Here is a 57,671-nt window from a genome sequence, read left to right as displayed (position 1 = left end):
TCTGGAAGGCCTTCAGGTCCAGCCCGCTGCCCTCCGCCGCGGCGGGCGGCACGGCCTTCAGCGGGGCCTGCGGTTCGCCGACGGTGATCCACGCGTCGTGGACCTCGTAGGGCACGAGGTTGACCAGCGAGGCGGCGCTGATCATGCCCAGCTGTCCCTTGGGCAGGCCGCCGGAGGCGTGCACCCCGTCGGTGCCCTGGTTCTCGGAGGCCTGCAGCGCGCCGGTGACCGTGACGCGGCCGGCCGGCGGGGCGGGCACCCTGGCCGTATCGGCCCGCTCGTCCGCGTCACCGGGCAGCCAGCCCCGTACGACCGGCAGCGCCTTCCCGCCGTCCGTACGCAGCAGCGTCAGCACGTAAAAGCCGCGCTTGTCGTCCAACGTGCGGTCCGGTACGAGCAGTTGGTGCCCCAGGTCGTAGCGCCCGCTGGCGGTGGCCCGGCGGCCCGAGGTGGCCTTGTCGACGGGCAGCAGCTTCTGCAGCGGCTCGGCGGCCGCGACCTTGGCCTCGGCGGTGCGGTCCTCCTGCTGCTGGTGGGAGTCGACCCGGTCCTCGAACCGGCTCAGCTGCCAGCTGCCCATGAAAATGCAGAAGGGGATCGCCAGTACGGCGAAGACGTTGATCCCCCACCACCGCGGGGTCAGCAGGAACCGGTACACGCCCTCAACGGTACGGGCCGCCACGAAATGCCCCGACGGCGGGGCCGCACCGCCCCCTCCGCGGTGCGGACCCGTCGTCAGGACCTGGGGTGTCCTGTGGATCAGCCCCTGGAGTGCCTGCGGCTACTGGGCCGGCAGGGCTTCGGTGCGGTAGATCGTTCCGGCGCACGCGTCGGGTATCTGCGTGTCGGCCGCGGCGGGCTCGCCCTGTTCCGGGGTGTGGCTGAGCGCCACACTGGGGGGCTGCTTGCCGTCGGTGGGCGTGCCCTCGCCGCCGCCCGCCTGTCCGCCCTCGGTCTCCTTGGCCCCCGTGGAGGTCTCCGGAGCGGTGCTGGGGCCCTGCGAGGGGCCGGGCGTCGGGGTGGGCTTGGGCTCGGCGGCGCACCCGGAGGTGCCGCCGCCCTGGGCGGGCACCCAGGCGAACTTGACCTCGTAGGCCTGGCCGGGCTTGAGGACGAACTGGCCCGGCGCGTTGACCGGGTCGGGCAGGCCGGTGGCCGCGTCCCCCGAGGTGTGGTCGACGACGTGGATGCGGGAGCTGTCGGCGCTGCCCTTGGCGACGGCGCCCACCACCCCGCCGCCCTCGACCGAGCACGCGGTGCTGGAGGTGTTCACCACCCGGAAGGCGCCGTAGATACGGCCAGCGGAGTCGGCGGGGCCGACCGTGCCGGAGCCGGAGCCGAGCTGGTCGCGGGCGCAGACCGGCGAGGTGACGTCCATCGTCGCGGTCGGCGCGGGCGGGACGGGCGAGGCGCCCGGCAGCGTGCTGTCGGTGTCGTCCTGCCCCTTGTCCTGGCCCTTCTCCTCGGGCTTGCCCTTCTCGCCCTTCTTCCCGCCCGAGACGGTGGGCGAGGGGCGGCGGCGCTCGGTGCCCTCGCCGTGGGCGCCGGTGGTGCCTTCGGGGGCCTGGCGGCTGCCCGCGGCGTGGTGGGGCATGTCCTGGGAGGTGTCCGCGGTGTTGGTGACGTGCACCACGGCGGGGATGGAGGTCCCGCCGACCAGCAGCGCGGCGGCCGCGCCCAGCACGGCGTGGCGGCGGCGCTGGCGCCTGGCCGGCACCGCGCGGCGCAGATGCTCCAGCGAGTCGGGCGCGGGCTCCAGGTCGCGTACCGCACCCCGCAGCAGCCGGCGCAGCTCCTGCTCGTCCACGCCGTCGTCGCCGTCGTCGCCGGGACCCTGCGGACCGGTCGGCGTGTCCGGGCCGCCGGGCCCCGAGGCGCCGCCGCGCCCCGAGCCGCCGAGGCCGAGGAGGGCGTGCAGGTCGTCGAGCCCGTCCGGGCCGGTGCCGGGGTCGGCCGCGCCGTGGGCGAAGGCGCCGGGGGCACCGGTGGTGCCGTCCGGATCGCGCGGGTCTTGCGGGCCGTTCATGCCGTGCGGGTCGTAACTCTCAGGATCGTGCGGGCGCTGCCGCGGGCCGTTCAGGTGGTGCGTCTCACGCGTGGGGCGCTGATCGTGCTGGTCGCGCTGATCGCCGTCATCACGCTCGTCGTGCTGGTGGTGCTGGTCGTACGGGTCGTACGGGCCGGGCTGCCTGCCGTTCATACGGGAGCCTCCATGGCGACGCGAAGCGCCGCGATCCCCCGCGAGCCGTATGCCTTGACCGAGCCGAGCGATATGCCGAGCGTCTCGGCGACCTGTGCCTCGGTCATGTCCGCGAAGTAGCGCAGGACCAGCACTTCGCGCTGGCGCCGCTGCAGCCCGCGCATCGCCTTGATCAGCTGATCGCGCTCCAGCTGCTCGTACGCGCCCTCCTCGGCACTGGCCATGTCCGGCATCGGCTTGGAGAGCAGCTTGAGGCCCAGGATGCGGCGGCGCAGCGCGGAGCGGGAGAGGTTGACGACCGTCTGCCGCAGATAGGCGAGGGTCTTCTCCGGGTCGCGCACCCGTCCGCGCGCGGAGTGCACACGGATGAAGGCCTCCTGGACCACGTCCTCGCACGAAGCGGTGTCGTCCAGCAGCAGCGCGGCGAGTCCGAGCAGCGAGCGGTAGTGCGCGCGGTAGGTCTCGGTGAGGTGGTCGACTGTCGTGCCCGCTGCCATCGCGTCGTCAGCGTCCCCACGTTGCGAGGGAATCTGCGCGGGCTGTGCGGGCTGGGCGGCGGGCCAGGGAGCGATCACCGGCATGCCCCCCGGCGTACGGGAACGCCGCGGCCGCACGGTTGTGCCGCCTGCGCCCCCTGGGGCGATCGCGATGCCGAGTACCTCTGCCACGCCTGTTGGACACGCTTCCCCCCATCAGGGTTGTACGCGCAAGGCACCGTTTTTGACGGTGCGTCAAATGCCCTCATGCGTACCAGCTCTTCCCCAATGCCCCATTTTTTCCAGCAGCCTTGCGGACGCCCTTGAGGGGCGGCCACAAAGACGCTCCCCGCCCAACTACCGGTTGCAGTAAGGCGGGGAGCGAAATAGTCGAACAGAGCCGCTGCCCAGTTCAAGTGGTTTGGACCAACGTTTCGCTCACAGGACCTTCACAGGTCTCTCAAAGTATCTCCTAGGGCGCCCCAAAGTATGCCCTAGGCATCCAGTTCGGGGGCCGCCCTAGGCATCCAGTTCGGGACCCAGTTCGGCCGCCACCACCTCGGCGATCTGCGCGGTGTTCAGCGCCGCGCCCTTGCGCAGGTTGTCCCCGCACACGAACAGCTCCAGCGCCGTCGGATCGTCCAGCGACCTGCGCACCCGCCCGACCCAGGTCGGGTCGGTGCCCACCACGTCGGCGGGCGTGGGGAACTCGCCCTGGGCGGGGTTGTCGCTGACCACCACACCGGGCGCGGACGCCAGGATCTCGTGCGCCCCCGCGACCGAGACCTCGTTCTCGAACCGCGCGTGCACGGTCAGCGAGTGGGTGGTGATCACCGGCACCCGTACACAGGTCGCGGTGACCTTCAGGTCCGGCAGCCCCAGGATCTTGCGGGACTCGTTGCGGACCTTGAGCTCCTCGGAGGACCAGCCGTCCTCCATGAGCGAGCCCGCCCACGGCACGACATTGAGCGCCATCGGCGCCGGGAAGGGGCCGAGGGCCTCGCCCACGGCCCGGCGCACGTCCCCGGGCGCGGTGCCCAGTTCCGTACCCGACACCGCCGAGAGCTGCGCCCGCAGCGTGTCGACGCCCTCCTTGCCCGCGCCCGAGACGGCCTGGTACGAGGAGACGATCAGCTCGCGCAGCCCGTACTCCGCGTGCAGCGCGCCCAGCGCCACGATCATGGACAGGGTCGTGCAGTTGGGGTTGGCGACGATCCCGCGCGGGCGCACCCGCGCCGCGTGCGCGTTGACCTCGGGGACGACCAGCGGGACGTCCGGGTCCATCCGGAAAGCGCCCGAGTTATCCACCACGACCGCGCCCTTGGACGCGGCGATCGGCGCCCACTGCGCGGAGACCTCGTCCGGCACGTCGAACATCGCGACGTCGATGCCGTCGAAGACCTCCTCGGCGAGCGCGAGGACCTCGACCTCCTCGCCCCGTACGGTCAGCTTGCGGCCGGCCGAGCGGGGCGAGGCGATCAGCCGGATCTCGCCCCAGATGTCGGCCCGCTCGGAGAGGATTCCGAGCAGGACCGAGCCGACCGCGCCGGTGGCGCCGACGACGGCGAGATGCGGCTTGCGGGCCGTGCGGTCTCCCGTACGGCCCGCGGGGGCGAAGGTCATCGCCCGGTGCCGCCGTAGACGACCGCTTCGTCGCTCTCGCTGTCCAGGCCGAAGGCGGTGTGCACGGCCTGCACCGCTTCCTTGACGTCATCGGCGCGGGTGACCACCGAGATACGGATCTCGGATGTCGAGATCAGCTCGATGTTCACGCCCGCGTTGGACAGCGCCTCGAAGAAGGTCGCGGTCACGCCGGGGTTGGTCTTCATGCCCGCGCCGACCAGCGAGATCTTGGCGATCTGGTCGTCGTAGCGCAGCGAGTCGAAGCCGACCGAGGCCTTGGTCTTCTCCAGCGCCGCCACGGCCTTGCGGCCCTCGTCCTTGGGCAGCGTGAAGGAGATGTCCGTCAGGCCCGTCGAGGCGGCCGAGACGTTCTGCACGACCATGTCGATGTTCGCCTCGGCGTCCGCGATCGCACGGAAGATCGTCGCGGCCTCGCCCGGCTTGTCCGGTACGCCGACGACCGTGATCTTCGCCTCGGAGGTGTCGTGTGCGACGCCCGAGATGATCGCCTGCTCCATGGGCTGGTCCCCTTGCGGCTCGTTGCTGACCCAGGTGCCCTTCAGTCCCGAGAAGGACGAGCGCACGTGGATCGGGATGTTGTAACGGCGTGCGTACTCCACGCAGCGGTGCAGCAGCACCTTGGACCCGGAGCTCGCCAGCTCCAGCATGTCCTCGAACGAAATCCAGTCGATCTTCCGGGCCTTCTTCACGACCCGCGGATCGGCGGTGAACACACCGTCCACATCCGTGTAGATCTCGCAGACATCGGCCTCCAGCGCGGCCGCCAGCGCGACGGCGGTGGTGTCCGAGCCGCCCCGCCCCAGCGTGGTGATGTCCTTCTTGTCCTGGGACACACCCTGGAATCCGGCGACGATGGCGATATTGCCCTCGTTGATCGAGGTCTTGATCCGCCCCGGCGTCACATCGATGATCCGTGCCTTGTTGTGCACGGAGTCGGTGATGACACCGGCCTGGCTCCCGGTGAAGGACTGCGCCTCGTGACCGAGGTTTTTGATCGCCATCGCCAGCAGGGCCATGGAGATCCGCTCTCCGGCGGTCAGCAGCATGTCGAACTCGCGCCCCGACGGGATCGGGGACACTTCCTGCGCGAGATCGATCAGCTCGTCCGTCGTGTCGCCCATCGCCGAAACCACGGCAACCACCTGGTTGCCATTCTTCTTGGCTTCGACAATTCGCTTGGCAACGCGCTTGATGCCCTCGGCATCCGCAACGGATGAGCCGCCGTACTTCTGCACGACAAGGCCCACGTGCGCTCCTCGCAACTGTCTCATCGGGAGTTTTCTCCCGGACCCCCGGAAATAGGGGTCATGCGGTCGGCTCAGTCTAACGAGCAGGCGGAAACCGCCCGGCCAGTACCACATCGTGAGACACATTGCTCACACATCGATCCCTGTGAACCCGCGTGTCACACCGCGACCGGCCACGGCGCCCCATCGCGCCCGCTCGGCGAGCCACCTTCCCCTTCCGGCCGGAGGCACACGGAAACGTAACCCAGCTCACAGCGCGGCCGGACGGTTACGGCGCGTGCCCGAGTTCATCTGCGCCTTCGGCTTCGGCTCCGTCTTCGGCGCTCAGCGTGCGCACGCTGTACCGGGTGAAGGCGTCCAGCGGATTCTCGTCCGCGGGCAGTGCCGTGCCGGCGGTCTCCCGGGACGCCATGGCTGTCAGGGCCAGCAGTCCGCGCAGCGCCGGCCACTGCTGCTCCTGCGGCCAGGCGATACGGGCGATCCCTCCGCGCTCGGCCCGGAAGTCCGCGGTCAGCCGGGCGCGGCACCGGCGGTAGGAGTCGGCGGATCCGGCGGGGTCGGCGTAGGGACGTTCGTCGATGAGGCGGGCCAGGCCGTACGCGGGGAGGGCGCGGCAGGAGCGTACGATCCGCCGCCGGAGCTCGGTGTCCGCCCCGGCCCAGGACTCCGGCCCCGGCCCCGCCGACAGCGCCGCCGCCGCGATCCACTCGGCCCGGGGCACGGCGGCACCCGGCACGATCAGTGCGGTCAGAGCTGGCCGGGCCCAGTGCGTCAGAAACAGATAGGGCATCGGGCGGCCCCGCTCAGACCCCCCGCAGTCCCAGCGGTCCCGCGATCTCCGCCGCCATGACCTTGCCCGCCTCCTCGGCGAGCTGGTCCTCGGCGTCCGCCGCGCTGTCGGTGTCCAGCCCATCCAGCTCGTCCAGCGGCTGGTCCAGGCGTACGTGCGCGACCAGCGACTGCAGGGCGCGCAGACAGGCGGAGGCGGTCGGGCCCCAGTTGGAGAGGTAGGAGAACTGCCACCACCACAGCGCCTCGCTGACCCGGCCGGCGCGGTAGTGCGCCAGGCCGTGCCGCAGGTCGGTGACGATGTCGGCGAGGTCGTCGGAGATCCGGCAGGCGACGGGCGCACTGCGCGGTACGTACGGGTCGAAGACCTCGGAGTAGACGTCGACCGGGTCCAGCAGCGCCGCGAACCGCTCGCGCAGCTCGTCGACGTCCGGCTCCGGGCCGACGTCGGGCTCGTACCGCTCGTCCGGCACGATGTCCTCGTGCGCCCCCAGCCGGCCGCCGGTGAGCAGCAGTTGGGAGACCTCCAGCAGCAGGAACGGCACCGCGCTGTCCGGCTCGTCGCCGCGCGCCACCTCCGTGACCGCCACGATGAAGCTCTCGATCGAGTCGGAGATCTGGACGGCGAAGTCGTCCGGGTCCTGCGTCACAGCGTGCAGCGTGGCATCAGACATCGAGAAGTCTCCTCCCTTCGAAGGCCCGCCCGAGCGTGACCTCGTCGGCATACTCCAGATCGCCCCCGACCGGCAGCCCGCTGGCCAGCCGCGTGACCTTCAGGCCCATGTGCTTGACCAGGCGTGCGAGGTACGTGGCCGTGGCCTCGCCCTCCAGGTTCGGGTCGGTGGCCAGGATCAGCTCGGTGACGGCGCCGTCCGCGAGCCGCGCCAGCAGTTCCCTGATCCGCAGGTCGTCCGGGCCCACGCCCTCGATCGGGCTGATCGCCCCGCCGAGGACGTGGTACCGCCCGCGGAACTCCCGCGTCCGCTCGATGGCGACGACGTCCTTGGGCTCTTCCACCACGCAGATGACCGCCGGGTCGCGGCGCGGGTCCTGACAGACCCGGCACTGCTCGTCCTGCGCGACATTGCCGCACACGCTGCAGAACCGGACCTTCGCCTTGACCTCCATCAGCGCGCTGGCGAGCCGGCGGACATCGGTCGGCTCGGCCTGGAGGATGTGGAAGGCGATCCGCTGCGCGCTCTTGGGACCGACGCCGGGCAGCCTGCCCAGCTCGTCGATCAGTTCCTGAACAACGCCTTCATACACGGAACGTCTTCACCTGCTTCTTTCCTCTTGTGCCGTGCTGCGTACGCTAGTTGGCCCGCTCTCAGAAAGGGAGACCGGGGATTCCGCCGCCACCCAGCCCCTGGGCGAGCGGGCCGAGCTTCTGCTGCTGGAGCTGCTGCGCGGAGGCGTTGGCGTCCCGTACGGCGGCCAGCACGAGGTCCGCGAGGGTCTCGGCGTTCTCCTCGGCGGTACCGGCCTCCGGGTCGACCGCCTTGGGGTCGATGACCAGGCCCTGGAGCTCGCCGGCGCCGGTCACCGTCGCCTTGACGAGCCCACCGCCCGCCGAGCCCTCCACGGGCGTCTCGGCCAGCTCCTGCTGGGCCGCCGCGAGGTCCTGCTGCATCTTCTGGGCCTGCTGAAGCAGCTGCTGCATGTTGGGCTGACCACCGGGGATCACTACGTGACTCCTGCCTTACGACAACGATTGGTGCGGTAGCCCGAGCCTACGTGCTCCACGAGCGGTACGCCCTACGCCGTACGGAGGAGCACGGATGTACGCCCACAACCCCACCAGCACCCCCACACCACCGGCGCACTCCCACTCCCCAGCCCTCCGCCCCACCCCCGGCCAGCCCACTCATGCCAAGACCGGGAGGCCAGGGCTCACATCGACCCCTGCGGCCTTGTCAGGCACCGCGGCCGGGGGGAGAGAGCGCCCTCCCTGGCCGGAGGGGCGCGCCTCGATGGGGCGGGGGGAGCACACCTTGTGGGGGCGGCGGGGGCGCCTCGACGGGTCCGGTCAACGCTTCCCGATGGTGGTGGGCAACGCTGCCTGGCCGTACGGCCAAGAGCCTCGGCCGCCCCAGCCCGTCGGCCGGTCGGGGAAGGCGGCCTGGGGAGCCGGTCCCGGGGACGTGCCGGTCGGCCGGAAGGACCCGGGCGGCAGGCGGTCACTCGTCGTTGTTGAACTCCTCCACGACCGTCGCGCCCAGTTCGCGGACGATCAGGTCGTGGCCGCTGAGGGCGGAGTCGACCAGGTCGGGGTCGTCCTCGGCCGGCATGTCGTCCTCGATGGAGTACGGCGGGGGCTCGGGCTCGCGGTGGGCGGGCTCCGATGCGGGGGTGGCGCGGCCGCCGCCCTGCGTACCGGTGGAGGACGGGGACGCCACGGCCTGACGGGCCAGCTGCGCGCCGCCGCCCTGCCCTGCCGACGGGCCGGAGCCGCTCTGCGCGGGCGGAGCGGGCGACGGCGGCGGAGTGGGCTGCGCGGGCGCGGCGGGCGCTCCGCCGCCGAAGCCGCTGCCAGCGCTGTTGCCTGCGAAACCGCCGCCACCGGCGCCGCCGAAGCCACCGCCGCGGGGCGCGGGCCCACCCGGCGGGTTGGCGCCGCCCGACGGGTCGACGATCGCCTCGACGCGCCACTGCACGCCGAACTTCTCGGCCAGCGTCTGCTTGAGCACGTCCTCGCTGCCGCCGTTGGCGAAGCTGTCGCGCGCGCCGGAGTTGGGGAAGCCGATCTGCAGCGTCGTCCCGTCGAAGCCCGAGACCTGGGCGTTCTGGCTGAGCAGAATCCAGGTGAAACGGCGCCGTCCCTTGACCGCCTCCAGGATCTCCGGCCACATCTGCCGCACCTGGGCGGCACCCTGGGACGCCCCCGGCGCACCGGCCGCCGCCTGCTGCGGCTGCTGCTGCACCGGCTGCTGTACGGGAGCGGACTGCGGCGCGGGGGGCGCCGCGGGCGGCCCGCTCGGCGCGCCCTGTCCCGGCGCGGCCGCGGACGGCCACCCGCCGGGCTGCCTGCCCTCGGCGCCGGACTGCTGCCCGCCGCCCCCGCCCGCGGGCCAGGCCCCCGGACGCTGTCCCGCACCCTGTCCACCACTCGCCGCGGCCGCGCCACCGGGGGCAGCCCCACCGGGCCACGCGCCCGGCTCGGCACCCGCACCGGCTCCGCCGTCAGCCCCAGCTCCGGCCCCGGCTCCCGGCCCGGATCCGGTTCCAGCTCCGGCCCCGGCAGGCCAGGCCCCCGGCCCGGCACCAGGGGCAGCCCCCGGCCCGGCCGCGCCACCCGCACCGGCACCGGCACCGGCACCGGGCCACGCGCCCGGCACCTGTCCGCCGCCCTGCGCGCCCTGCTCGGCGCCGCCGTGCCCAGGCGCGCCCTGCACTGGGGCTCCAGGGGCACCACCAGGCCACTCCCCCGGACGCTGCCCGGCGGCACCCTCACCAGCAGGCGCACCGGAGGCACCGGCGCCCGGCGCTCCCCCGGCGTCCGCCTGCCCGCCCGTCGGCTGCGCACCCGGCGCACCAGCCGTACCGGCCGGTCCCGACGCGCTCGGCGCTCCCATGGCGCCCCGTACCGCCGCCCGTGCCGCCGCGGGCCCGGACGGCCCCGCGGGCGCCCCGCCCCCGTGTGCCTCGGGCCCCGGTACGTACCCGACCGCCGGTCCACCGACGCCGGTCATCACCTGGCCGGCACCCAGACCGCCGCCCGCCAGTGCCGCCGCGCCCGCGCCGCGCTCCAGCCGCTCCAGCCGCGCCTGCACCGACCGCTCGTCGTCGTACGCCGCCGGGAGCAGCACCCGGGCGCAGATCAGCTCCAGCTGCAACCGCGGCGAGGTGGCGCCGCGCATCTCCGTCAGACCCGTGTTGACCAGGTCCGCGGCGCGGCTCAGCTCCGCGCCGCCGAAGACGGAGGCCTGCCCCTGCATCCGCTCGACGACATCGGCCGGGGCGTCGATCAGCCCCTTCTCCGCCGCGTCCGGCACGGCGGCCAGGATCACCAGATCCCGCAGCCGCTCCAGCAGGTCGGCGACGAACCTCCGGGGGTCGTTGCCCCCCTCGATCACCCGGTCCACGACCTCGAAGGCCGCGGCACCGTCCCCGGCGGCGAAGGCCTCCACGATCGAGTCCAGCAGCGACCCGTCCGTATAGCCGAGCAGCGACGTCGCCATGGCATACGTCACACCCGCCTCGCCCGCCCCGGCGAGCAGCTGGTCCATCACGGACATCGAGTCACGTACGGACCCCGCGCCGGCCCGTACGACCAGCGGCAGCACGCCGTCCTCGACCGGGATGTCCTCCTGCCCGCACACCTCGCCCAGGTATTCGCGCAGGGTCCCCGGCGGCACCAGCCGGAAGGGGTAGTGGTGGGTCCGCGACCGGATCGTCCCGATGACCTTCTCGGGCTCGGTCGTGGCGAAGATGAACTTCAGGTGCTCCGGCGGCTCCTCGACCACCTTGAGCAGGGCGTTGAAGCCCGCGGACGTGACCATGTGGGCCTCGTCGATGATGTAGATCTTGTAGCGGCTGCTGGCCGGGCCGAAGAAGGCCTTCTCCCGCAGCTCACGCGCGTCGTCCACACCACCGTGCGACGCCGCGTCGATCTCGATCACATCGATCGAACCGCGCCCGTTCCTGGCCAGGTCCACGCAGGACTGGCACTCCCCGCAGGGGGTGGGAGTGGGACCTTGCTCACAGTTCAGGCAGCGCGCCAGGATGCGCGCACTGGTCGTCTTGCCGCACCCGCGCGGCCCGCTGAACAAATACGCGTGGTTGACGCGGTTGTTCCGCAGCGCCTGCTGCAGGGGATCGGTCACATGCTCCTGCCCGATGACCTGAGCGAAGGTCTCGGGGCGATAGCGGCGGTACAGCGCGAGGGACGACACGCATACGACGATATCGGCCCCCACTGACAACCGACCGCCCCGTGAACGCAAGCGCCCCCCACGCACCCGCCAGAGCCCACTTACCCTTGCTGCCTTCCGGCCCTGGGGGAGTTCGGTGAGATAGCGCCACGTGAGGGGCTGCGCACCACCCTAGCGGATAGCCCCCCGTGCGAACGACCCCGCCGGCCCCGAGGACCCACCCCCGCGGATCGGGTTCGCGAGCACTCCTCAACGTCTTGTATTGTTTGCGGCGGAGGATTCGCCTAGAGGCCTAGGGCGCACGCTTGGAAAGCGTGTTGGGGGCAACCCCTCACGAGTTCGAATCTCGTATCCTCCGCCAGTGCCTCACCGGGCACTACGTCGAAGGGCCCCACTGCTCGCAGTGGGGCCCTTCGACGTTCTCCGCCTCCGTTGCCGACTGGTGATCGCTTCACTCGCCCATCGCCGACGGTCCGGCCGCTGCGCGAGCCTGCGCACCCAGCCGACGAGGTCGCGGAGCAGCCATACGGAGATCTCATGCACTCTCGCCTCGATCCGATGCGGACGCTCGAGGACCACACCCGGGTGTACGGACCTTCACCCGCCACCCCGACGCCAAGCGCTACGAACTGCGCCCCGAGGCTCCGCCCACGTCCACGTCCGCCGGGGCACCGTGAGGTCGGCGACCGCACCTGCGAAGGAGGCCTTTGCGCCACCATGCGGGGAAGCCTAGGAGGCTGAGGCGCGGGCTGAGCGAGCCCGGCTCGCAGAGCAGGAACGGGCTGGCGAGAGTCTGGGGTCGGACTCCCGCGAATACGAGAAACAGGTCGCCAAGCCGTGCCGTCGAGACGGCTGCACCGACGTCGATGACGTCGGCGGCACCGACGTGGCCCCCTCATCCCACTCCACCTCATCGCGCCTCGGCCAGGCACTTCGGGCATGCGCCACCCGTGCAGACCCCGGCCCCGTCCTCCCGGGCGGCCTTGTAGCCGCGAGGCGCCGCGCGCCTCTTCACACACGCAGTCCATATATCCAGAGCAGTTGAACGGCCGAAGCGGGGCGCAGGGAAGGACAGGACGAGGGCCACAGACCCAGGTGCCGACCTAGTTGTGCAGTAGGGCAACACCGCACGGGCCGACCGAAGTTGAGATTTGGCCAATAGGAGATTCGGGCTTCGCGGAACGCGTACCGGCGGCACCATGGACGGGCATGCCCGGTGGGGAGTGCGCCTGCGATTGGCGGGGGCGGTACGTACGCGTTATCGGGGGTGCGTGAAGTGTTATTCGCGTACGGCCGGAGGGAGTGTGCGGGGTGACGTCGGCGCAACCGTGGCCCGATACGGCGTTCCTGGGGCGATTGGGGGCCAATACGCTGGATCGTCTGATGTGCTTGGGAACACTCGCCGCATATCCGGCGCACCGGACCCTGCTACATCAGGGGGATACCGGACGACATGCCCTTTTGCTGACCAAAGGCGTGGTAAAGGTGGTCACCAGCTCGGCGAGCGGCTGCGAGGTGTTACTGGCAATTCGGGTGGCTGGAGACCTTGTGGGCGAGATGGCCATTTTCGAGGAGCGCCCTCGGTCCGGCACGGTCATCGCGTGCAGCGACGTCACGGCACGCATCCTTCAGCAGCATGAGCTGGAGTCTTTTCTGACCCAGCACCCAGATGCGATGAAGGCGCTGTTCAGGATGATGAGCGGCCGGCTGCGCTGGGCGAACCGCCGGCGACTCGACTTCCGGGCATACGACGCGTCCACCCGGCTGGCCCGGGTGATAGCAGAATTAACGCAGGCGTACGGGCATTCGACCGACGGTAACAGCACACTGCGGAGTGTGCTCGATGTGCGGCTTACCCAGCTCGAGTTGGCGTCGCTCGCCGGCCTCGCGCTGCCCACCGCCGAGAAGGCACTCGCCGCACTCACCCAGCAAGGACTACTGGAACGCGACTACCGTCGGATTACGATCTGTGACATTCCGAAGTTGCTCGCCTTCGCCAAAATCGGTGACGAGAACCCGTATTGATACGGATTCAGTTCCAGCTGGCCCTCCTAACCTCTCCGTCAGCGCTTCGCGGGAACTCCGCGAAGGAGGGAGGAATGGCCAAGTGGCCGCACAGGCCGGGTACTACCACTGCACATGCATTGCCTTGGACGTTCAGGCGTACGGGGGCAACAACGACCGCAAACAGTCAGAGATCCAGCACAATCTGCCCAGGCTGCTTTCCCGGGCGGCACTGAATGCCGGGCTGGATCGCTCACGGTGGCACATCCAGCCCAAGGGTGACGAGCAGTTGGCCGTCGCGCCCTCGGACGGCTGCGAACCCAGGATCGTGGACGACTACGTCAGACATATCGTGGCGGAGCTGGCCGCACACAACGAGGACCGCGTCAGCACGGCACGGATGCGGCTGCGGGCAGCAGTCCATCACGGACCCGTCGAGGTGGCCGACAACGGCTTTGCCGGACAGGCCGTTGTCACTACGTGCCGACTGCTCAACTCAGCGCCGCTGCGCGCGGCGTTGACCGCGGCACCGGCGGCCGATCTGGTGCTCCTTCTGTCCGACGAGGTGTATCGCTCCACCGTCGCGGGCGGGCACACCACGCTTCTGGCCAGTGCCTTCCGGCGCCTGGAAGTACAGGAGAAGGAGTACGAATCGGCAGGATGGCTGTGGGTTCCGGGTCATGATGTGGGCCAACTTCAGCTCGACCACCAAGAGTTCGCTACCACGGCGCAGCCGGGCACCCAGGCTACGGACGGTTCCGGAGAGATAGCAGCGGCGATGGTCCGTACGCACGTCACGGGACGCGAGGTGAGCGTCAACAATTTCAACGCCCCCGTGGACCTGCGAGGTGGAGTCGTCGGCTTCGGGCGGTCCAATGGCTGAATTCGAACATTCGGAGCCGGACGACCGCGGCACGGATGCCGCCGGCGGGCCGGTAGGCGCAGGTGGAGAGCAGCAGCCGGGGCAGGGCGACGAGAAGCCACACCAAGCAGGCGCCGGGGACCAGGCCAAAGAAGAACGCCCAGCAAGGCTCTCTACCGGTCCCGGCAGAGAGCAGGAAGCCGACGAACAGGGCTACAAGGATCTCAATGACGCCCTCCAGCAGCGGGTTTACAACAACTTCTACGCCCAGGTCAACGCTACGGACGCCGTCTTCGGCTTCGGCTCGGCCGGCTCGCCCGGACTGGCCCCCGGCTATGTCGAGCCAGCCGAGATCGACCGGGTACTGCAGCACTATCTGCACCCCGACGAATATGACGAGACCGCCGGCCAACTGCATTCCAAGCATGTCCTGGTCCTGGTGGGCGAGGACGGCAGCGGTCGGCGCGCGGGTGCATTCGCCATGCTGCGGGATCTGCTCGGGGCAGAAGCGAAACTGCGCAGCCTGTCCCCCGCCAATTCGCTGGCCGACCTCGCCTCGGAAGGGGCGCTGAAAGACGGCTTGGGGTATGTGATCCTCGACTACGCAGGTGAGACCGACGACAACGCCGTACAGCAGTTCCAGATCCAGCGGCTCCAGGGGACGTTGCGGCGCAAGGGTTCCTATCTGGTCCTGACCGCGTCCTCCGCAGCCCGGTCCAGGCTTGCTCTGGCGGACTTCTGCGTCACCTGGCGGCCGCCCGATCCGCTCGTCCTGTTCGACCACTACACGGAGAAGCTGGGCCTGCGGCACACGTCCGCGAGCCAGCAGGGTGTATCTGCGCAGGTGGTGGAAGAACTGCGGGAGAGAGTTGCCGAACTACGGCGGCCCGCCGATATCGCAGCAGCGGCAAAGAACCTCGCCGACGGCCCGGACGCGGCCCTGGCGACCCTGCGGGACCGTACGAAACAGACCGTCCAGGATTGGTTCCGGACCGAGCCGTCCGCCGAGGACCTGCTGCCGATCGCCGCGCTGGCCTTCGCGGAAAGGCTGCCTGAGCGCACCTTCGAGGAGGTCTCGGTCGCGCTGGGGGCCCATGCCCGTGACTGGAAGCGCTCCATCGAGGACACACAGGCCGACGAGAGCGCCCCGGTACAGCAGAGACTAAGCGTCGAGCAGAGCAGGGCGCAGTGGCAGACACGCGCAGTGGGAATCGCCGAGCCGGTGCACTGCACGGAGCAGGGTGACGACGACTGCCGTAATGAGCGGCGGATCGTCTTCACTTCTCCGCGGGTGCGCGAGATGGTCATCGGCGAACTGCACGCCCTCTACGGGTACGGGCTCTGGTACCCCCTGCGTCAGTGGCTCAACCAGCTGTCCGTCGAAAGCAGTCTTGACGTCCGAGCCGAAGTGGCCCGTGGGGTGGCGCTGCTGGCCCGGCACGCGCTCTCGGAGGTCGAGGAGAAGCTGCTACGGCCGTGGGCGGACGGCACCAGCAGCCAGCGGCTGACCGCCGCGTTCGTGCTGCAGTTCATGTGCGCGGACGAGCGGCTGGCTCCGCAGGCGCTGAACATGGCGCTGGGCTGGTCGAAGCTGGGCGCCGGCCAGTCGCGTGCCATCACCGCGGCCATGGCCTTCGCCGGCGAGCTCGGCTCGCTGTACCGTCTGGAGGCCCTCAACTGGCTGTGGGTGCTGACCGCGCGCGGTGAGCGCGTAGCCGCAGCCGCGCGGCGATCCCTGACACTGTTCCTGGCGACGGCCGAGCACGACCCCGAACGGGCGCTGTTCTTTCTGCGTTACGTCCGTACACAGGTGGCAAATGCGTACCGTACCAAGGACCGTGCCCGGGCACTGAACATCGTGGTGCAGGTCCTGGAGGCGGACCGCCTCGCCGGGCGGGAGCCACTCGCGGCATTTCTGTTGCGCAGCGAATCGCGCACTGCATCCCAGCTCGGCTCACTGTGGAGCACCGCACTGCTCAGCGTGCGCCGAGCGCGGGCCGTCACCGAGTTGTGCCGGACCCTGGCCGCGCTGCGGGAGGACCGCTCGGCCACCGATTCCGTCCACGCGCTGGGCACGGCGCTGCGCGACGCGATGAGCGCCCGGCAGTGGGAGGGCCTACGCGGCGATGTGTCGGCGGCGCTGCGGCACCCCGACTTCGCGCTGCCGGGAACCCGGCAGCTGGCGCACGTACTGCTCGGCTCGATGCAGCACAGCAATCGGGCCAACCACCCTTTCGTACCAGGAGGATGACGTAGTGGCAGTGAACTACCCGGTGGTTACGGAGCAGACGCTGGCCACCGTCCAGCGCGGCTGGTGGACCCGTCGTCGGCAGCGCACCGACCTGCCCGAGCTCACGCCGGGAGCGGTCTATGTCTTCCGGGTCGGCGGCCAGTACCGCGAGTACCCGCACGGTATGGCCTTCGACCCCGCACACGAGGACGTGGTCGAGGCTTCGTCGGTGAGCCTGGTGGACACCCGGTCCCGGCTGGTCGAGGTCGACCGGGTCGTGCCCTCGGTGAGCGAGGCGGACGTCTTCACGATCAGAGCGTCCTTCACCTGCCAGGTCACCGACCCCGTCACTGTCGCACAGCAGGGAGTCGGCGATGTCACCGTCCCGCTGCGGACCTATCTGGCCAGGGACAGTGAGCTGTCCAGGGCCAGCGCGGAGTACCGAATCGAGGAGGTCAACGCCGTACGCGACCAGGCAACCCGGCGGATGACCGCCTACACCACGATCCTGGCACCCCGGATCTCCGGGATGAACGTGGAGTTCGTCGGGATCGAGGTGCTCACTCCAGAGGACCTGCGGGCTTGGGAACAGAAGCTGCGGGACGAGCGGAGGGGGCAAGAACTGCTCCGCGGCCAGCGAGAGTTCGAGACCGATGCGGTGCAGCGCCTGGCAGAGCTGATTGCCCAGGGAGGTCCCTACCTGGACGCGCTCGGATTGACCCGCCACGAAGTTGATGTCGCCTCTCTCGTCGAGCGCAGCCACCGCCTGGAGGAGCAGGACACGACACGGCGCCATCAGGCCAGCGCCGAGGAGAAACAGCGGGCGCACGAGCGGGCGGCGGAGGAGCGGGCGATGCACCAGCAGCTGCTGCTCAACCTGGTCAACCAGATGAGCGGGTCGGAACACTTCGTCGACTATTCGCAGGTGTTCCAGCAGATGATGGAGCACCGCCCGGGGACCGCGAACGGGACCGCCGCCACGGCGGTAGAAGCCGGGCCGCAGCAGAACGGCGCGGGTCCGGCGAGACTGACCGGTTCCGTGAACGGCTCCGGCACCGGCGACTCCCGGGACAATTTCATCAAGGACGAGGACGAACTCCTTGACTGACTTCCTCAAACTCCCGAACGGTTACAACCGGCCCGTCGACGAGCCCCGGCCCAAGCGTTTTGACCCGGCCCGCTACCTGCGCACGCTCACCGGCGTGGACGAGAACCTTCTTACTTGGGTGTGGTTCGAACGCAGCAAGTACACGGCGCTGGGCGGCATCGTGCTCGGCACCTCCGTCATCGCCGCGTTCTCGATGTGGAATTTCGCGAACGAGGCCGTCGGGGAGACGTCCTACCTGACGCTGCTGCCCGCGGCGATCTGGATGCTGTTCGTATTGAACCTGGACCGCTGGCTGATCGCCCCGCAGCCCAACGCCAAGCGGCGCGCCGCACCGCTGCTGATGCGGCTGCTGGTCGCCCTGATGCTGGGCACGGTCATCGCCGAGCCGCTGGTGCTGCGGATCTTCCAAACCGCGGTAGAGGAGCGCATAAAGGAGGAACGCCATAGCGACGTGGACCGGCTGCGCACCGGCCTTCTGCGGTGCAATCCCGATCCGTCCCAGGCGCCGAAGGCACCGCCGGTCGGCTGCGGTGGCTATCTGCTGTCGTTCGGCGCCACCCCCGGCGGGCAGTCCGCGGCGCTCGGCGCCCTGCGCAAGGACGCCGCCGAGCTTCAGCGGCGGGTCGACCAGGACACCCGTAAGCTGGACGCACTGGACACCGAGGTCCGCGAGGAGTGTCGGCAGCTGATCCGTGACGCGGCCTCCGGGTTGTTACAGCGGACGTCCGAGTGCCTGCGACTGCGGTCCCAGACCCGCAGCTACCGCGCGACCCACCACACCGAGGAGAACGAGCGCCGACTGGCTGCGATGCAAGAGCAGATCAGGCGGGACGGCGGACGGCTGTCGCACTCGCGCGGTGACTTCCTCCAGGTGCGAAACCAGGAAATCGCTCAGCGGGTCGCGCAGGAGCGGGCCAAGCAGCAGGGCATCGGGATTCTTGAACGCATGCGCGCCCTGGAGGAATTGACCAGCAAGAACTCCACGCTCTTCATCGGTGTGTGGCTGGTCCGGCTGCTGTTCGTCCTGATCGATGTACTGCCCGTCCTGGTGAAGTTCCTGGCGCACGAGAACAGCTACGACCGACTGCTGTCGGCACGCAGCAACAGCGCCGTGAAGGTCCACGAGGCCGCCGTACGGGCTGTGGAGCGCGAGGCCATGGCCGAGATCGAGATCGCGCAGGACGAGTGCGAGCAGCACGTAAAGCGCCGGAAGGCTGAGAACGAGGCTGCTCGCCGTGAGCATGTGGCAGAGATGAACATCCGTGTCAGTCAGGCGGTGAACGCGTTGGAGGACGAGCTGCGACGCCCGTCAGTGGTCTGAGATTCCGCGCTGCCGCCCCGAAAGGACCGAGTGTGATCGCTGTGACAAGCAATGACGGAACCGATGAAGGCGGTCGGGGCGGCGTGCTGGCCCGTCTGCTACTGGCCGAGACCCGGGAGGAAATACTCAAGGCAGACCAGAAAGCTGGGCTTGTCCTGTCGGGTCTCGGGGTGGCGCTGACGGTCCTGCTCAGCGCCCTGGGCGAAGGACATATCGCACCGCTGCACTACGGGCCGGCCGCGCAGGTGATCTTCTGGTCCGGATGTGCAGCGTCGCTGCCCGCGCTCGGTCTGCTGGGACTGGCGATCATGCCACGGCTCGGTGCTTCGGTGGTAAACCGGACGCACTACTTCGGCGATATCGACAGGAGGGTCTCTCTTCGATTGCTCACGGTGGTCGTACAGCAGACCGACCCGCTGGAGCGGGACCTCAGCCAATTCGCCATGCTGTCGAGAGTGGTGGCCGCCAAGTATCGCTGTATCCGCTGCGGCATGGGCTGGAGCGGGCTCTTTCTCCTCCTGACCGCGCTCGGTGTACTGATGGGCTCGCTCGCCTGAACCGTTGGCGAACGCGGGGTCGGGACCGGCGGCCGCTGAAGCACTTACGGCAACACCGCCGACGTTATCGGCAGTCACGCCCTCCCGAACGTCCAACACTTGGCCAACTACGATGCCTGCGACATCCCGTGGCGGGTCCTCTACGCCGCTGGACGCGTCAGCTCGGGCTTCCGGTAGTCCGATCCACGCGGACGGGAGGTCCGGCGGACTTCTTGACAGCCGAGGGTGTGTCGAGGACCGCGGGTGTCGACTCCTTCTCGGCTCGTCGCTCGGTGCCGGAGCTGCGCGACCTGCTCAACGGTTGGCGCACGCCGGCCAGGGGCAGACGAGGCCCCGCCAGACCGGAATCATCGCCGGTGGACGGATCACTGTCGACATGGCAGGGCGCAGCCATGCGCCTGATGGTTACGGTGCCATTCGCCTGGCTTCGATCGGATCGGCCCCAGGTCTCGCTCGGCGCAGAGAGCGCCACACAGTGGCCGCTTCGGTATGAGCCGAAGTCACGTTCACTGATGATTCTGCGCGTCAATGACGACTACGCGGCCATGCTCTCAACACTGCTCGTGCATCAGATGCCAGGAGGGAAGCGAGCGAGGGCCCGGAGTACGACTGCCATCCCCGCGCCGCCGACCTCGACCGGCCCCCGTCGTCGCCGTACACCGCGAAAGATCCGAGCAAGGCAATCCACACCGCACCACTGCCCATCACCCCGGTGCCTGGGCGAGAACGCCGGGAGCGGACGCCGGCCTCACCAACCGGCTTGGGAGATGCCGTTCACGAGTTGGCCGACGAAGTTCTCGATGCCCTGGCCCAGTCCGGTGGGGGCGATGAGGATGCCCAGGATGAGCACGACGGCCACGGTCAGTGCCTGGTCGCTGCGGCTTCTGGCCTGGACGCGGCGCCGCAGCCGCACGACGACGATGACAGCGAGCAGTAACGCCACGTTGAGTGTCAGCACCCGGCCAGCCCTCCCGTCGGGCAAGAGCCCCCCTCACCCCTTCCTGTGTAGCCGTGATCGGGCAACTGGGTGGGCGGGATACGGGGAGTTGGCGGCAAAGCACTTCTGTGGCCGGATCCATCGGAAACGCTCAGAATCGCTCGGGATCTCTCGGAGTCGCTCGGAGTCGCTCGGAATCTGCTGCTCGGCACCAACAGCGACGGGCAGGTCGCCTGCGGCACCGTCGCGTCTTCGGCACCTGGCACCGGGCCGGGGCTCTCGCCCCGGGCCTCGGGCGGCGTTACGGGCTCTCGCTCGCCTTCAGCCCGGCGTACCTGTCCGCGCTGGGGCAGGTCGTACGGCAAGAGCAGGGCGGGCGTCAGGCGGCCCACTCGACGAACTGGATCACGATCCCGTTCGGGTCGGTGATCTGGAACAGGCGCTCGCCCCAGGGCTCCTCGCGCAGCGGCATGGTGATGGCGACGCCTTCGGCGCGGAGCCGGTCGTGCTCGGCGTTCAGGTCCTCGACGGTGAGGGCGAGGATGAGGCCGGCTGCGTGCCGGTCGCGCTGGTCCTCGGGCAGTACGTCGGCGCCGCGGCGCAGCAGGACGACGGCGACGGCCGCGTCCTGGCGGGCGAGGGAGGCGAATCCGTCGGCGGCCATCACTTCGCTGTAGCCCAGGTGCGCGGTGAAGAAGGCGCTCGACGCGGGGACGTCGTCGACGGTGAGGGAGAGGGTGGAGGCGGTGACCTTGGCCGGAGACGCCGCTGAAGACGTCGCTGAAGAACTCATGGTGATCACGATGGCGTGCGGTGCGCGCACGATCAACGGCGGAGTGCGAATCGATACCTGACCGCGCAGGTCACGGCGGGTCGCGACGGGTCGCGAAGGGCCGCGAAGGGCCGCGAAGGGCCGCAACGGGCCGTGGCAGGTCACGGCGGCTCATGGCAGGTCACGGCAGGTCACTCCCGCTCACGACAGGTCCCGCAGCACTTCGCGGGCCCGGGCGACCAGGGCGCGGCCCGCCGGGCTGTCCGGGCCTTGCTCCCGCCACGCGAAGGCCAGGCGTCCGCGCAGCGCGGGCCGGTTGATCGCGATGATGTGCAGCGGCTCCGGCCGCTCCCTGGCGAACACGCCGGGCAGGATCGCCACGCCCAGGCCGCGGGCGGCCAGCTGGGCCAGCACGCCGGGGTCGCTGGCCTCGAAGGCGATGCGCGGCGTGAACCCGGCCGCCGCGCAGGCCTCGTCGAGCCGGGCGCGCAGACCCGTACCGCGCGGCAGGCTGATCAGGTCCCGGTCGCGCAGGGCGCCGGGCGAGATGGTGCGGCGGGCGGCGAGTTCATGGGTGGGGCCGACCGCGGCGACGACCGGCTGGTCGTCGACCACCTGCATCTCGATGCCGTCCGGGGGCGCGTCGCCCACGCTGATGATCGCCGCGTCGAGGCCGCCCGTACGCAGACCGTCCACCAGCGCGTCGGTGTTCGCCTCGGTCAGGGTGATCTCGACCGCCGGGTGGTCGTCGTGGAATCCCGACAGCAGGGCGGGCAGATCGGCGTGGTGCGAGAGCACGCTGCCCAGGGCGACGCGCCCGCGCAGGAGTCCGGTCAGCTCGTCGACGGCGAGCCGGGCGCCCGCAACTGCGGCGAGCGCGGTGCGCGCGTAGGGCAGGGCCAGCTCGCCCGCCTCGGTCAGCCGTACCGAGCGTCCGGAGCGGTCGAGCAGCCGCTGCCCGAACTCGCGCTCAAGGCGGCGGATTTGAGCGCTGATCCCGGGCTGGGACACATGCAGCTTCTCGGCGGCCCGGGTGAAGTTCTCCTCCTCGGCCACCGTGACGAAGTACTCGAGCTGCCGCAGTTCCATCACCGCTCCATAACTTCTGGTTCTCGCTGCCAGACCTATCATCTCTTGGACTTCTGGCTTCTGCGGCCCCAGGGTGAAAGGCAAGAGACCAGGGATACGTGCCGGTACGCGTCACTGCGCACCGGTGCGCGCCGAGAGGGAGGGGCCACTCGTGTCCGTACTCATCGCCGGGGCCGGGATCGGCGGGCTGACCGCCGCGCTGAGCCTGCACGCCGCGGGAATTGACACCGTCGTCGTGGAGAGCGCCCGCGAGATACGACCGCTGGGCGTCGGCATCAACCTGCTGCCGCACGCCGTACGGGAACTGACCGAACTCGGCCTCGGCGACGAACTGGCCGCCATCGGCGTGGCCACCGCCGAGAACGTCTACTGCGACCGCTTCGGCAACCGCATCTTCAGCGATGCGCTCGGCGTGGCGCAGGGCTATCGCTGGCCGCAGTACTCCGTGCACCGCGGGGAGTTGCAGATGCTGCTCCTGGCGGCCGTACGGGAGCGGCTGGGCGCCGAGGCGGTCCGTACCGGCACCCGCCTGCTGGACTTCGAGGAGGACGAGTCGGCGGCCGCCGTGCGGCTGTCGCTGCTCGACCGCAGGAGCGAGGCCGTCATCCACACCACCGCCGGCGCCCTGGTCGGCGCGGACGGGCTGCACTCGGCGGTACGCGCCCAACTGCACCCGCAGGGCGACCCGTTGCTGTGGTCGGGCGTGCGGATGTGGCGGGGCACGGCCCGCGCCGAGCCATTCCTGACCGGCCGCTCAATGACGATCGTGCGGGACGGCAAGGCGGAGCTGGTGGCGTACCCGATCGGCGGCGGCCGGATCAACTGGGTCTGTCTGGTACGGGAGTCCGGGCCGCGGCCGCTCGCCGAGGACGCGGGCTGGAACCGTACCGGCCACCTGGAGGACGTCCTGCCCCACTTCCGCGACTGGGACCTGGGCTGGCTCGACGTACCCGCCCTGCTCGCGGCCAGCGGCGAGATCCTGGAGTACCCGATGGTCGACCGCGAGCCGCTGCCCGCCTGGGGCCGCGGCCGGGTGACCCTGCTCGGCGACGCCGCCCACCCGATGTACCCGGTGGGCGCCAACGGCGGCTCCCAGTCCATCGTCGACGCCCGCGTCCTGGCGTACGAACTCGCCCTGGCCGACGGCATACCGGACGGGCTCGCCCGCTACGAGTCCGCGCGCCGCGAAAGGACCGCGGCCGTGGTGCAGGCGAACCGGGACATGAGCCTGGCCGACGGCCGCACCTCGCGCTCCCTCGCCCACATCACCGACACCTACCGCTCCGCGACGGGCAGCGATGTGGACGTACTCAACTCGCGCGCTTCGCTGACGCCCAACTAAGACGCGCCCGCTGGCCGGTTGGGGCCCGGGGGCGCGGGCCCGCCTGATTCTCCGACGTCCTGCGCTCTTCCATGACAGAGGCTACGGCAGGGCTACGGCAGGCATACTGCAGGGCTTTACCGGGCTATGACAGGGCGTGGGGGCGGCGCGGCGGCGGAAGCCGGTCGAGCAGCTCCCACAGAGGGCGGGCACCGGCGGCCCACTGGGCCAAAAGCCGGCGGTCGACGAGGTGGATGTGCTGCTGCCGCCCCCAGGGGATCGCCTTGGAGCTGAAGCGGCCGTTGGTGACCACGACGGCTATGTCGGCGCCGTGAACCTGCCGGGCGGTCCCGTTGACCTGCTGGAGCACGCCGGTGCCTACGGCCGGACCGCGCTCCCCGTCCCTGCGGTGTTTGCACTGGACGGCCCATATCCGCCCGTCCGGGTCCGTGGCCCGTACATCGCAGGCATCGTCCCCCGCGCCCCCGAGCCGCACCGCCTTGCACCCGTCGCGACGCAGCAGATCCCTCACCGCCGTCTCGAACTCACTGTGATGCAGCGCGTCGATCTCCTCCAGCCGCATCCGCAGAGCCCGCGTACGAACCCGCTCCCACTGCGCACGCTGCCGCACCTGGTGCAGCCGCAACACCCCGACACCGCCCCCGACGACCGCGACGACCACCAGCACCCACCAGTGGTCGACCACCCACTTCACGGCCGCAACAACAAGCAGGGCGGCGACGCCCGCGGCGATCGCATAGGCGGTCCGCTCATCGCGCCGGCTCCGGCGGCGAACAGTCCGTCGCCGCACGCCCCGACCGGCCCGACTCCGAACGGCCGCCGCCCGCCTGCCCGGCGGCCGCCGACGGGCCGGCCGACGTCCACTCACCGCACACACCCGCGCCGGCAGATACAGCTCTTGTCCTCAACCACGGTGCCCCCCTTGCTCGTTGGCGTCACTGACGTCCTCCCACCATGAGAGCACGGGGCACTGACATCGCTGCCGCGAGACTCGGCGGATGGTCCGGATGTACCCGCCCGGCGAACGAACCTGGCCGACGGCCGCACCCGCGCCCCCTCGCCCACACCACCGCCACCTACCGCTCCGCGACGGGCGACGGCGTCGACACACTCAACTCGCACGCTTCTCGGGCGGCAAGGGCCGATATTGCGCCAAGCCAGATCTGTGACGCACTGGGATGGTTTGCCCTATTGCGTGCGATCGCAATAGATATATATGTCACCCCAAAGAGGGCGGTTTCATGCGAAGTTAATTCACCTGCCGAGTCCGGATCCAGATCGACTTTTACCCTTCCTGCACGATATTTCCGTCCCGGCGCTACGGTTCGCTCACAACACACTGATGTATGTGCCATAGCGCAGAACGAGAGTTTTGGCCGACCGGCCGCGCGCGGGACGCGGGCGTGCGGCCGGGGAGAACGCATGCAGGAGATGACCAAGGGAGCGAACGTCGCACTGGCCGGTCTGAGCGCAGACGCCGGTTCGGTCGTGGTGAGCCTGAGCTGGAGCAGCGCGGCGGGGGACGGCGATGCGGATGTCTCTGTCCTCTTGCTGAACGAGAACGGCAAGGTCCGCAGCGACGCCGACTTCTACTTCTACAACAACACTGCGGCCGCTGACGGCAGCGTGCAGTTGCTGGGAAAGACGCCGACCAGTAACGGCGACGAGGACCGGATCAGTGTTGATCTGACGGCAATGCCTCCTGACGTCACGCGGATTGTGGTGGCGGCCAGTCAGTACGGCGGTGCGCGCTTCGGCGACCTGGAAGACCTGCGGATGACGGTCGCGGACCGTTCCGGTGAGGCGCTGCTCGGCTTCTCCATCGACGGCGCGAGCACGGAGACCGCGTTCATATTCGGTGAGCTGTACCGGCGGGGCGAGGAGTGGAAATTCCGGGCCGTCGGCCAGGGCTACGAAACCGGACTGGCAGGTCTGGCAACAGACTTCGGGATCGATATCGATGATGATGACGATGCCGAGGAGCCCACAGGCGAAGCAGAAGAGCCGAGCGCGGAGCAGGGTACGAAGGCGAGCGACGAGGCCGCCGCAGAAAAGGCAGGGAAATCGGAGGACGCTGCATCCGAGCTGTCCCGGGCCGCAACAGAGGCACCCGACGCGCGGATCACTCCCTCGTCTCCGTCCGTGAGCGATACGGGGGCGAAGGAAGAGTTGCCGGTGACGGCGGAGCGTGCGCGGCGGCCGCGTACCGCCAAGAAGAAGGTCACGCTGCCCAAGGCACCCAAGAAGTCACTCGCTGAGAACGACTCCTGGCCGCCGGCACGCCTGTTTCCCGTCCCGTCGCTCAAGAGCGACAAAGAACGGGAACTACGGGCTACTTCCGTGCTCTTGTCGGTGATGGCGCAGGTACCGGAGTTCGGGCGGCGCCTCACCGCTGCATTCGGTGCGCCGGCCGGCCGCATGCAGACCTTCACCGAGGTTTCGCTGCCGCATGGTGACACCCCTAAGCGGCCGGACGGAGTGATAAGGGTCGAGCGAGCCGGCAAGCTGTGGACGGCGTTGATCGAGACCAAGACGAACGGAAATCCGCTCAAGTCCGAGCAGGTCCAGCAGTACATGGACATAGCCGCTCGACGCGGGTACGAAGCCGTGATCACGCTGTCCAACGACGTGGCCCTGGAGGGCAGCGCCCTCGTCGACGTGAAGACCGACGGGCGCCGCAAGCACAAGGTCGCTCTCTGGCACCTTTCCTGGGCTGAGGTGACGCACCAGGCCCAGATGCTGATCCGCCATGAGGGCGTGGGCAACGCCGCACACGCATGGTTGCTCCAGGAACTGCTGCACTATCTCCAGCACGAGAACTCCGGCTGCCACGGTTTCCAGAACATGGGTCCCTCCTGGGTCCCGGTACGCAACGGCATCGACGAAGAGACGCTGTGCCAAGGCGATTCTCGTGCCGTCGACGTCGTGGAGAGCTGGGAACGGCTCATCAGGCAGGTCTGCCTCCGGCTGGGAGGGGAACTGGGGCAGAGAGCTCTGCCCGTACAGCGGGCCAGGCGCGGCAGCGATCCACATTCCCGGCGGGTCGAACTTGCCGACCGCCTCTGCGCGGAGGGCCGGCTCTCCGCAGAACTGCGCATCGACGGAACGACCGGGATCGTCGCCATCGCGGCGGACCTCCGGACCGGAAAGCTGCGTACATCCATCAATGTTCCGGCCCCGGAAGGCAGTTATCCGCTCGCCACCGCCAAGCGCCTGATCCGGCTTCTGGCGGATGCGCCGGCGGACCTTCATGTGGAGAGCCTTGTCGAGGACGGGAACGGCCCGCGCGGCACCTTGGAGAAACTGCGTCCCGAGCCGGGTGACCTCTTGCCCAAGGACGGCGCACCGATCACCGGATTCCGGCTTTCGCTGCTCAAGGGAATGGGGAACACCCGCGGAAACACAGAATCCGGCTTCATCCGCAGCGTCGACGACGCCGTTGATCGCTTCTACAACGGCGTCGTGGCCCAGGTAGCCGCTTTCGAGCGTCGCGCGGTCCGCCGGAGCTGATTCGTACGGCGTCACGCGGCTGTCGGTCCGGTGGCCACCTCGTGGGTACCGGACCGCTCGCGGGCCGCGTGCGGCGTGGGGTAGCCGACGTGGCCGTTCGTACCGCCGCTGTACGCCAGGCCCTCGCCGTGGACAGGAAGACAAGCATGGCCTGCGCCGGACCGTTGATGCACACCCCCCGGTGCGCTGATCGTCGGCCGTCGCGCCGTGTGTACGGTTCAGGCATGCGGTTCGGGGTGCTCGGTCCACTGGTGGTGTGGGGCGGCGAGGGGGAGCCGGTCAGGGTGCCCGAGGTGAAGGTCCGGGCGTTGCTGGCCGATCTGCTGGTGCACGAAGGGCGGCCGGTCTCCACCGACCGGCTCATCGACGACCTGTGGGGCGACCGCCCGCCGGGCAAACCCGCCAACGCCCTCCAGGCCAAGGTCTCCCAGCTCCGCCGGGCCATCGGCCGCGACCGTGTGCTGCGCCAGCCTCCCGGCTACCGGCTGCGCATCGACGCGGACGGCGATCGCGACTACGCGGTGGACGCCGACCTGTTCCGTTCCCTGGTGGCCAAGGCCCGTCCGACGGCGGACCCACGCGCCCGCGCCGCCCTGCTCACCGAGGCTCTTCAGCTGTGGCGCGGCCCCGCGTACGCCGACTTCGCCGACGAGGAATTCGTCCGCGAAGCCGCCCAACGCCTGGCGGAACAACGCCTGGCCGTCCTGGAGGAACAGGCCGAGGCCCGCCTGGAATCGGGCGACCACACCCTGCTCACCGGCGAACTGTCCGCCCTGGTAGCCCACCATCCCCTCCGCGAACGCCTCCGCGCCGTCCACCTGCGCGCCCTGTACGCCGCGGGCCGCCAGACCGAAGCCCTGGCCTCCTACGAGGACCTGCGCAAACACCTGGCCGCCGAACTAGGCCTGACCCCCAGCCCGGAACTCGCCACCCTCCACCAAGCCATCCTCCGCCAGGACCCCACCCTGACCCCACCACCCCCTCTGAGACCCACCCCGCTTCCCAACACCGCCTCAGCACCCGCTATCGCCTCGGTGGGCACGACGGGCCCGGTACGCACCACGTCCCCAGTACGTGCCATGGGCCCGACCACAGCCACCACCACGTCCCCGGTACGCCCTGCCACCCCGGCCACCGCCACCGACCGGACCGCTGCTGCCATCCCGGCACCCACCACCGCCTCGGTACGCGACACATCCCCGACCACTACCTCCACCGCGGCCTCCGATACCGCGCCGATACGCCCCGCCGCCCCGGCCACCGCCATCGGCCAGGCCGCTGCTGCCACCGGTCCGGCGCTCGCTACCAGCGCGGTACGCGGCCCAGTCCCGGCTTCTACCGCCGCGGCCCCGGGGTCCGCTGTTGCCCCGGAACGCGCCGCCAATCCGGGGTCTGCATCTGGCCCGGTACGCGTCACAGCCCCGTCCGTTGCCGCCGGCCCGGCCTCGGCTGCCGCCCCGGTACGCCCCGCCGCCGGGGCCTCCGCCATCAGTCCGGTCCTCGTTGCCGCCCTCCCCCCGGCCACCCCCGAACCGGACAGCAGCCGTCCCCGGTCCAACCTTCCCGTCCCGCTCACTGCGCTGGTCGGGCGTGAGCAGTCCATGGCCGAGTTGGATCGGCTCCTCGGTACGGCGCGCCTCGTCACGCTCACCGGTCCCGGTGGAGTCGGCAAGACCCGCCTCGCCGTAGCGGCCGCCGCCCGGCTCATCCACGGCACCGGGGGCCTCCGCACCACCGAGGCCACGTCCGCCCGAGGCCTCCTCGATGAGGCCGCAGCCGCAGCCGCAGCCGATGGTGTTCGATCCAACACCCCCGTCCCGGGGTCCTGTCCCCTCCCCGATGGTGTCTGGCTGGTGGAGTTGGCGGGGCAGCGGGCGGGGGCGGGGGCGCTCGTTCAGGTCGTGCAGCAGGTCGGTGCTGTGCTCGGGGTCCGGGACGATGCGCCTGCTGGGCAGGCCGCGGTGGGTGGGCCGGGGCCCGTCGAGCGGCTGGTCGACGCGCTGCGCGGGCGTCGGATGTTGCTCGTGATGGACAACTGTGAGCAGGTCGTCGATGCCGCCGCTGAGCTCGTGCATCTGCTGCTGAGTGCCTCGCCCGGGCTGCGGGTCCTGGTGACCAGCCAGGAGCCGCTCGGTCTGGCGGGTGAAGTGGTTGTGCCGGTGGAGCCGCTCCGGCCGGAGGACGCGGTCCGGCTGTTCGTCGAGCGTGCTGCCGCTACCGCCCCGGGCTTCTCGGCCGACCGCGACAGTGCCGCGGTGGCGGAGATCTGCCGTCGCCTGGACGGTATTCCGCTCGCCCTCGAACTGGCGGCCACGCGGGTACGAGGGCTGGGTGCAAGCGAGTTGGCGGCCCGGCTCAACGATCGGTTCCGGGTGCTGGCGACCGGGAGGCGGGGCGCGCCGGCGCGTCAGCAGACTCTGCGGGCGGTGATCGACTGGAGTTGGGAGCTGCTCGGCGCACAGGAACGCACCGTGCTGCGCCGCCTCGCCGTGCACAGCGACGGCTGCACGCTGGACGCCGCGGAAGCCGTGTGCGCGGGCGAGGGCGTGGCCCGCGAGGAGGTCCTGGAGCTGGTGACCCGCCTGGTCGACCGGTCCCTGGTCGTCATGGCCGAGTCCCCCTCGGGCTCTCGCTACCGGCTCCTGGAGTCGGTGAACGCCTACGCGATGGAGCGGCTGCGGGAGACGGAGGACCTCGCCGCCGTACGGTCCCGTCATCTGCGCCACTATCTGGACCTCGCCGAGCGGGCCGAACCCCATCTGCACGGCGACGAGCAGCAGCAATGGCTCGGCCGCCTCGACGCGGAGGCCGCCAATCTGCGCGGCGCGCTGGACGAAGCAGTACGGCACGCACCCGTCGAGGCCGTACGGCTGGTGACCGCTCTGTCCTGGTGGTGGCTGCTGCGCGGCCGACTCGACGAAGCCCGCCGCGGTCTGTCCATCGTGCTCACCTCCGTATCCGGATCCGCTGAACTCCGCTTGCTCCACACCGCCTTCGCGCTGCTGACCGGTCATTCCTCCGGTGCCACGGACAGCCCCGCGCCGCCCGCCGTCCAGGCCTCCGTGCGCCGCGGCCGTACCTTGTGGCTGTACGCGTACGGCGTTTTCAGTGCCGGTGAGCCCGCCGCCAGTGAAGAGATCAACGCCCGGGCGATCGAACGGTGCACCGCCGACGGCGACCGCTGGGGCACCGCCGCCGCGCTCTCCCTCCGCGCCATGCACGCGCTGATCCGCGGGGATCTCGGAGGCATCGCTCGCGACGGCAGGCTCAGCGCCGCCATCTTCCGTGACCTCGGCGACCGTTGGGGCGAGTTGCAGACCGTAACGCCGCTCGCCGCGCTTGCCGAGATCAAGGGAGATTACGAGGAGGCCGGCCGGCTGCAGAACGACGGGCTGCGCCTCGCGCAGGAGCTCGGACTGGAGACGGAGGTCGCCGCGCGGCTCTCCGGGCTGGGCAGGCTGGCGCTGCTCTCCCAGGAGTGGGACCGGGCCCGCGAACTGCACGAGCGCGCCCGGCGCCGCGCCGTCGAACAGGGCTACAAATACGGCGAGGTGCACTCGGAGATGGGGCTCGCCCTGGGGGCCCGCCGCTGTGGCGACCTCGACGACGCGGAGGCTCGCCTGCTGCGTATTAAAGAGCGGTACGACGAGGTGTCCTCACCGACGGGTGAGCATCTGCGGCTGGCCGAGCTCGGCTTCATCGCCGAACTGCGCCACGACGCGGCAGGGGCCGCGGCCCACCATCTCCTCGGCCTCGAGATCGCCTGCGCTCTCGACGAGCCGCGTGCGCTCGCCCTGTCCCTGGAAGGGCTGGCGGGCGCGGCGGTGCGCTTCGCATCCCGCCACGCCGGAGCCGCCGGTACCGCGGGCGCCGACGGCGATGCCGATGCCAATGCCAATGCCGATGCCGACAACCTCGAACCCGCTGCGTGCGCCGCGCTGCTGCTCGGTGCCGCGGACGCGGCGCGTCGCAGCGTCGACGCGCCACTCCCCCGGGCCGAACGCGCCGATGTCGACCGCATCACTGCGATTGCCACCGCCGCCCTCGGCACCACCGCATTCGACCACGCCTTCCACCAGGGCACCGCCCTCAGCACCCAACAAGCCGCCCGCACCGCCCGATTGACCCTCGCACCTCTCGTGTGAAGCACAGCCCCTCCTCTCCTTCGACGACTTCGCCATCTCTCTCAGCCCGTCGAATGAGTTACACCGCAGCGCCGCGCGAGGTTCCCGACGTGGCGACGCGAAGCGGCGATCGAGGCCAAGGTTCTGAGAGCGGCTGTCGCCTCAGAGTGCTCCGATGAAGGCGCGGTGATGGAGGCGCAGTGATGGAGGCGCGGCGCTGAAAGCGCGGTGATGGATCGCGGTTACGGACCGCAGTCGTGAAACCGCAGGCCGGTGAGGGCTGGTCGCGCGCACGCAGCGGAGCCGCCTACCGACACAGCCCCGCGCCCCTTACGGGGCTCGGAAGCGCACCGGACTTCGGCAAGCCCCCTCCAAAGCGGCCGCCTAGAAGCCCCCTCCCTCCCCCACAAACCCCACCACCGCATCCACCAACACCCCCGGCTTCTCCTCCGCGATCCAGTGGGCCGTGCCGGGGACGACCAGGCCCGTCACGTCCTCGGCCACCTCGCGCATCATTTCCTCGATCACCGTGCCCGCCGTACTGGTGGCGCCGCCCACGGCCAGTACGGGCACGGTCAGCTTGCCGTTGCGCTTCAGCGCGGCGCGGTTGTCCTGTATGTCCTGGTCGAAGGCGCGGTACAGCTCGAAGCCGGCCCGCATGGCGCCCGGCGCGGAGTACGCCGCCACGTACACCTCGAAGTCGGCGTCCGAGACCGCGGAGGGATCGGCGGACCGCGCGTTGAAGAAGGCCTGCAGATACTGCCGTTCGCGCCCGGCGACCAGCATCTCCGCGACATCGCGCGCCCCGTGGAAGGCGAAGTGCCACACCCGCGGGTCGTTGCGCAGCCGGTCGAAGACCTGGGTGCCCGGCAGCGGGGCGTCCACGACCACCAGATGGGAGACGTCCTCGCGGTAGGCCTGTGCGTACGCGTACGACACCATCAGACCGATGTCGTGGCCGACGAGCACGACCGGCTCGGTGATCCCCAGGTGCTGGTGCAGCAGGGTGTGGATGTCCCGGGCCACCGTCCGCTTGTCGTAGCCGCCCGCCGGACGCCAGGAGTGCCCGGCGCCGCGGTAGTCGGGGGCCACCACCCGGAACCCGCGCTCCACGAGCGGTGTAATCACTCGGTGCCACTCCCACCACGTCTGCGGGAATCCGTGCAGCAGCACGGCCGTACGGTCGCCCTCGCCCGCCGTGACGTAGTGGAGCCGCAGCCCGGGCTCGATGTCGGCCATACCGTGCGCGATGCCGGGCAGGTCCTGGTGGGCAGGCTGGGTCGGCAGCCCGCCCTCGGGATCGTGCCTGCAGACCATGCTCGACGCCTGCGCGGCGGCCGGTTTCACCCCCAACTTCGTGGTGGAGAGCGCGGATTACGCCACCGCGCAGGGCGTGGTGGCGGCCGGACTCGGCATCAGCCTCATCCCCCGCCTCGGGCTCGGCACCCGGCATCCCGACGTCGTGGTGCGCCAGGTGCGCCGCCCGGAGCCGGTCCGCACGATCCATGCGGCGGTACGCGAGGTCTCACTGGCCCAGCCCGCCCTGCCCCGCCTGATCGAGGCGCTGCGCGAGTCCGCGGGACCGTAAACACAGCCCCGCCCGGCAGCAGACGAGGCCCCTCCGACCAGAAGACAGCACCACAACAGCCCCACCCACCAGAAGGCGGAGCCTCAACAGCCCCGCCTTCCCCTCACCTACCTCCTACCCCTTACCTCCTGCTGTCCCTACCTCTACCTCCCCACCGTCCGCAACACCCGAGCCGCCGAAGTCCCCAGCCCCACCGGCGCCCCCGTCCACTTCGCCGAGCCGGGCCCGTGCGCCGCGCCCGTGGCGTGCCGCAGGTCGGACTCGCCGTAGCGGTGGCATTCCTGGTGCCAGGTGAGGATGCCCGCGAGCCAGTTCTCCAGCTCGTGCACATAGCCGTCCAGGATCTTGCGGGCCTCCTCGGTCAGCTCGAAGTCGTCGTACAGAATCGGCAGTTCATGTGCGACGACGTGCTGGAACTGCTGCATGCGGGAGGTCATCAGGTCGTGGATGATGGCCAGCGCGGTCGGGTAGTCGCAGTTGAAGAAGTTCTGGACGACCAGAATGCCGTTGTGCACCTCGCCCTCGTACTCGATCTCCTTCTGGTACGAGAAGCAGTCGTTGAGCAGGCAGGCGTAGTCGGCCGCGGTGCTCTCCAGGGACTGCATCGGGCCGCTGCGGTAGATCTCGGGCGGGACCTGCCGCCCGTGTCCCAGCCGACTCAGGCTCATCGTGAGATCGGAGCCGAAGGTCTTGCGGCGCATCTCGATGTAGTCGACGGGGTCGGGGATGTGGTTCTGGGCCTGGTTGTCCAGTTCCCACAGCCAGCTGTCGATCATGACTTCGATCGTGTCGCGGAAGGTGCGGCGCGCCTCGGGCGGCATCGGCGCCGTCGTACGCGTCCACAGGTCGGCCAGGGAGCGCTCCAGGGCGTTGGCGGGAGCCGGCATCGCCGAGGTGTCGATCGGCATGAAGGTCAGCAGCCGGGTGTTGCACACCTTGGCGCCCGCCAGGTCGCGGGAGCGCCCGAAGACCACCGGGTAGTAGTCGTCCCCGTACGTCCCCCAGGTCAGCCACTGCGAACCGAGGTCGAGTTCCTCGGGAGTGGCATCTGGGTGCAGGCCCGCCGCGCACAGCGGGAAGTCGAAGCGGATCACCGCGTCCTTGTCCCAGACGTCGGAGAAGGGCACGCCGGGCTGCGGCTGGAGCATGCCCATCTCCTCGGCCCAGCTGACGCAGTTGCGCCGGGCGCTGTCCAGGTGCGGACTGAGGGTGGTGGTGAACGGCATGTAGAAGTCGGGCAGTTGGGAGGGGCCGACCTTCTGGTACGGAATGTGGGTGTAGCTGCGCAGGCGGTCGGCGCCGATGGCGGCGGCCTTCGGGTCCAGCGCCGAGGTGCCCATCCCCCCGAAGGCGAACGGCGACCAGCCGGCCGAGGACTGCGCCGCGGTGCCGCCGCCGTTCATGTAGCGGCTGGAGCGCATGTGCCACTCGTGGCCGCCGGACTGCCAGTCCTGCAGCCCCTTGGCGTACGCCAGCACATCCGCGCAGGACTGCGGGTCCAGGCCCTTCTCCACGAAGAGCGGGGGGAGTTCGAGCAGGGTGGTGTTCTCGAACTGGTGCAGGCGCGAGGTCAGCAGGTCGTTGACGGAGTCCGCGGCCTCCTGGGTCGTACAGCCCAGGAAGGTCTCCAGGACCAGTACGCCGTTGCTCAGCTCACCCTCGTCCTGGGTCTCGCGCTCGTAGGAGAAGAGGTCGTTGCGCAGGTGCACGGCGTCGGAGAAGGTGTCCCTCAGGACCCGCAGCGGGCGCGAGTCGGCGACGGCGTCGGGCACCTCGGCGCCCACCGCGAACTCCACCAGGCCCGCCGACCACGGCGCGCCGCCCACCTTGCGCCGCATCTCGATGTACTCGACGGGGTTGGGGACGCGGTGCGCGTTGATGTTGGAGAGCTCCCACAGCGACTCGTTGAGGAGGTTCTCGGTGCTCTCGGCGAACCGCGCGCGCCAGCCCTCGGACATGCTGGGGACGGTGCGCGCCCACAGGTCCTTCAGGCCCGCCTCGACGGGGTTGGTCGGCTCGGGCACGGGCGTGGACGGGTCCAGCGGCATGAACAGCGGCAGCCGGTCCAGGTACTCCTTGCCGCCCTTGCGGTCCCCGGAGCGCTTGAAGGCCTCCAGGAAGTGGTCGTCGAAGAAGAACACCCACACATACCAGTCGGTCACCAACGACAGCACGTCACTGGAGGCTTCGGGGTGGGTGTACGAGCACAGCAGCGCGTAATCGTGGGCATCCAGGTCCCGCTCCTCCCAGATGCCCGAGCCCTCCAGCATGCCCATCTCGCGCGCCCATTGCCTGGAGTGCACCCGCGCCTGTTCCAGGTGCGGATTGAGGCGGGCCGGGTGGGGCACGTAAAAGCTCGGCAGTTGGAACGGCTGCTTCATCGATGGCGGTCCTTCCCCAAGACGTACGGGACTTCCCCGCGCCCGGTCGGTGACGCACCGCGCACGGATCGGCACAGCCCTACCCCGTGCTGCGGTCCCCAAGCAGGACCTTGCGACGGCCTTGGCGGCGTGCTAATACGCCATCGGGCAATCCCGGAGACGTGAAAGGGAGTTCAGCGCACAGCCGGCCCGCCGTTCTCCCGAGCCGCATCCCCCGCACTGCCTCCCACACCGCATCCCACACCGCCTTCCCGTACGACGTCTGCACGGAGGCGACCAACGGCGAGCCCTCTCCCCCACCCCACCGGCATCAATTGCCGCTGCTTATCAATCATTTCAATCATTTCTCGGCTCGCCGCGGCTCATCACGGCTCGGGAGGCCACGTCCGAAACCGGCACCGACGGGCCGGGGCACCTGACATCACAGCCACGCCCCGGCCCGTTCGACTCCTGCCGTCAGCTCCGCCGCGGATGATCCGCGACAGCGCCCGGCCCCAGGCACAGGGCACGGATCCGGGCGAACACACCGGCCCGACGACCGGCCTCGCGAACCGACTCCGGGGCCGGTGTCGCAGTCGCTGTCGCTGTCGGTGTCCGAGCCGGGGCCGAGGGCGGGACCGGCGCCTGGGCGACACCCGGCTCCGAGACCGACACGGATTCGGGTTCGGGTTCGGGCCCAGGCTCGGGTTCGGGCCGATGAGCCGGGTACGTCTGTGCGCGCAGATATCCGTCCAGCGCGCGTGCGGGATCGATGGGCATAGCGCTTCTCCTGCTGCTGAGGATCCAGGTGCCACCGCCGCTCTGAGCGCGACGGGGCGAGGGACGGCCGACGGCCCCACCCGCCCGGAAGAAGAAGGGGCGGACGGGACACGGCCCCCTCAGCAGCGCAGCACGGAATGCCGGGCCCGGGCCGCCGCGATGACAGCGGCCTCGGGCCGGGGAACCGCGGGCCGCAGATCAGGCCCCGACGCCCCCCTGACCGCCCAGACAGGACGCGTCAGCAGTACGTACCCGGCCGCCCCCCGAACCGCCCGCGCCTGCCGCGGCACCCGCTGCCCCGACGCGTACGCGGCCCCCTCCTCGGCAAAGCCGAGCGCCGCGACCGCAGTCTCCTCGGCCACCCCGCCGGCCTGCTCCAGAGCTGCCGGACACGCCCCGCACAACACGAGCAACAGCGCAGCCAGCCCGACAACGACGGCGCCCACAAGGCCCCGCCGCACCGCACCTCCACACTCACCACTCACACACTTAACGTAATCATTCGATTACCGTCCGCGCATTCCGTCGTACGGGTGATCCAGCCGCGAACCGGGGCGAACGGCGCGAACGGGGCGCACGCCCCGCCCGCCTCACCCCTGCGCGCGGGCCATGAAGACCGCGGTGGTGGCGGGGCCTTCGGCTCGGCCGCGGACGACGGTGGTGCCGTCGGTGACGATTTCGATGTCGGCGTAGGCGCCTGGGGTGTCCAGGGTGATGGTGAGCATGGGCATGACGCCGATGCCGCGGGCGTCGGCGACGGTGAACCAGGGGAGGGAGGGGGCGGTGACGGTGGTGTCGACCGCGTCCGTCTCGTGGAGGGAGGTCAGGGAGTAGGTGAGGTCGGCGATACCCCGACCGTCGACGCGGAAGGTGATGGTGCCCTCGCCGGGGACGTACGGGGACGGGGAGGAGGGGGAGGGCGGGGTGAGGGGTGACATGGGGGTGACCTCTCTAGGGGAGGACGGAGATGGTCGGGGGGACGAGCGGGGAACGCGGCGCGGTTCCAGTGAACCCGGGTGTGCGGGTGGCGGCGGCAGGAAACGGCCTGGTGGGTGAATGGACGGGGCCGGGCAGCGGAGTGTCGGCTCGTCAGCACGGCAACGGCCCGCAACCGTGCTGCGATACCGCGGATGCGCTCTTCACGCGGACCGGCGGCGCCGGACCCGGAACCGGTTCCCGGGCCGGGGCAGAAATCAGGCCGGGAATCAGACCGGGAGGCAGATCGGGAGGCAGGCCCGGAGCCAGGCCAGAAGCCGAGCCAGGGGTCAGGCCAGGGGTCGGGCCAGGAATCAGACCCGGAGTCAGACCCGGAGTCAGGCCCGGAATCGGGCCAGGAGTCAGGCCAGGAGTCAGGCCAGGAGTCAGGCCCCGAGGTGGATTTCCGACCCGCCCCCTCCACGTCTCCGTCCCGCCTCGTGCGGGTGCTGAGGTGTCTGGTGGTCGTGCTGGTGGTGGCGGGGCTGTTCGGGGCGGTGGTGTGGCTGTACGGGCAGGAGCGGCGGCACCGGGAGACGGTCTACTGGTTCGGGAACCGCGAGGCGCCCGACCGCGTGGACATCACCGTCACCCTCCAGCGCGTGGACCCGGCCTCCCGCGATGCGGTGCTGCGGGTGCTGCCCCGGCCGCGCGGCAAGCTGGCCGAGGACGAGGACACGCTGGTGCCGAGCGCGGATCTGGCGGTCACCACCTCCTCCCTCGCGCAGGGCCAGCTGCGCTACAAGGCGGGCGAGCAGATCGCCACCCGGGACCTGACCAACGGGCTGGAGGGCGGGACCGTCGCGCAGTACCCCTACGACCGCTACGCCACCGACATCGGGTTCTCGGTGGAGGCCGGCGGGCGCCCGGTGCCGACGCAGGTGATCTTCCACAGCGTCGAGGAGTCCTTCCGGGAGACCGTGCGCCGCCTGCCCGAGCAGGACGCGGGCGCGCACTCCGCCGAGCTGCGGCTGGAGCTGAGCCGCTCGCGCGGGACGTACATCCTGGCCTGGTTCATGATGGCGAGCATGTGGGGACTGGCCCTGTCGGTGCTGGGAGCAGCACTTTTGATGGTGCGTCAGCGGCGCGGGCTGGTGTGGGAGGCGATGGGCTGGATGGCGGCGACGCTGTTCGCGCTGGTCGGCTTCCGCAACGCCGCGCCCGGAGCGCCGCCGGTCGGCGCGCTGCTGGACTACGGCGCGTTCCTGTGGGCGGAGGCGATCGTCGCCACGTCACTGGTGTACGTGGCGTGGTTCGGGCTGCGGGTGGAGCGACGGCGCCGCCGGGAGACCTGAGCGCACCCGCTCACGTCTCCCCGACAGCGCATGTTCCTCCCGTACGACCACCTCGCGCGCCCGCCCCTCCCCGACAACACGCGATCCCCGGCAGCACACGTTCCCCTACAGCGCCCGCTCCCCCCGTACCGCCGCCTCGCTGGTCCAACTGCCCAGCAGACGCAGGGATTCCGCCGAGGGCGACCCCGGCTCCGCGTGGTAGGTAATCAGCTGCTGGCCGGGGTCGGCGGGCAGCGACATGGTCTCGTACGAGAGGGTCAGCGGGCCCACCAGGGGATGGTGCAGCTTCTTGACGCCGAAGCCCTTGTCCTGGACGTCGTGCGCGGCCCACAGCTGCCGGAAGTCCTCGCTCTTGAGGGAGAGTTCACCGATCAGCGAGCAGAGTTTGGGGTCGTCGGGGTAGCAGCCGGCGTCCAGGCGCAGGTAGGAGACGATGTCGGTCGCCTTACGGTCCCACTCCTCGTACAGCTCTCGCGCGCTGGGGTTGAGGAAGACCTGCCAGGCCATGTTGCGGTGCTGGGGCGGCAGCGCGGCGAAGTCGCCGAGCAGCGCGCAGGCCATCCGGTTCCAGGCCAGGATGTCCAGCCGCCGCCCGACGACGTAGGCCGGGACGTTCTCCATGGTGTCGAGCAGTTGCTGCAGGGCGGGGCGCACCCGCTGCGGCCGGGTGGCCATGGTCCGCTTGCGCCGCGGCACCGGCCGCACGAGGTGGGTGAGGTGGTCCCGCTCGGCCTTGTTCAGCCGCAGCGCGTCCGCGATCGCGTCGAGTACGGCCGTGGACACGTTCTGTCCCCGGCCCTGCTCAAGGCGGATGTAGTACGCGACGCTGACCCCGGCGAGCTGGGCCAGCTCCTCACGGCGCAGCCCGGGCACCCTGCGGCGCCCGCCGTGGTCGGGCAGGCCCACATCGGCGGGCTGGAGCCGGGCACGGCGGGTGCGCAGGAACTCGCTCAATTCGGTGCGCTGGTCCATATCCGCAGTATGCGGGCTGGGAGCGGCCCACAGGGGGCCCAAGGTGGTCCCGCCAGTGGTAGGACCGGCGTGCATACGTTCAAGGGAGACCTGGCTAGGCCTCCCACCTGCACGCATGCTCGATGGCATGACCCACACCACCGTCGCAGCGTACGCAGCACCCGCCGCCAAGGCTCCGCTGGAGAAGATCACCATCCCGCGCCGGGCACTGGGCGAGCACGACATCCTCATCGACATCAAGTACGCCGGCATCTGCCACTCCGACATCCACACCGTGCGGGCCGAGTGGGGCGAGGGCGGCCAGTTCCCCATCGTGCCGGGCCACGAGATCGCGGGCGTGGTGTCCCGGGTCGGCCCGGGCGTCACGAAGTACGCGGTCGGCGACCGGGTCGGCGTCGGCTGCTTCGTCGACTCCTGCCGGGAGTGCGAGAACTGCAAGGCCGGCCTGGAGCAGTACTGCACGGGCGAGCCGGGCACCGTCAACACCTACGCCGACACCGGCCGGGACGGCGAGCCCACCTACGGCGGCTACTCCACCCACGTGGTCGTCGACGAGAACTACGCCCTGCGCATCCCGGACAGCATCCCGCTGGACGCCGCGGCCCCGCTGCTGTGCGCCGGGATCACCCTGTACTCGCCGCTGGCGCACTGGAAGGCCGGCCCCGGCAAGAAGGTCGCCGTGGTGGGCCTGGGCGGCCTGGGCCACATGGGCGTGAAGATCGCGCACGCCATGGGCGCCGAGGTGACCGTACTGAGCCAGTCCCTGCGCAAGAAGGACGACGGCCTGCGGCTGGGCGCGGACCACTTCCACGCCACCTCCGACCCGGCCACCTTCGAGCAGCTGGCGGGCACCTTCGACCTGATCGTCAACACGGTCTCGGCCAACATCGACCTCAACGCCTACCTGGGCCTGCTCAAGGTCGACGGCACGCTGGTCCAGCTCGGCGTCCCCGAGCAGCCGCTGCCGGTGCAGCCCTTCGCCCTGATCTCCGGGCGCCGCTCCTTCGCGGGCTCGCTGATCGGCGGCATTGCCGAGACGCAGGAGATGCTGGACTTCTGCGGTGAGCACGGGCTGGGCGCGGACATCGAGGTGATCAGCTCCGACAAGATCAACGAGGCGTACGAGCGCGTGCTGGCCAGCGATGTGCGCTACCGCTTCGTGATCGACACCTCGACGATCTGACCTGCCTCGACGATCTGACCCGCGGGACGCGGGGCGCGGGCGAGCATCAGGTACAGGCGCCCGCGCCCGCCACCCGCTCCCCCGCGCCCGTACCGCCCGTCACCAGCTCCCCGCACCCCTTCGGCCCGTCACCAGCTCCCCGCACCCGTCCGCGTACGCGACCACCGCCACGTCCAGGAGGAGCTGGAGGCCTTCCTGGTGCCGCACATCCGCTCGGGCCGCGTGGTCCAGCAGGAGACGGTGAGCGAGGGCTTCGACCGGCTCGTACCGGCCTTCCTGGGCATGCTGCGCGGCGCGAACACGGGCAAGGCGCTGGTCCGCCTCACCGACGCCGAGTTCCCGTCGTCCCCGTCATCCCTGCCATCCCCGTCGTCCTCCTGAGCGAAGATGTCCGGGACCGAGCAGGGGGGCTCCCGGGCGAGCCGAAAACAAATCCGGCCCCGTCGGCAACCCCGGCCCGCTTCGCACGTCGTCCGGGGTGAAGGCGTCATCAGGCGCCGCACCGCCGAACGTGGAGTTGCCCACCGTGAACGTGAAGCCGACCCGCATACGCAGCGCCGCCGTCGCCGCCCTGCTCACCGCGCTCGCCGTACCGGCCCTCGCCGGGACGGCACACGCCGGTGACACCGCCCCGCGGCCCAGCGCGTCCCCCACCTCGCCCGCCAAGCCCAGCCAGCCGCCGACGGCGGCCCCCTCGCGGGCCCCGCAGCCCAGCCCGTCCGTGCCGGGTGGCGGGTCCGCCAAGCCCGCCCCTTCCGTCTCCGTACCGGGTGAGGGCCGCGCCAAACCCGCCCCCTCCGTCTCCGTCCCCGGCGGCAAGCCCGGCTCCGGGCCCGCGCGCGGGGACAAGGAGCTCGCCAAGACCGGCTCCTCCACGACCACCGCCGTCATGGGCGCCGGCGCGGCCGCCCTGGTCGCCGCGGGCGGCGGCACCCTCTACGCGGTGCGCCGCCGACGCACCAACTAGGCCCGGCCCCGCCCGAGAAACCGATGGAGTACACCGCCACCGTCGCCGGAGCCCCGGTGCGGCTCCCCGCCGCACCGGGGCTCTGGCGACGCCTGCTGCGCCGCAGCACCCCGCACTCGTACGACACCCCGCACCGCTCCGCACCGGGCAGCGCGTACGGTCCGGGCAGCGCGTACGGGCCGCCCGACGCCCCGCGCCCCACCATCAGCGAGCTCTACCACGCCCACCGGCTGAGCATGGTCCGGATGGCCGTCCTGCTGGTGGACGACCGCTCCACCGCCGAGGACGTCGTCCAGGACGCCTTCGCCGCGCTCTACAAGCGCCACGGCGAGCGGCTCGACGAGGTCGACAACGCCCTCGCCTACCTGCGCACCGCCGTCGTCAACGCCTCCCGCTCGGTGCTGCGCCGCCGCCGTACGGCCCGCGGCTACACGCCCCCGTACGAGGCCGACGCCCCCTCCGCCGAAGAGCTGATCGTGCTGGACGAGGAGCACCGTGAAGTCCTCGCCGCCCTGGGCAAGTTGACCACCCGGCGGCGCGAGGTGCTCGTACTGCGCTACTGGAGCGAGCTGTCCGAGGCGCAGATCGCCCAGACGCTGGGCATCAGCCGCGGCGCGGTGAAGTCGATCGCCAGCCGTGCGCTGGACTCGCTGGAGAAGATCTTGGAGGCGCGGACGTGAGCGAACGCCCCGTCGAAGACAGGCTGCGCCGCGCCTTCACCGCCCGCGCCGACCTGGTCACCGGGCACACCCTGCGCCCGGCCGCCCCGCCCGGCGCCGGCCCCGGCACCCGGCCGGGGTCCCGCCGCCGCTCCTTGCTGCGCCGCTTCGCCCTGCCCCTGGCCGGACTCGCCACCGCCGCGGCCGCCGCCGCGGGCTACCTGGCCCTGGCCCCCGACAGCGCCCCGTCGCGCCCCTCCCCCGCCACGCCGCCCACGCCCCTGCCCACCACTCCCCTGCCGTCGCCGTCCGTACCGGCCCCGCCCCTGCCGTCGCCGCCCGACCCCAGCCCCTCCTCGCCCCGCTCCGAACGCTCGCCCTCCGGCATCCCGAACCCGCCCCGTACGGGCTCGCCCACCGCCCGCCCGCCGTCGGCACCGTCCCGCTCCGCCACCCCCACCAGCCGCACCACACCCTCAAGTCCACCCGCATCCACCGCCCGCCCCACCCCCTCGGCGAGCGACCGGACCTGAGGCGGGTGAACTCAGCGCCTGCGCCGCGCCGTTCCGAAGAGGGACCGGGTGATCTCCCGCCCCAGCTGCGTCCCCACCGACCGCGCCAGTGACTTGAACATGCCGCTGCCCACGACCTGTTCGACCACCGAGGGCTCCGCCTCGGGCGCCCGGGCGGGCGGGGGCTGCGCCGGTCCGGCGGGCGGCGCAGCCTGCGCCGCCGTCAGCTTCTCGTACGCCGATTCCCTGTCCACAGCCTGTGCGTAACGCGCGTACAGCCCCGAGGCCTCCACCGCCCGCCCCAGCGCGCCCGCCTCGACCGGCCCCATCAGGGACTGCGGCGCCCGCAGCCGCGTCGCCGCCACCGGCGTGGGCGCGCCCTTCTCGCTCAGCACGGTGATCACCGCCTCGCCCGTCCCCAGCCCCGTCAGCACCTCCTGAAGGTCGTAGGGGGAATGGGGGAACGTCTTCACCGTCGCCTTCAGCGCCTTGGCGTCATCGGGCGTGAAGGCCCGCAGCGCGTGCTGCACCCGGTTGCCCAACTGCGCCAGCACATCGGCCGGTACGTCTTTGGGTGTCTGCGTCACGAAGAACACCCCGACCCCCTTCGAGCGAATCAGCCGCACCGTCTGGGTGATCGACTCCAGGAACGCCTTCGAGGCGCCCTTGAAGAGCAGATGCGCCTCGTCGAAGAAGAACACCAGCTTGGGCCGGTCCAGATCTCCCACCTCCGGCAGATCGTGGAAGAGATCCGCCAGCAGCCACATCAGGAACGTCGAGAAGAGCTGCGGCTTGTCCTGCACGGCGGGCAGCTCCAGTACGGAGACCACGCCCCGCCCGTCCGGCGCGGTGCGCAGCAGCTCCGCCGTGTCGAACTCCGGCTCCCCGAAGAACGGCCCCGCCCCCTGCTGCTCGAAGGCCGTCAGCGACCGCAGGATCACCCCCGCGGTCTGCGTCGACAGCCCGCCGATCCCCTTCAGCTCCGCCTTGCCCTCGTCCGAGGAGGTCAGGAAGGTGACCACGGCCCGCAGGTCCTTCAGGTCGACCAGCTCCAGCCCCTTGCCGTCCGCGTAGTGGAAGATCAGCCCGAGCGACTGCTCCTGCGTCTGGTTCAGCCCGAGCACCTTCGCCAGCAGTACGGGCCCGAAGTCGGTGACCGTGGCGCGCAGCGGGATGCCGGGCCCGATGCCGCCCAGCGCGTAGAACTCCGCGGGAAAGGCGGCCGGCGTCCATTTCTGGCCGACCTCCCCCGCCCGCTGCGCCACTTTCGCGTTCTCCTCGCCCGGGGCCGAGATGCCCGACACGTCCCCCTTGATGTCGGCGAGGAAGACCGGCACCCCGCCCGCCGAGAGCTGCTCCGCGATGAGCTGCAGCGTCTTGGTCTTGCCGGTGCCGGTGGCGCCCGCGACCAGGCCGTGCCGGTTCAGTACGGCCAAGGGGACGCGTACGGGGGCGCCGGGGTGGCAGGTGCCGCCCCACAGGAGCGCACCGAGGTCGAGCGCGGGCCCCGTGAAGGCGTACCCCTGGGCGATCTGGGTGACAGTGTCGTCGGACGCGGGGCTCTGACTCATGCATCGCTCCTGGTATGCGGCTGTTTGTCACCTTCGCACTCCGGCGGCATGGCTGCGCCCGGAGCCGCTGGCCCGGTAGGCTTTCCGTGTGATCTTCAAGCGCATCGGAAATGGGCGGCCGTACCCCGACCACGGCCGGGAGAGCACCCGCCAGTGGGCGGATGTCGCCCCGCGCCCGGTACGCCTTGACCAGTTGGTGACCACCAAGCAGCAGCTCGACCTGGAGACGCTGCTCGCGGAGGACTCGACGTTCTACGGCGACCTGTTCGCCCACGTCGTGAAGTGGCAGGGCGATCTGTATCTGGAGGACGGGCTGCACCGCGCCGTGCGCGCCGCGCTCCAGCAGCGCCAGGTGCTGCACGCCCGCGTCCTCGAACTGGGCTGACCCCGAAGTCCCGAGCGGATCTGACGTAACGTCAGGTCCGTATTGGCCCTTTTGGGTTGGCTCACGCGCCACGCATTGATCATCTAGTAGGCATGCGCCGCGAGCGGCACTACGCTGCATTTATGAGCATGCTGACGCCCCCCGGCATGGGCGGTAAGAAGAACCGCATCACGGGCGACAGGTACCCGAGGATGCGCCGTCCCCGCCACCGCCGCCGCATCGCCCTCGTGGCGATCGCCGCGGCCGGTGTCCTGGGGCTGGGCGGCTGGGGCACCCTGCAGCTCATCGACGTCTTCAGCGGCAACCAGGCCACCTCGGCCCACGCCTCCCAGGACAAACACAACTGCGCGAACGGCAAGGACGGGCAGAGCGGCAAGGACGGCGGCCGAACCGACGGCAAGCCGCTGCCCCAGCCCTCCGCCCTGACCGTCAACGTCTACAACGCCACGCCGCGCGGCGGCCTGGCCAAGGAGACGGCGGACGAGCTGAAGAAGCGCGGCTTCAAGATCGGCAAGGTGGGCAACGCCCCCGCCGCGTACGACAAGAAGGTCAAGGGCGCCGGCATGCTGCTGGGCGCCCCGGCGGCCGACGGGTCCCTGAAGGTGCTGGCCACCCAGCTCGCGGGCGCCGAGCACAAGACCGACGCCCGCAAGGGCGCCGATGTCGACCTGATCATCGGCGATCGGTTCAAGACACTCACCCCGGCCCAGGACGCCCAGAAGGCCCTGGCCGAGGCGGCCAAGCCGTCCCCCGCGCCGTCGGCGAAGCGCTGCTGAGAAATTCCACGAAGGAGGGCGGGCCGTTTCCTGTGCCGGAAACGGCCCGCCCTGTGTCGTACTACGGGATTCAGCCCGCCGTGCCGTACATCCGGTCACCCGCGTCGCCCAGGCCCGGGACGATGTAGCGGTCGGCGTTCAGGCGCTCGTCGACGGCGGCGGTGACGACCGTGACCGGCGTCCCGGCCAGCTCGCGCTCCATCAGCTCCACGCCCTCGGGCGCGGCCAGCAGGCACAGCGCGGTGACGTCGTCCGCACCGCGGTCGATCAGCTCGCGGATGGCCGCGACCAGCGTGCCGCCGGTGGCCAGCATCGGGTCCACGACGTAGACCTGGCGGCCGGAGAGGTCCTCCGGCATGCGGGTGGCGTAGGTGTGCGCCTCGTACGTCTCCTCGTTGCGCACCATGCCCATGAAGCCCACCTCGGCGGTCGGCAGCAGGCGCACCATGCCCTCGAGCATGCCCAGGCCCGCCCGCAGGATCGGTACGACCAGGGGGCGCGGGTGGGAGAGACGGACGCCGGTGGTCGCCGTCACCGGGGTCTCGATGTCGACCTGCTCGGTGCGCACATCGCGGGTGGCCTCGTACGCGAGCAGGGTGACCAGCTCGTCGGACAGACGCCGGAAGGTCGGGGAGTCGGTGCGCTTGTCGCGCAGCGTGGTGAGTTTGTGCGCCACCAGCGGGTGGTCGACGACGTGGATCCGCATGACATCCACAGTAAGCGAGCGCGGGACCCCCGGCGTCCGCCCGGCCGCGCGCGACACCGGCCGACGCCCCGTCGAAGGATTCGCATCGAACCACCGATTCGGGGGAAAGTGGGCACATACGCCCGGTCTGTCGCGTCGGCGCCGGGTGAGAACCGCGGCCCGAGGTGGTGTACGCAACGTGCCCGGCAAGAACAAGCACGAGGACCGGCCCGAAGATCACCCCGACAACACCGGCACCGATGCCGATACCGGCACAGGCACCGGCAAGAGCAGCAACAACGGCGGAAAAAGCAGCCCCGCCGCCCGCTCCTCCGGCTCTCTGGGCGGCGCCAGGGAGGGCGAGAGCGACGCGGCACGCCGAAGGCGGCGCGCCCAGTTCCTCCGCGAGCTGAACGAGGCCAAGGAACTGCGCGACCGGGTGCAGCCGCGCCGGGCGCGGGCCGCGCGGATGCGGCAGGCCATGAGGATGCGTACGTTCCGCTGGTAGCCCCGCCGGCCCCGCCCCGAAGCGGACGTGAGCGACATCTCTCGCATCCTCGTCACGACGCAGCGCCGAAGACCCCGCGCGATCGCGTTGTTTCTGCCACGATTCCGATGGGGCGGGGACCTGCGGCGTGAAAGCGTCGCCCCGCCCGGCCCGGCACGCCTATGACCAGTGGGAGAGTCACGGTGTACTTCGCCGCACTGCTCGCGCGCACCGAAGACGGGTGGGAAGCGAGCGATACAGAGCTCGACGATGTGGAAACCCTGACCGATCTGGCCGACCTGGCCCGAGAGGCGGCGGTGGACGACGACACGGTGGTCGCCCTCATCGAGCAGGAGGGCACGTGGTTCGGTGTCGTCCGGGTGGACGGCGAGGACGACCCGCGCGTCTTCGTCTCCAACGGCGCGGCCGCCTCGCGCAGCTCGTACGGCGCGATGCTGACCGACGTGCTGCTCGGCCGCGACGAGGACGACGCGGACGAACTCGACAGCCTGGACCTGGACGGCACCGAGGACGGTGAACCAGAGGAGCAGGAGGACGAACAGGAGGCGGCGGGCGACGCCGGGGCCGTCGTACCGCACGGCCCGATCGGCGACCCGGCGCTGCTCGGCGACCTCGGCGTCGACGAGCGGGAGTTGCTCACCCTGGACGGCGACGCGCTGTCCGAGATCGCCGACGCCCTGGGCTGCACGGACGTGCTGGAGGCCGTGAGGTAGCGCCCGTCACCGACACTTGAGGCATGACAGACCCTTTGCGCGACCCCTGGCGCGCGCCCATGCGACGGGCGCTGGACGAGGCCGTACGCGCCCCCGGGACCGGTGATGTCCCGGTGGGCGCCGTCGTGCTGTCCGCGGACGGCACGGTGATCGGCACCGGCCGCAACGAACGCGAGGCGAGCGGCGACCCGACGGCGCACGCCGAGGTCCTCGCCATCCGCGAGGCGGCGAGCAAGATCGGGGAATGGCGGCTGACGGGCTGCACCCTCGTGGTGACCCTGGAGCCGTGCACGATGTGCGCGGGCGCGATCGTGCTCTCCCGGGTGGACCGGGTCGTCTACGGCGCGGCGGACGAGAAGGCCGGCGCGGTCGGCTCCCTGTGGGACGTCGTACGCGACCGCCGCCTCAACCACCGCCCCGAAGTGATCACCGGAGTCCTCACCGAGGACTGCGCCCGCCTCCTGACCGACTTCTTCCGGGACCGCTGATGCAGCCGGTCCCGGGAACCGATTTCGGAGCACGGCCCCTCATGGGCTAGGCTCTGTCTCGGTAGCGTGTCCGAGCGGCCGAAGGAGCTCGCCTCGAAAGCGAGTGTGGCGTAACCCGTCACCGTGGGTTCAAATCCCACCGCTACCGCTTGTAACACCCCTCCGACCTGCGGAAACGCGGTCGGAGGGGTGTTTTGCGTGTTGCACGTACAGCACGGTGGTGTTGCGCGTGCAACACGCGTACGCCGGATGGACACTGCATCCCTTGAAAAATCGGGCCTCGCACCGCGTCCTCCTGTGGGATCGGGTCCCATAGATCCCACAGGAGGCTTCCCGCCCGGCGACCGTCCACTACCGCCGCCAACCGCTACGAGCGCTCGGCAGGAGTAGAGCCTCGATAATCCTTGCCGCTTCCGCAGGAGACATCCGGCCTCCCAGCAGGCCACACTGGGAGGACCCCGGTCGGGAGGAGGCGGAAGGACGTGAGCGTTGCCTATCAGCACGCCGGGCCATGGACCCTGGAGCAGGTCTTGGCCCTGCCCGAGGACGCGAATCAGCGCGTCGAGCTCGTGGGAGGCCAGCTCATGATGAGCCCCGCCCCCGGCCTGCCCCACCAGCGCGCCTCACACCGGCTGCACAATCTCCTCGAACAGGCCGCCGATGCCGCCGGCGCCGACGTCGAGGTGTTCGAAGCCATCAACGTCATCGTCCCGGACGGGCTGCTCATCCCCGACCTGGCCGTGGTCGACGCGGCCGCCGCCGAAGAAGCAGGCGTAGCGATCGCCGCGCACGACGTCCTCGCCGTTATCGAGATCGCCTCACCGTCCACCCGGATCACCGACCGCAAACTCAAGCCTTCCCTCTACGCCGCAGCCCGCATCCCCCACTACTGGCGCGTCGAACTGGACCCCGCCCCCAGGGTGCTCATCGGGCACCTGGAGAACGGCACGTACAACGACCTCCCGCCCCTCCTCGCAGGGGCCGTCGCCAGGATCGACGAACCGTTCCCGATCCAGTTCGACCCCGCAGCGCTGGCCCGCCGGTAAAGAGCTGCTCAACCGGCCCGCAGCCCAACACACCAAGGCCTACCGCGGTGACCGCTTCGGTGACCGCGAATCTGGATGCGACACGTCCGACCACCCAACCCGGCGGCAGCGCCTGATGCTCGGCGAATCCGAGACAGACATCGCTCATCTCAACCAGGTACAAAAGGGGAGTGGCTCTTCCCGTACCCAAGCGCCGCGGCAACCCGACAGACGCAGTCTGACTCCGCACGTCCCTGCCGGCCTCTGCGTAAGAGCGGCGGTCAGCGTCGTGGCGAACCTCGCGGCACGGAACATCGAGCAAGCAAATGGAGAATTGCGCACCTCTTTCGATCAAATAAGGCGACCCTTCTTTCGGTTCCTTTCATGGTGATGCACTAATAGGCGCCACTCATCTAATGTGTAGTTATGCACATGCGATCACGCAGGGGGGCGTGCATGTCCGACACCATCGTGGAAGAAATGCTGCGATCCGCGCGCGAGATGATCGAGAAAGCGCTGCGGGAGATAGCAGACAGAGCGGCACTGAAGAAATCTGGGGCGGATCGGGGGCTCGTCGAAAAGATCGTCCTCCGCCAGGTCCTGAAGATGATGGACGTAGCGATCGCGGCGCTGGAGGGTCCCCCAGAGTCCGACTCGGTCGTCGTGTACGGGATTCTTGCTGAGGAGTGCGCGCCCATCCTGGGGCAGCCGCCAACCGAGATCTTCAGCGCGCTGGTCGAGATATGCGGTGAACCGCACGGGCCGTCCGGCCTTCCCGAGCCAAGAGCCGCAGTCATCGAGGCACTGCACCGCGAGCTGGTCGCAGTCACCGTCGAATACCGCGTACGGCCCGGTGCGAGGGGTGCACGCATCATTAAGGTGCTGTACGACGCCGATCGAGAGAAGGTGCGTCGCAAACGGATCGAGCAAGACATCACCTGGGACGACGTGCCGGAGGAAGCGCGTGCGCGGATCATCCGCGAGGGCAATGACGGCGTCACCCTGACGCTCCCGGTGGGGAGGGCCTGATGCCCTTCTTCATCTGGGTGCTCATCGCCCTCGGGCTCGGGGTGGCGATGTGGAATCGGATCATGACCTGGGCCAAGGATCAGCTCTTCCCCTGGCTGTCTGATCATCTTCCCTGGCTCTCCGATGCGGCAGCAGCAGCATTTGCTGAACTGGACAATCAGGCCGTCGAGATCCGTAACAGAGTGAAGAAAGCCTGGAATAGGCTGCGCCCCCACCTCCTCGAACAAATCGTCGAGTTCGAGCAAGGGATCGTCCCGAACACCTATATCCGGCGGATGACTGCGTTGATCAGGAAGTCCCTGGAGCCGGGTGCGTCGGCCATACTGCTAAAGGAGGAGGCAGTGGTCCCGTGGGATCAACTTCCCGATAAATACCGTAATGCCTTACTGAAGGGCGAAGGGAACAGCTATCGCATCGATGTGACCGAGACGCGTGATCAAGAGCTCGAAGAATGACCGGCACACCGGCGAGAGAAGGAAGCAGACACATGTCAATATGGCGGTGGACAGCCATCGGTGTGGCGGTGGTAGGGGTTCTTGTCTTATGGCAGCGGTTGCGGCGGCCCTCTGGCCCGCAGGAAGACGCTGTCACCTCCATCGTGCTGAAGGCCATGGCCGAGGAGTGGGCAGCCCGTACCGACACACACAGCGACGACATCCGGGCTGCCGTTCTCGGGGCCGGATCACCCGCGCTGCGCTCCCGGCTGCGGGCAGCGGTGCGCGAAGTCGATGTCGAATTCAACAGGCCCCCGACCGGTCGATCCGATGCGCGCACTGTCGTCCGCTGCGCCTTCGGGCATCAAGGCATCACCCTTCAGGCCGAAACCGCCACCAGCTGGGATGACATCCCCGCGAGTGTGCGCCGTGAGTTCATTCGCCAGGACACCCAAGTGATCTGCCGCCGCTGGGTCCTGGCAAGTTGAGCTCACGCTGAGACGGGGGGCAGAAATATGAAGCAGGGGCGTAATACGGTGCCGCTGCGCTGGGCCTTCACGGATGCCGAGGGACCGTCCGCATCGCCGGCGGCTGATGCCGAACGCGCCGGGCGCGCCAGCGAAGGACCTGAGGCTTCCGGGACGTCGGCGGAGACGGTCGACTTCCGTGTGGAGGAGTCGGTGTACACCTTCGACGATCTGGTGCTCGCCGATGTGGTGCGCGCACGAGTCCAGACCGCGCTGAATCTGGTCTCACACCGGGACGTGCTGTTCAAGGAGTGGAATCTGGCCAGGATTTCCCCTCATCGCGGCGGGGCGGTGGTGAATCTCTACGGCCCTCCCGGAACGGGTAAGTCCGCATGTGCGGAGGCGATTGCCCACAGTGTCGGCCGACCGTACCTCCGCGTGAACTACGCCCAGATCGAATCCCGCTACGTGGGGGAGACACCGAAGAACATCGTGCGCTGCTTCACCACGGCCCGTCGGCACGGGGCTGTACTCATCTTCGATGAGGCGGACTCCATCTTGGGACGGCGCCTGAGCACAGTCACCCAAAGCGCCGACCACAGCATCAACGTCTCCCGCTCGGTGATGCTAACCGAGCTCGACCACTTCACCGGGGTGTCCGTCTTTACGAGCAACTCCCCGGAGAACTACGACGTGGCGTTCGTCCGGCGGATCCTGGCACATGTCCGGCTAGACCTCCCCGACCTCGCCACACGTCGCGAACTGTGGAAGAAACTGATCCCCGAGGAGATGCCACTGCACCCCGAGGTCACCGTTGACCTTCTGGCGGCCGAATCCGAGGGCATGGCCGGCGGCGACATCGTGAACATCATCATGGCGGCGGCCGCAGCAGCTGTGGCCCGTCGGGGCGAACGGCGCGTCGTCGAACTCGCCGATCTGCGCGGTGCACTGGCAGCCGCCGTGCAGGCCCGAGGCGACGTCGGCACCGCCCCCGCGAACATGCGCCGCGTGGCCTGGGAAGACGTCCACCTGCCCGACGAGACCGGGGACCAGTGAGCACAACGCCGTCAAGAGGAGCCGAGCCGTGCTGCCACGCCCGCGACACCTCGATCTGCACCTCGAGGTCATCCCCTCGCATACTCCCCGAAAGACAGCCACGATGGTCGAAGACCAACCGTACGATTCCAGCAGGGTGACGTGCGCCATGTCATCCGTGTCCGGAACAGGGGTCGGGCATGTGCGAAAAGGCAGCTGCGCAGCGTTCCGAGGGCCATGACTCCCAGGAACCGAGTGCCGAGGAACAAGCTCTCACCGCGGCCCTGGAACGGATCGAAGCCCTCGCGGTTCCCATGGGGGACGGCACTCAGCAGATGAACATCGAGGCGTTCCGAGAGCTGGTCGCCTCAGAACCCGAACGGGCTGCCTCGGCCTGTCGGCATCTGGTCGACAAGGCCAGGGCGCGCACCGGCACCTGGCACGCCTACGCCCAACTAGCCGTCGTTGTCTCCGCGCTTTATGACGCGGAGTTCCATGACGACACGTTGACGGAATGGGTAGAGACAGAGCTCGACGCTGCAGGGATCACAGTCCGCCAACCCGAGATGATCCTTCCGGAGCAGGACCCGGAAACGCTGGACGAGAAGCCACTTCTGTTCCCGGTTCCCTTCGATCGTGTTGAGGCTGGTGATGTCTATCCCTTTGTCGTCACGTTCTCCCATCGCGCGCAGGGGGCAGGGCCCGAGCGGATTTCCGAGCTCAGGAAGCTGCGGGGCAGGTTTGTGGTCACCTTCGACGTTCCAGACTCCGACCCCCGCGAGGTGTGGGAGATTCCCGAGATCCGTGCCTACGTGGAGCAACTCTGCGACCAGATGCCGTATCTGCCCTACTACTTCAAACCGCAGGACAGCGGATCGCTGTTCATGTGGCTGGCGTGCCTGGCGCCGACCCACGCCTGCTCCGAGGGCCGGTTGGATTTGGACGAGGACAACCTCGTCACCCTCGCCACGTGGAGCATGTACGCCACAAGGACGCTGGCCGAGGCGCTCGGCGACGACCCCGACGAGGTGTGCGCCGAGCTGTTCGCTCCTCTTCCTCCCGCTTTCATGGCCCGAATCACCTACCTCGTCGAGCAGTTACCGGAGGACTTCGGCCATGGCCGGTGAGGGCGCCACAGTGGCCCGGGTGGTGGCAGACGTACTAGAGGGACGGCTGTCACTGCCCGAGGCACAACTGCAGCTTGAGGGCGATTCCGCGGACTACGACCTGTTCTTCCACGAAGCCCGGCGGCAGGAGCTCATGGAGCTCATGTCCCGCATCGGAGCGGCCTCTACCGTGCTGCGCGCCACGACCATGACCGAACTCGGCGTCGCGGCTGCGGCATTGTTTCCCGCCGAGACCCGCGGATACCTACTGACGGAAGGCGCTCTGCGGCTCATCACACTCGACGCCCCAGTGCCCGCGTTCGACTTCCTCGAGCGGGCCGTGAGCCAGTTGGAGGCCGATGAGCCGATAAGGCTCAGGGCTCGTCGGCTTCGGCTACACGCCCTTGCCTTGATGAGTCGGCACGAGGAGTTCCGGCGCGACTGTCCCCCCGTCGTCGCGGAGGCGGAGCGGCTGGGCAGCCCTGTGGACCTCAGTATGGCTCTCATTGGCCAGGCGGATGTAACGGCCGAGAGCGGTGACGCAAGAACCGCCCTGGACATCGTACGGGTGGCCCGCCGCATCCGTGGCACGGTACGGGCGCACGACGAGGGTCCCATGTACTCCCTGGTGACGTTTGCCTACCAACACGCCTTGATCGCTCGGCAGGCAGGTCTGTTCGAAGAGACCCTTGAGGTGCTCGAAGAAGCCCGGGAACTCGCGTTCTCGGCGGGTGACTCCGCCCTGGCCGCCCGGATGTTGAGGGAATCCGGACGCACCTGGGAATTCCTCGGTGACCGGGAGCGGAGCACGCGGATGGTTGAGCAGGCAGCAGCGGAGGCCGAGCGACTCGGCCGCCACGACTGGGCAACCGAGTGGCGGGGCGAGTTCGCGTGCGGGGTGGACGACCGGGACGACAAGGGATGGGCCTGGCGGCGTGCTTCGGTGATCATCCAGCGGCAACCGGAGCGTGCCGCCGAGGCGGTGCCCCTGCTCAGAACGTGTATCGCCGAGGCACGCCGGCTCCACCAACCCGCGTACGAGGCCGACGCCCGCCACGCCCTTGGGATCGCCCACAAACTCTCCGGCAACCGGGTACAGGCTGAAGTCGCTCTGCGGACCGCCGTCCTGGCGGCGGAGCGCAACGGCGACACACTGCGCGTCGTGCGCTTCCGCATCGACCTGGTACGCAACCTGATCTACCAGACTCTGGCCCACCAAGCACTGGCGGAACTGACCCCGGCCATCAAGCTTGGTGAGCAGTTGCGTGCCGAGGCCACCACCATCGAGCTGCGTCAGAGCGTCGCCGTGGCGCTGTCCGAGGCGTATGACGCGGAAGTATTCGTGACCGCCGTGCTACACCAGGTGGATAAGCCGGTCGACAGACGCGACAGTGTGGCGGAGTTGCCCTCGCGACCGCGCTCTTTGCTCGAGTTGGGGCAGCGGGCTCGGGCCGTCACCATGACCGAGGCACTGCGCGTCGGTGAGGTCGTGGAGGACAGCGCGAATCAGAGGCTGGTGTCCGCGGTTCTCCGGCTGCGCGCGGCCGAGGCCGCCCTTCAGCTCGCCGCCGCCGAGTTCAAGGGCCTGGCCGAGCCGATCGCAGAGCGCAAGCGCGCCGCGATCGAACTGGAGCGAGTCGCCGGCGGAGCGGGAACATCACTTCGTGTGAACGCTGATCCGGTGCCCGCCGAGGAACTGGCCGACGCACTCGCCCCCGGGGAGGTCCTAGTCGATCTCCTAGCGGTACCCGAAGCTGTGACGATCACTTGTCTCACCAGTGACGGCAGCACCACGGCCCGACTGTTCAAGTGGGGCGACCGGACGCGACGCCGTGCCTTGGTGCGCCTGCAACGGGTACGTCGGGAGTACCTCAACGCGCACCCCGACGATCTTTACGAGACCCGCACCCTGGCAGCGGAGAGCGTATCCCGGCTCGACGAAGGGCTGTTCGCCGCGATCGCCGGGGCCGTGGGAGAGGTTCGCTCCAAGCCTGCTGTGCGGCTGTTCGTGAGCCCGGAGAACGAGCTACTCCAGCTTCCGTATTGGCGCCTGGCGAGCCTGCTGCCGGGCTGCGCCGTGAGTGTGCTGCCAACCCCGGGCGCACTGCCCCTGCTGCGGGCGCGACGCCGCGACGGCAGACGGCCGTGGATCTCAGTCTCCGACCCTTCGCGCACCCTTCGCCACACGGCCCGGGACATCCCCGAGTCACTGGGCTACCAGCCGTGCCCGCCCGAGACCGAGGCTCTGCTCGCTGCCCTGCCCGGCGCGGGCCGGATCCACTTCGCGTGCCACGGTCACTTCTACCCCGACAGCGCCTACCGTTCCGGGCTTGAGGTCAGCCCGTCGCCGGTTCCGGATCCATTGGGGGCCAGCGAGGAACAGCGCAGAGCAGGCCTCGAGTTGTTCACCGCCGCTCAGATCACCGGTCGGCTGCTCTTGCCGCACTGCGTACTGGTGGTGCTCTCAGCTTGTGACTCCGGGCTGCCCCGGCATCACGCGGCCAGCGAGTTCACCAGCTTGCCGGGCGCGTTCCTGACCGCTGGGGCTCGCAATGTCATCGCGTCACTGTGGCCGGCGCACGACGCGGCAGCGGCATTGCTCATGAACGCTTTCCACACCACGTCCTCCATGTCGCACACGGCACCCTCCGCCGCACTGGCCGCGGCACGGCAGAGGCTTGCCTCGATCAGCCGTGCGGAAGCGGTCACCCTGCTGGGCACGGGGGATCTGCCGCCCTTCGACCCACCATTCGCGGACAGCGTGTACACCGACTGCTTCCAACACTATGGAGTCGACTGATGCCCGATCCCTCCCGCCTCTTCATCCGCGCGCTGTCTGGCGTCTGGGGTAACGGCTACTGGGTAACCTGGCACCCCTCGGCGCGGTACCGGCTAGGCGACGTCGGTACCGTCCAGGGTCCGGGGCTCGTACCGATCAGTAGTCTCGACGAGATCGGCATCGCCACGCCCCAGGTCGCTCCCACCACCCGGGACGAGCTGACCTGGCGCACCAGGGGCGGGGTCAGCGTGACTTACAAGTTGGCGGGACAGGTGGGTGAGCCGTTCGCCACGTTGGCTGACGCCCAGGCGGGTGCCCTGGTCGAGTTCTCCCGCGAGAACGCTCTGCTGGTCGCCTACCGAGGGCTGACCGAGCACCGTCTGGCGGACCAGCCGCTCCTGGCCAGGGAACTGATCAAACGCTACTGGGCAGGCACTTGGGAACTCGACTGGTACGTGATCAGCCACCTCGTAACGGCCCATTCCGGCACCGTGCTCCTCGCGGGCGAGAAGGGTGCCCTGATCGAGATGCACGCGCAGGCCGCCCTCGGCGAAGCCCCGGCCGCACTGGCCGACCTCGCGGCCGGTGTGCGCGGCGCCCGTTCCTCAGGACTGGAACTGGAGCTGCTCGGCAAGCAGGTGACGCCGTTCTACCGCGTGCTGCGTCTGCGGCGTAGGTTCATCCGGGGGATCGAGGGCGTGTACGGCGACGTGCGGACGCTGCGCACCTCGGCGAACCGACCGCGCGACGTGCCGACGGACGTCCTAGAGGAGATCAAGGAAAGCCCTGACGCCGCCCTGGAGTTCCCCGACCAGCTGGCTGCCGACTCGGGCGACGGGGTCGCCTAGGCCGTGTTTTGAAAGTCGGCTCCGCTTCTCGTCCCGCATCGCGATGATCTCGGTGTGGGACGAGGGGATCTTTCTGACGATCAGTGGGCTGTGCTGAAGCCGCTGTTGCCGGTCGCGGTGCTGGGGCGGCCGTCTTTAGGCAGGCGGAAGCTGATCGACGGGATCCGGTGGCGGGTGCGGACCGGTGCTCCGTGGCGGGACCTGCCGTCGGAGTACGGGCCGTGGCAGACGGTCTACGGACTCTTCCGCCGCTGGCAGCGTGACGGCACCTGGCCTGAACTGCTGACCCGGCTGCAGGTCCGGGCGGACGCGGCCGGGCTGATCACGTGGGAGGTCAACGTCGACTCCACGATCTGCCGGGCCCATCAGCACGCCGCAGGCGCCCGCCGCGACGGCCAGGCTCGGAACGAACCGCCGGGCGGAACCCGCACCGAGCCCGACGACCACGGCCTGGGCCGGTCCCGGGGAGGCTTCACCACCAAGATCCACCTGGCCTGCGAGCAAGGCCAGCGGCCGCTGTCTCTGCTGGTCACCGCAGGTCAGCGCGGTGACAGTCCTCAGTTCGCAGCCGTCCTGGAAGGCATCCGGGTGCCCCGCACCGGACCTGGCCGGCCCCGTGTCCGCCCGCTTCGAGTGCGGGGTGACAAGGCGTACTCCTCCCGCGCCAACCGGGCCTACCTGCGAAAGCGCGGAATCCGCTGCACGATCCCGGAGCCTGCCGACCAGGCCGCCCACCGCAAACGGCGCGGGAAGGCCGGCGGGCGGCCTCCTGCCTTCGACCGCGAGGACTACAAGGCCCGGCACGCGGTCGAGTGCGGGATCAACCGGCTCAAGCGCAACCGGGCGGTCGCCACCCGGTTCGACAAACTCGCCGTCCGCTTCGAAGCCACCGTCCTGATCGCCGCGATCGGCGAATGGCTGTGACCGGCCTGAGCTGTCGGTTCCACGTGCCATGCTGACCGCGACCCGGGTCGACAGCGAGGGGAAGGCAACGATGGGGGCTCAGTACTACGGCGCCGACAGCGAGAACGGCGACCGCATCGACGACCCCTCCGAGGACGCGCTGTTCATGATGATCAGCGACCTCAACGACTCCGACAACACCTTCGTCGTCGTCCAGCCCGACGAGGACGACCCCGTTTGGTTCGCCTCCGTGGCCGTCCTGGACGAAGGCGGCTACGAGATCGTCCGCCGTGACACCACCCGCGATGAGCACGAGGTCACCACGGCGACCAACATCAACGACATCGCCCGCGACCTCACCATCTGGATGACCGCCCGCGACTTCCCCGGACGGCCAACCAGGCAGGTCAGCGACTTCTAAAACACGGCCTAGTGTTTCGTGATCCCGTCGGCGTTACTTGATCTTGCGTGACTCGTTGCTACTGACATGGAGCTCTCCGTGGAACAGGCCGCCGAGTTGCGGGAGTTGTCGAGCAGCCGGGATG

49 protein-coding genes, 2 tRNA genes, 1 other RNA gene and 2 pseudogenes (1 of these 54 running past the window's edge) are annotated in these 57,671 nt (G+C 70.0%); 33 read left to right on the top strand and 21 right to left on the bottom strand.

The features are described from left to right. From AC4IJH_RS12940 to ffs, 11 genes are all read right to left on the bottom strand, one after another. Positions 1-658, bottom strand: the 5' portion of a protein-coding gene (locus tag AC4IJH_RS12940) for an SURF1 family protein (protein ID WP_490851782.1). 185 nt of this gene lie to the left of the window's left edge; only the first 658 of its 843 coding nucleotides appear in the window; the start codon lies at positions 656-658; the stop codon falls past the left edge of the window. Positions 659-781: 123 nt separating this feature from the next. Next, positions 782-2,200, bottom strand: coding sequence for a hypothetical protein (locus tag AC4IJH_RS12935; protein ID WP_490851781.1), 1,419 nt, complete (start codon positions 2,198-2,200; stop codon positions 782-784). Then, positions 2,197-2,868 (bottom strand): SigE family RNA polymerase sigma factor, encoded by a 672-nt coding sequence (locus tag AC4IJH_RS12930; protein ID WP_490851780.1) that lies wholly within the window; start codon positions 2,866-2,868, stop codon positions 2,197-2,199. The genes AC4IJH_RS12935 and AC4IJH_RS12930 overlap by 4 nt, the downstream gene beginning before the upstream one ends. Before the next feature lie 327 nt (positions 2,869-3,195). Continuing rightward, complete coding sequence (locus AC4IJH_RS12925; protein ID WP_490851779.1) at positions 3,196-4,299, bottom strand: aspartate-semialdehyde dehydrogenase; 1,104 nt, start codon at positions 4,297-4,299, stop codon at positions 3,196-3,198. Then, positions 4,296-5,567: an aspartate kinase gene (locus AC4IJH_RS12920; protein WP_490851778.1), complete on the bottom strand. Its 1,272-nt coding sequence runs from the start codon at positions 5,565-5,567 to the stop codon at positions 4,296-4,298. Before AC4IJH_RS12920 ends, AC4IJH_RS12925 begins: the two co-directional genes overlap by 4 nt. A 268-nt stretch (positions 5,568-5,835) precedes the next feature. Beyond that, positions 5,836-6,357, bottom strand: coding sequence for a hypothetical protein (locus AC4IJH_RS12915; protein WP_490851777.1), 522 nt, complete (start codon positions 6,355-6,357; stop codon positions 5,836-5,838). Positions 6,358-6,370: 13 nt separating this feature from the next. Then, a complete protein-coding gene (locus tag AC4IJH_RS12910; protein WP_490851776.1) occupies positions 6,371-7,030 on the bottom strand; it encodes a DUF5063 domain-containing protein in 660 nt (219 codons plus the stop codon). After that, the gene (gene recR, locus AC4IJH_RS12905) at positions 7,023-7,622 is read right to left on the bottom strand and encodes a recombination mediator RecR (RefSeq protein WP_490851775.1); all 600 of its coding nucleotides are present in this window, start codon (positions 7,620-7,622) and stop codon (positions 7,023-7,025) included. Before recR ends, AC4IJH_RS12910 begins: the two co-directional genes overlap by 8 nt. 61 nt (positions 7,623-7,683) lie before the next feature. Beyond that, complete coding sequence (locus AC4IJH_RS12900; protein WP_490851774.1) at positions 7,684-8,040, bottom strand: YbaB/EbfC family nucleoid-associated protein; 357 nt, start codon at positions 8,038-8,040, stop codon at positions 7,684-7,686. A 493-nt stretch (positions 8,041-8,533) separates the two neighbouring features. Next, positions 8,534-11,248 (bottom strand): DNA polymerase III subunit gamma and tau, encoded by a 2,715-nt coding sequence (locus tag AC4IJH_RS12895; RefSeq protein WP_490851773.1) that lies wholly within the window; start codon positions 11,246-11,248, stop codon positions 8,534-8,536. Between the two features lie 44 nt (positions 11,249-11,292). After that, an RNA gene (gene ffs / locus AC4IJH_RS12890) (signal recognition particle sRNA small type) lies at positions 11,293-11,391 on the bottom strand. Between the two features lie 109 nt (positions 11,392-11,500). Between ffs and AC4IJH_RS12885 the strand changes: the two genes are divergently transcribed. From AC4IJH_RS12885 to AC4IJH_RS12855, 7 genes are all read left to right on the top strand, one after another. Beyond that, positions 11,501-11,588: transfer RNA gene (locus AC4IJH_RS12885), tRNA-Ser, on the top strand. Between the two features lie 950 nt (positions 11,589-12,538). Next, entirely contained in the window at positions 12,539-13,252 is a 714-nt protein-coding gene (locus AC4IJH_RS12880) for a Crp/Fnr family transcriptional regulator (protein WP_490851772.1), read from the top strand. A gap of 82 nt (positions 13,253-13,334) precedes the next feature. Beyond that, entirely contained in the window at positions 13,335-14,114 is a 780-nt protein-coding gene (locus AC4IJH_RS12875; protein ID WP_490851771.1) for a hypothetical protein, read from the top strand. Continuing rightward, on the top strand, positions 14,080-16,344 hold the full coding sequence (locus AC4IJH_RS12870; RefSeq protein ID WP_490851770.1) for a hypothetical protein: 2,265 nt from the start codon (positions 14,080-14,082) through the stop codon (positions 16,342-16,344). Before AC4IJH_RS12875 ends, AC4IJH_RS12870 begins: the two co-directional genes overlap by 35 nt. Positions 16,345-16,348: 4 nt before the next feature. After that, positions 16,349-17,431: a hypothetical protein gene (locus AC4IJH_RS12865; protein WP_490851769.1), complete on the top strand. Its 1,083-nt coding sequence runs from the start codon at positions 16,349-16,351 to the stop codon at positions 17,429-17,431. Beyond that, entirely contained in the window at positions 17,424-18,752 is a 1,329-nt protein-coding gene (locus AC4IJH_RS12860; RefSeq protein ID WP_490851768.1) for a DUF4407 domain-containing protein, read from the top strand. The genes AC4IJH_RS12865 and AC4IJH_RS12860 overlap by 8 nt, the downstream gene beginning before the upstream one ends. Before the next feature lie 32 nt (positions 18,753-18,784). Then, positions 18,785-19,309, top strand: coding sequence for a Pycsar system effector family protein (locus tag AC4IJH_RS12855; RefSeq protein ID WP_490851767.1), 525 nt, complete (start codon positions 18,785-18,787; stop codon positions 19,307-19,309). A 748-nt stretch (positions 19,310-20,057) separates the two neighbouring features. Here AC4IJH_RS12855 and AC4IJH_RS12850 read toward each other — a convergent pair. The 3 genes from AC4IJH_RS12850 to AC4IJH_RS12840 all read right to left on the bottom strand — a co-directional run bounded on the left by AC4IJH_RS12850 (position 20,058) and on the right by AC4IJH_RS12840 (position 22,107). Next, complete coding sequence (locus AC4IJH_RS12850) at positions 20,058-20,267, bottom strand: hypothetical protein (RefSeq protein WP_490851766.1); 210 nt, start codon at positions 20,265-20,267, stop codon at positions 20,058-20,060. Between the two features lie 358 nt (positions 20,268-20,625). After that, positions 20,626-21,039: a VOC family protein gene (locus AC4IJH_RS12845; protein ID WP_490851765.1), complete on the bottom strand. Its 414-nt coding sequence runs from the start codon at positions 21,037-21,039 to the stop codon at positions 20,626-20,628. Between the two features lie 180 nt (positions 21,040-21,219). Further along, on the bottom strand, positions 21,220-22,107 hold the full coding sequence (locus AC4IJH_RS12840) for a LysR family transcriptional regulator (protein ID WP_490851764.1): 888 nt from the start codon (positions 22,105-22,107) through the stop codon (positions 21,220-21,222). Positions 22,108-22,258: 151 nt separating this feature from the next. Between AC4IJH_RS12840 and AC4IJH_RS12835 the strand changes: the two genes are divergently transcribed. After that, positions 22,259-23,449, top strand: a complete 1,191-nt coding sequence (locus tag AC4IJH_RS12835; RefSeq protein WP_490851763.1) for a flavin-dependent oxidoreductase — start codon at positions 22,259-22,261, stop codon at positions 23,447-23,449. 124 nt (positions 23,450-23,573) lie between these two features. Here the strand turns inward: AC4IJH_RS12835 and AC4IJH_RS12830 are convergent, their stop codons facing one another. Continuing rightward, positions 23,574-24,143, bottom strand: coding sequence for a restriction endonuclease (locus AC4IJH_RS12830; protein ID WP_490851762.1), 570 nt, complete (start codon positions 24,141-24,143; stop codon positions 23,574-23,576). 737 nt (positions 24,144-24,880) lie between these two features. On the opposite strand from AC4IJH_RS12830, the gene AC4IJH_RS12825 reads away from it, so the two are divergent. Together AC4IJH_RS12825 and AC4IJH_RS12820 are read left to right on the top strand one after the other, a co-directional pair. After that, complete coding sequence (locus AC4IJH_RS12825) at positions 24,881-26,959, top strand: TerD family protein (RefSeq protein WP_490851836.1); 2,079 nt, start codon at positions 24,881-24,883, stop codon at positions 26,957-26,959. A gap of 224 nt (positions 26,960-27,183) precedes the next feature. Next, entirely contained in the window at positions 27,184-31,104 is a 3,921-nt protein-coding gene (locus AC4IJH_RS12820) for an AfsR/SARP family transcriptional regulator (RefSeq protein WP_490851761.1), read from the top strand. A gap of 363 nt (positions 31,105-31,467) precedes the next feature. Here AC4IJH_RS12820 and AC4IJH_RS12815 read toward each other — a convergent pair whose 3' ends face one another. Then, positions 31,468-32,322: an alpha/beta fold hydrolase gene (locus AC4IJH_RS12815; RefSeq protein ID WP_490851760.1), complete on the bottom strand. Its 855-nt coding sequence runs from the start codon at positions 32,320-32,322 to the stop codon at positions 31,468-31,470. Between the two features lie 37 nt (positions 32,323-32,359). On the opposite strand from AC4IJH_RS12815, the pseudogene AC4IJH_RS12810 reads away from it, so the two are divergent. Then, a pseudogene (locus tag AC4IJH_RS12810) lies at positions 32,360-32,671 on the top strand (LysR substrate-binding domain-containing protein); the annotation flags it as partial. 143 nt (positions 32,672-32,814) lie between these two features. On the opposite strand, the gene AC4IJH_RS12805 reads toward AC4IJH_RS12810, so the two are convergent. Together AC4IJH_RS12805 and AC4IJH_RS12800 are read right to left on the bottom strand one after the other, a co-directional pair. Beyond that, positions 32,815-35,052 (bottom strand): family 2 encapsulin nanocompartment cargo protein terpene cyclase, encoded by a 2,238-nt coding sequence (locus AC4IJH_RS12805; RefSeq protein ID WP_490851759.1) that lies wholly within the window; start codon positions 35,050-35,052, stop codon positions 32,815-32,817. A 1,349-nt stretch (positions 35,053-36,401) separates the two neighbouring features. Beyond that, a complete protein-coding gene (locus AC4IJH_RS12800; RefSeq protein WP_490851758.1) occupies positions 36,402-36,749 on the bottom strand; it encodes a hypothetical protein in 348 nt (115 codons plus the stop codon). A gap of 435 nt (positions 36,750-37,184) precedes the next feature. On the opposite strand from AC4IJH_RS12800, the gene AC4IJH_RS12795 reads away from it, so the two are divergent. Beyond that, positions 37,185-38,081 carry a DUF4436 family protein gene (locus AC4IJH_RS12795; protein ID WP_490851757.1) on the top strand — a complete coding sequence of 299 codons (897 nt, stop codon included), beginning with the start codon at positions 37,185-37,187 and terminating at the stop codon, positions 38,079-38,081. A 105-nt stretch (positions 38,082-38,186) separates the two neighbouring features. Here AC4IJH_RS12795 and AC4IJH_RS12790 read toward each other — a convergent pair whose 3' ends face one another. After that, a complete protein-coding gene (locus AC4IJH_RS12790) occupies positions 38,187-39,053 on the bottom strand; it encodes a helix-turn-helix transcriptional regulator (RefSeq protein WP_490851756.1) in 867 nt (288 codons plus the stop codon). A 127-nt stretch (positions 39,054-39,180) separates the two neighbouring features. Here AC4IJH_RS12790 and AC4IJH_RS12785 point away from each other — a divergent pair, with 127 nt between their 5' ends. The 5 genes and pseudogenes from AC4IJH_RS12785 to AC4IJH_RS12765 all read left to right on the top strand — a co-directional run bounded on the left by AC4IJH_RS12785 (position 39,181) and on the right by AC4IJH_RS12765 (position 42,395). After that, complete coding sequence (locus AC4IJH_RS12785) at positions 39,181-40,236, top strand: NAD(P)-dependent alcohol dehydrogenase (RefSeq protein WP_490851755.1); 1,056 nt, start codon at positions 39,181-39,183, stop codon at positions 40,234-40,236. Positions 40,237-40,389: 153 nt separating this feature from the next. After that, positions 40,390-40,617 (top strand): annotated as a pseudogene (locus tag AC4IJH_RS12780) (hypothetical protein); the annotation flags it as partial. 145 nt (positions 40,618-40,762) lie between these two features. Continuing rightward, a complete protein-coding gene (locus tag AC4IJH_RS12775; RefSeq protein WP_490851754.1) occupies positions 40,763-41,203 on the top strand; it encodes an LAETG motif-containing sortase-dependent surface protein in 441 nt (146 codons plus the stop codon). Positions 41,204-41,226: 23 nt separating this feature from the next. Further along, complete coding sequence (locus AC4IJH_RS12770; protein ID WP_490851753.1) at positions 41,227-41,883, top strand: RNA polymerase sigma factor; 657 nt, start codon at positions 41,227-41,229, stop codon at positions 41,881-41,883. Next, positions 41,880-42,395: a hypothetical protein gene (locus AC4IJH_RS12765; protein WP_490851752.1), complete on the top strand. Its 516-nt coding sequence runs from the start codon at positions 41,880-41,882 to the stop codon at positions 42,393-42,395. The genes AC4IJH_RS12770 and AC4IJH_RS12765 overlap by 4 nt, the downstream gene beginning before the upstream one ends. 11 nt (positions 42,396-42,406) lie before the next feature. Here AC4IJH_RS12765 and AC4IJH_RS12760 read toward each other — a convergent pair whose 3' ends face one another. Next, positions 42,407-43,945, bottom strand: a complete 1,539-nt coding sequence (locus tag AC4IJH_RS12760; RefSeq protein WP_490851751.1) for a helicase HerA-like domain-containing protein — start codon at positions 43,943-43,945, stop codon at positions 42,407-42,409. An 88-nt stretch (positions 43,946-44,033) separates the two neighbouring features. Between AC4IJH_RS12760 and AC4IJH_RS12755 the strand changes: the two genes are divergently transcribed. Continuing rightward, positions 44,034-44,330, top strand: coding sequence for a type II toxin-antitoxin system VapB family antitoxin (locus tag AC4IJH_RS12755; RefSeq protein ID WP_003986294.1), 297 nt, complete (start codon positions 44,034-44,036; stop codon positions 44,328-44,330). 122 nt (positions 44,331-44,452) lie between these two features. Beyond that, positions 44,453-45,106, top strand: coding sequence for a LytR C-terminal domain-containing protein (locus AC4IJH_RS12750; protein ID WP_490851750.1), 654 nt, complete (start codon positions 44,453-44,455; stop codon positions 45,104-45,106). A 70-nt stretch (positions 45,107-45,176) separates the two neighbouring features. Here AC4IJH_RS12750 and upp read toward each other — a convergent pair whose 3' ends face one another. Further along, positions 45,177-45,812 (bottom strand): uracil phosphoribosyltransferase, encoded by a 636-nt coding sequence (upp, locus tag AC4IJH_RS12745; protein WP_490851749.1) that lies wholly within the window; start codon positions 45,810-45,812, stop codon positions 45,177-45,179. Between the two features lie 178 nt (positions 45,813-45,990). Here upp and AC4IJH_RS12740 point away from each other — a divergent pair, with 178 nt between their 5' ends. The 14 genes from AC4IJH_RS12740 to AC4IJH_RS12675 all read left to right on the top strand — a co-directional run bounded on the left by AC4IJH_RS12740 (position 45,991) and on the right by AC4IJH_RS12675 (position 57,547). Then, a complete protein-coding gene (locus AC4IJH_RS12740) occupies positions 45,991-46,299 on the top strand; it encodes a hypothetical protein (RefSeq protein WP_490851838.1) in 309 nt (102 codons plus the stop codon). A 182-nt stretch (positions 46,300-46,481) separates the two neighbouring features. Next, a complete protein-coding gene (locus AC4IJH_RS12735; RefSeq protein ID WP_490851835.1) occupies positions 46,482-47,012 on the top strand; it encodes a tRNA adenosine deaminase-associated protein in 531 nt (176 codons plus the stop codon). Between the two features lie 23 nt (positions 47,013-47,035). Continuing rightward, entirely contained in the window at positions 47,036-47,500 is a 465-nt protein-coding gene (gene tadA, locus AC4IJH_RS12730) for a tRNA adenosine(34) deaminase TadA (protein ID WP_490851748.1), read from the top strand. 60 nt (positions 47,501-47,560) lie between these two features. After that, positions 47,561-47,648, top strand: a tRNA-Ser gene (locus AC4IJH_RS12725). A 334-nt stretch (positions 47,649-47,982) separates the two neighbouring features. Beyond that, positions 47,983-48,546 (top strand): Uma2 family endonuclease, encoded by a 564-nt coding sequence (locus AC4IJH_RS12720; protein WP_490851747.1) that lies wholly within the window; start codon positions 47,983-47,985, stop codon positions 48,544-48,546. A 435-nt stretch (positions 48,547-48,981) separates the two neighbouring features. Continuing rightward, positions 48,982-49,554, top strand: a complete 573-nt coding sequence (locus AC4IJH_RS12715; RefSeq protein ID WP_490851746.1) for a hypothetical protein — start codon at positions 48,982-48,984, stop codon at positions 49,552-49,554. Then, on the top strand, positions 49,554-50,009 hold the full coding sequence (locus AC4IJH_RS12710) for a hypothetical protein (protein ID WP_490851745.1): 456 nt from the start codon (positions 49,554-49,556) through the stop codon (positions 50,007-50,009). Before AC4IJH_RS12715 ends, AC4IJH_RS12710 begins: the two co-directional genes overlap by 1 nt. A gap of 32 nt (positions 50,010-50,041) precedes the next feature. Then, positions 50,042-50,476 (top strand): hypothetical protein, encoded by a 435-nt coding sequence (locus AC4IJH_RS12705; protein ID WP_490851744.1) that lies wholly within the window; start codon positions 50,042-50,044, stop codon positions 50,474-50,476. 27 nt (positions 50,477-50,503) lie between these two features. After that, complete coding sequence (locus AC4IJH_RS12700; protein WP_490851743.1) at positions 50,504-51,511, top strand: ATP-binding protein; 1,008 nt, start codon at positions 50,504-50,506, stop codon at positions 51,509-51,511. Positions 51,512-51,690: 179 nt separating this feature from the next. Then, the gene (locus AC4IJH_RS12695; RefSeq protein ID WP_490851742.1) at positions 51,691-52,617 is read left to right on the top strand and encodes a chlororespiratory reduction 6 domain-containing protein; all 927 of its coding nucleotides are present in this window, start codon (positions 51,691-51,693) and stop codon (positions 52,615-52,617) included. Then, positions 52,607-55,396 carry a CHAT domain-containing protein gene (locus AC4IJH_RS12690; RefSeq protein WP_490851741.1) on the top strand — a complete coding sequence of 930 codons (2,790 nt, stop codon included), beginning with the start codon at positions 52,607-52,609 and terminating at the stop codon, positions 55,394-55,396. The genes AC4IJH_RS12695 and AC4IJH_RS12690 overlap by 11 nt, the downstream gene beginning before the upstream one ends. After that, positions 55,396-56,223, top strand: coding sequence for a hypothetical protein (locus AC4IJH_RS12685; protein ID WP_490851740.1), 828 nt, complete (start codon positions 55,396-55,398; stop codon positions 56,221-56,223). Before AC4IJH_RS12690 ends, AC4IJH_RS12685 begins: the two co-directional genes overlap by 1 nt. 54 nt (positions 56,224-56,277) lie before the next feature. After that, positions 56,278-57,147: an IS5 family transposase gene (locus tag AC4IJH_RS12680; RefSeq protein ID WP_490851739.1), complete on the top strand. Its 870-nt coding sequence runs from the start codon at positions 56,278-56,280 to the stop codon at positions 57,145-57,147. A gap of 28 nt (positions 57,148-57,175) precedes the next feature. Further along, positions 57,176-57,547: a hypothetical protein gene (locus tag AC4IJH_RS12675; protein WP_490851738.1), complete on the top strand. Its 372-nt coding sequence runs from the start codon at positions 57,176-57,178 to the stop codon at positions 57,545-57,547. Positions 57,548-57,671 lie beyond the last annotated feature (124 nt).

Source organism: Streptomyces sp. UF-297 (assembly GCF_058245575.1).
The sequence above is the reverse complement of the archived record's forward strand: the minus strand, read 5'-3'. Positions and strand labels throughout refer to the sequence as shown.

What these genes read in the sequence shown, in the direction of transcription:
- AC4IJH_RS12935 (WP_490851781.1), bottom strand. Translation starts at nt 2,200, where the DNA reads ATGAACGGCAGGCAGCCCGGCCCGTACGACCCGTACGACCAGCACCAC.
- AC4IJH_RS12925 (WP_490851779.1), bottom strand. Translation starts at nt 4,299, where the DNA reads ATGACCTTCGCCCCCGCGGGCCGTACGGGAGACCGCACGGCCCGCAAG.
- AC4IJH_RS12915 (WP_490851777.1), bottom strand. Translation starts at nt 6,357, where the DNA reads ATGCCCTATCTGTTTCTGACGCACTGGGCCCGGCCAGCTCTGACCGCA.
- AC4IJH_RS12910 (WP_490851776.1), bottom strand. Translation starts at nt 7,030, where the DNA reads ATGTCTGATGCCACGCTGCACGCTGTGACGCAGGACCCGGACGACTTC.
- AC4IJH_RS12845 (WP_490851765.1), bottom strand. Translation starts at nt 21,039, where the DNA reads ATGAGTTCTTCAGCGACGTCTTCAGCGGCGTCTCCGGCCAAGGTCACC.
- AC4IJH_RS12840 (WP_490851764.1), bottom strand. Translation starts at nt 22,107, where the DNA reads ATGGAACTGCGGCAGCTCGAGTACTTCGTCACGGTGGCCGAGGAGGAG.
- AC4IJH_RS12825 (WP_490851836.1), top strand. Translation starts at nt 24,881, where the DNA reads ATGACCAAGGGAGCGAACGTCGCACTGGCCGGTCTGAGCGCAGACGCC.
- AC4IJH_RS12820 (WP_490851761.1), top strand. Translation starts at nt 27,184, where the DNA reads ATGCGGTTCGGGGTGCTCGGTCCACTGGTGGTGTGGGGCGGCGAGGGG.
- AC4IJH_RS12815 (WP_490851760.1), bottom strand. Translation starts at nt 32,322, where the DNA reads ATGGCCGACATCGAGCCCGGGCTGCGGCTCCACTACGTCACGGCGGGC.
- AC4IJH_RS12805 (WP_490851759.1), bottom strand. Translation starts at nt 35,052, where the DNA reads ATGAAGCAGCCGTTCCAACTGCCGAGCTTTTACGTGCCCCACCCGGCC.
- AC4IJH_RS12800 (WP_490851758.1), bottom strand. Translation starts at nt 36,749, where the DNA reads ATGTCACCCCTCACCCCGCCCTCCCCCTCCTCCCCGTCCCCGTACGTC.
- AC4IJH_RS12790 (WP_490851756.1), bottom strand. Translation starts at nt 39,053, where the DNA reads ATGGACCAGCGCACCGAATTGAGCGAGTTCCTGCGCACCCGCCGTGCC.
- AC4IJH_RS12785 (WP_490851755.1), top strand. Translation starts at nt 39,181, where the DNA reads ATGACCCACACCACCGTCGCAGCGTACGCAGCACCCGCCGCCAAGGCT.
- AC4IJH_RS12770 (WP_490851753.1), top strand. Translation starts at nt 41,227, where the DNA reads ATGGAGTACACCGCCACCGTCGCCGGAGCCCCGGTGCGGCTCCCCGCC.
- AC4IJH_RS12760 (WP_490851751.1), bottom strand. Translation starts at nt 43,945, where the DNA reads ATGAGTCAGAGCCCCGCGTCCGACGACACTGTCACCCAGATCGCCCAG.
- AC4IJH_RS12750 (WP_490851750.1), top strand. Translation starts at nt 44,453, where the DNA reads ATGAGCATGCTGACGCCCCCCGGCATGGGCGGTAAGAAGAACCGCATC.
- upp (WP_490851749.1), bottom strand. Translation starts at nt 45,812, where the DNA reads ATGCGGATCCACGTCGTCGACCACCCGCTGGTGGCGCACAAACTCACC.
- tadA (WP_490851748.1), top strand. Translation starts at nt 47,036, where the DNA reads ATGACAGACCCTTTGCGCGACCCCTGGCGCGCGCCCATGCGACGGGCG.
- AC4IJH_RS12715 (WP_490851746.1), top strand. Translation starts at nt 48,982, where the DNA reads ATGTCCGACACCATCGTGGAAGAAATGCTGCGATCCGCGCGCGAGATG.
- AC4IJH_RS12710 (WP_490851745.1), top strand. Translation starts at nt 49,554, where the DNA reads ATGCCCTTCTTCATCTGGGTGCTCATCGCCCTCGGGCTCGGGGTGGCG.
- AC4IJH_RS12705 (WP_490851744.1), top strand. Translation starts at nt 50,042, where the DNA reads ATGTCAATATGGCGGTGGACAGCCATCGGTGTGGCGGTGGTAGGGGTT.
- AC4IJH_RS12700 (WP_490851743.1), top strand. Translation starts at nt 50,504, where the DNA reads ATGAAGCAGGGGCGTAATACGGTGCCGCTGCGCTGGGCCTTCACGGAT.
- AC4IJH_RS12695 (WP_490851742.1), top strand. Translation starts at nt 51,691, where the DNA reads ATGTGCGAAAAGGCAGCTGCGCAGCGTTCCGAGGGCCATGACTCCCAG.
- AC4IJH_RS12690 (WP_490851741.1), top strand. Translation starts at nt 52,607, where the DNA reads ATGGCCGGTGAGGGCGCCACAGTGGCCCGGGTGGTGGCAGACGTACTA.
- AC4IJH_RS12685 (WP_490851740.1), top strand. Translation starts at nt 55,396, where the DNA reads ATGCCCGATCCCTCCCGCCTCTTCATCCGCGCGCTGTCTGGCGTCTGG.
- AC4IJH_RS12675 (WP_490851738.1), top strand. Translation starts at nt 57,176, where the DNA reads ATGCTGACCGCGACCCGGGTCGACAGCGAGGGGAAGGCAACGATGGGG.